The organism is Bhargavaea cecembensis (genome assembly GCF_000826125.2).
Taxonomy (GTDB): Bacteria; Bacillota; Bacilli; order Bacillales_A; family Planococcaceae; genus Bhargavaea; species Bhargavaea cecembensis_B.
Genome location: NZ_LN651373.1, coordinates 1,341,634 through 1,399,304 on the forward strand (window position 1 = coordinate 1,341,634; position 57,671 = coordinate 1,399,304).

General features: G+C 56.4%; 47 protein-coding genes, 2 pseudogenes and 2 riboswitches (1 of these 51 running past the window's edge). Of the genes and pseudogenes, 38 read left to right on the top strand and 11 right to left on the bottom strand.

The features are described from left to right. Positions 1-249 (top strand): hypothetical protein (locus BN1189_RS16285; protein WP_040228449.1); only part of this gene is annotated, 249 nt, incomplete at its 5' end. Positions 250-432: 183 nt separating this feature from the next. Here BN1189_RS16285 and BN1189_RS12145 read toward each other — a convergent pair. Next, on the bottom strand, positions 433-1,425 hold the full coding sequence (locus tag BN1189_RS12145) for a nuclease-related domain-containing protein (RefSeq protein WP_052455839.1): 993 nt from the start codon (positions 1,423-1,425) through the stop codon (positions 433-435). A gap of 1,081 nt (positions 1,426-2,506) precedes the next feature. Further along, positions 2,507-2,641, top strand: a riboswitch (FMN riboswitch). A 133-nt stretch (positions 2,642-2,774) separates the two neighbouring features. Here BN1189_RS12145 and BN1189_RS16565 point away from each other — a divergent pair. From BN1189_RS16565 to BN1189_RS12185, 7 genes and pseudogenes are all read left to right on the top strand, one after another. Beyond that, positions 2,775-2,990 (top strand): annotated as a pseudogene (locus tag BN1189_RS16565) (bifunctional diaminohydroxyphosphoribosylaminopyrimidine deaminase/5-amino-6-(5-phosphoribosylamino)uracil reductase RibD); the annotation flags it as partial. A 574-nt stretch (positions 2,991-3,564) separates the two neighbouring features. Continuing rightward, positions 3,565-3,699: riboswitch (FMN riboswitch) on the top strand. A gap of 133 nt (positions 3,700-3,832) precedes the next feature. Continuing rightward, complete coding sequence (gene ribD, locus BN1189_RS12155; RefSeq protein WP_052455840.1) at positions 3,833-4,957, top strand: bifunctional diaminohydroxyphosphoribosylaminopyrimidine deaminase/5-amino-6-(5-phosphoribosylamino)uracil reductase RibD; 1,125 nt, start codon at positions 3,833-3,835, stop codon at positions 4,955-4,957. Then, on the top strand, positions 4,921-5,568 hold the full coding sequence (locus BN1189_RS12160) for a riboflavin synthase (protein ID WP_040228452.1): 648 nt from the start codon (positions 4,921-4,923) through the stop codon (positions 5,566-5,568). The genes ribD and BN1189_RS12160 overlap by 37 nt, the downstream gene beginning before the upstream one ends. Before the next feature lie 18 nt (positions 5,569-5,586). Beyond that, positions 5,587-6,780, top strand: coding sequence for a bifunctional 3,4-dihydroxy-2-butanone-4-phosphate synthase/GTP cyclohydrolase II (locus BN1189_RS12165; RefSeq protein ID WP_040228453.1), 1,194 nt, complete (start codon positions 5,587-5,589; stop codon positions 6,778-6,780). Between the two features lie 13 nt (positions 6,781-6,793). After that, positions 6,794-7,258: a 6,7-dimethyl-8-ribityllumazine synthase gene (gene ribH / locus BN1189_RS12170; protein WP_040228454.1), complete on the top strand. Its 465-nt coding sequence runs from the start codon at positions 6,794-6,796 to the stop codon at positions 7,256-7,258. Positions 7,259-7,944: 686 nt separating this feature from the next. Beyond that, positions 7,945-12,327 carry a S8 family serine peptidase gene (locus BN1189_RS12175; RefSeq protein WP_040228455.1) on the top strand — a complete coding sequence of 1,461 codons (4,383 nt, stop codon included), beginning with the start codon at positions 7,945-7,947 and terminating at the stop codon, positions 12,325-12,327. A gap of 757 nt (positions 12,328-13,084) precedes the next feature. Then, positions 13,085-13,282, top strand: coding sequence for a hypothetical protein (locus BN1189_RS12185; protein ID WP_040228458.1), 198 nt, complete (start codon positions 13,085-13,087; stop codon positions 13,280-13,282). Positions 13,283-13,507: 225 nt separating this feature from the next. Here the strand turns inward: BN1189_RS12185 and BN1189_RS16290 are convergent, their stop codons facing one another. Together BN1189_RS16290 and BN1189_RS16295 are read right to left on the bottom strand one after the other, a co-directional pair. Continuing rightward, positions 13,508-13,735, bottom strand: a complete 228-nt coding sequence (locus tag BN1189_RS16290) for a KGG domain-containing protein (RefSeq protein ID WP_040228459.1) — start codon at positions 13,733-13,735, stop codon at positions 13,508-13,510. A 48-nt stretch (positions 13,736-13,783) separates the two neighbouring features. Further along, positions 13,784-14,206: a KGG domain-containing protein gene (locus tag BN1189_RS16295; RefSeq protein WP_040228461.1), complete on the bottom strand. Its 423-nt coding sequence runs from the start codon at positions 14,204-14,206 to the stop codon at positions 13,784-13,786. A 401-nt stretch (positions 14,207-14,607) separates the two neighbouring features. On the opposite strand from BN1189_RS16295, the gene BN1189_RS12200 reads away from it, so the two are divergent. From BN1189_RS12200 to BN1189_RS12230, 6 genes are all read left to right on the top strand, one after another. Then, positions 14,608-15,141, top strand: coding sequence for a hypothetical protein (locus BN1189_RS12200; RefSeq protein ID WP_052455841.1), 534 nt, complete (start codon positions 14,608-14,610; stop codon positions 15,139-15,141). 797 nt (positions 15,142-15,938) lie between these two features. After that, complete coding sequence (locus tag BN1189_RS12210) at positions 15,939-17,858, top strand: 3'-5' exonuclease (RefSeq protein WP_040228463.1); 1,920 nt, start codon at positions 15,939-15,941, stop codon at positions 17,856-17,858. Between the two features lie 151 nt (positions 17,859-18,009). Further along, entirely contained in the window at positions 18,010-19,461 is a 1,452-nt protein-coding gene (locus BN1189_RS12215) for a hypothetical protein (RefSeq protein WP_143242306.1), read from the top strand. Between the two features lie 200 nt (positions 19,462-19,661). Then, positions 19,662-20,594, top strand: coding sequence for an HPr(Ser) kinase/phosphatase (gene hprK, locus BN1189_RS12220; RefSeq protein ID WP_040228467.1), 933 nt, complete (start codon positions 19,662-19,664; stop codon positions 20,592-20,594). Positions 20,595-20,724: 130 nt separating this feature from the next. Then, positions 20,725-23,508, top strand: coding sequence for a sensor domain-containing phosphodiesterase (locus tag BN1189_RS12225; RefSeq protein WP_040228469.1), 2,784 nt, complete (start codon positions 20,725-20,727; stop codon positions 23,506-23,508). Positions 23,509-23,524: 16 nt separating this feature from the next. Continuing rightward, positions 23,525-25,162 carry a thiamine pyrophosphate-binding protein gene (locus tag BN1189_RS12230; protein ID WP_040228470.1) on the top strand — a complete coding sequence of 546 codons (1,638 nt, stop codon included), beginning with the start codon at positions 23,525-23,527 and terminating at the stop codon, positions 25,160-25,162. Between the two features lie 273 nt (positions 25,163-25,435). Here BN1189_RS12230 and BN1189_RS12235 read toward each other — a convergent pair whose 3' ends face one another. Next, positions 25,436-26,038 carry a hypothetical protein gene (locus BN1189_RS12235; protein WP_040228471.1) on the bottom strand — a complete coding sequence of 201 codons (603 nt, stop codon included), beginning with the start codon at positions 26,036-26,038 and terminating at the stop codon, positions 25,436-25,438. Between the two features lie 265 nt (positions 26,039-26,303). Between BN1189_RS12235 and BN1189_RS12240 the strand changes: the two genes are divergently transcribed. The 12 genes from BN1189_RS12240 to BN1189_RS16685 all read left to right on the top strand — a co-directional run bounded on the left by BN1189_RS12240 (position 26,304) and on the right by BN1189_RS16685 (position 40,382). After that, positions 26,304-27,425, top strand: coding sequence for a DUF4145 domain-containing protein (locus tag BN1189_RS12240; protein ID WP_040228472.1), 1,122 nt, complete (start codon positions 26,304-26,306; stop codon positions 27,423-27,425). Positions 27,426-27,569: 144 nt separating this feature from the next. Then, complete coding sequence (locus tag BN1189_RS12245) at positions 27,570-27,830, top strand: hypothetical protein (protein WP_040228474.1); 261 nt, start codon at positions 27,570-27,572, stop codon at positions 27,828-27,830. An 83-nt stretch (positions 27,831-27,913) separates the two neighbouring features. Continuing rightward, a complete protein-coding gene (locus BN1189_RS12250; protein ID WP_040228475.1) occupies positions 27,914-28,654 on the top strand; it encodes an alpha/beta hydrolase in 741 nt (246 codons plus the stop codon). A gap of 560 nt (positions 28,655-29,214) precedes the next feature. Next, positions 29,215-29,415: a hypothetical protein gene (locus tag BN1189_RS12255; RefSeq protein WP_040228477.1), complete on the top strand. Its 201-nt coding sequence runs from the start codon at positions 29,215-29,217 to the stop codon at positions 29,413-29,415. A gap of 22 nt (positions 29,416-29,437) precedes the next feature. Further along, positions 29,438-29,995, top strand: coding sequence for a hypothetical protein (locus BN1189_RS12260; protein WP_040228479.1), 558 nt, complete (start codon positions 29,438-29,440; stop codon positions 29,993-29,995). A 176-nt stretch (positions 29,996-30,171) separates the two neighbouring features. Further along, on the top strand, positions 30,172-32,106 hold the full coding sequence (locus BN1189_RS12265) for a DUF2075 domain-containing protein (protein ID WP_040228481.1): 1,935 nt from the start codon (positions 30,172-30,174) through the stop codon (positions 32,104-32,106). 128 nt (positions 32,107-32,234) lie between these two features. Continuing rightward, positions 32,235-33,161, top strand: a complete 927-nt coding sequence (locus tag BN1189_RS12270) for an AEC family transporter (protein WP_040228483.1) — start codon at positions 32,235-32,237, stop codon at positions 33,159-33,161. A gap of 174 nt (positions 33,162-33,335) precedes the next feature. Then, positions 33,336-37,652, top strand: coding sequence for an AAA domain-containing protein (locus BN1189_RS12275; protein ID WP_040228485.1), 4,317 nt, complete (start codon positions 33,336-33,338; stop codon positions 37,650-37,652). A 36-nt stretch (positions 37,653-37,688) separates the two neighbouring features. Further along, positions 37,689-38,669 (top strand): AAA domain-containing protein, encoded by a 981-nt coding sequence (locus BN1189_RS12280; RefSeq protein WP_257125453.1) that lies wholly within the window; start codon positions 37,689-37,691, stop codon positions 38,667-38,669. Between the two features lie 618 nt (positions 38,670-39,287). Further along, a complete protein-coding gene (locus BN1189_RS12285; RefSeq protein ID WP_040228489.1) occupies positions 39,288-39,839 on the top strand; it encodes a restriction endonuclease in 552 nt (183 codons plus the stop codon). Positions 39,840-39,845: 6 nt separating this feature from the next. Beyond that, positions 39,846-40,223 (top strand): GNAT family N-acetyltransferase, encoded by a 378-nt coding sequence (locus BN1189_RS12290; protein ID WP_306610711.1) that lies wholly within the window; start codon positions 39,846-39,848, stop codon positions 40,221-40,223. A 21-nt stretch (positions 40,224-40,244) separates the two neighbouring features. Further along, the gene (locus BN1189_RS16685; protein WP_306610712.1) at positions 40,245-40,382 is read left to right on the top strand and encodes a hypothetical protein; all 138 of its coding nucleotides are present in this window, start codon (positions 40,245-40,247) and stop codon (positions 40,380-40,382) included. 49 nt (positions 40,383-40,431) lie between these two features. Here BN1189_RS16685 and BN1189_RS12295 read toward each other — a convergent pair whose 3' ends face one another. After that, positions 40,432-40,920: a DinB family protein gene (locus BN1189_RS12295; protein ID WP_040228491.1), complete on the bottom strand. Its 489-nt coding sequence runs from the start codon at positions 40,918-40,920 to the stop codon at positions 40,432-40,434. A gap of 172 nt (positions 40,921-41,092) precedes the next feature. Between BN1189_RS12295 and BN1189_RS12300 the strand changes: the two genes are divergently transcribed. After that, the gene (locus BN1189_RS12300) at positions 41,093-42,349 is read left to right on the top strand and encodes a dicarboxylate/amino acid:cation symporter (protein WP_179860952.1); all 1,257 of its coding nucleotides are present in this window, start codon (positions 41,093-41,095) and stop codon (positions 42,347-42,349) included. Positions 42,350-42,572: 223 nt separating this feature from the next. On the opposite strand, the gene BN1189_RS16570 is transcribed toward BN1189_RS12300, so the two are convergent. From BN1189_RS16570 to BN1189_RS12315, 4 genes are all read right to left on the bottom strand, one after another. Beyond that, a complete protein-coding gene (locus BN1189_RS16570; RefSeq protein WP_257125419.1) occupies positions 42,573-42,698 on the bottom strand; it encodes a hypothetical protein in 126 nt (41 codons plus the stop codon). A gap of 110 nt (positions 42,699-42,808) precedes the next feature. Further along, positions 42,809-43,231, bottom strand: coding sequence for a hypothetical protein (locus BN1189_RS12305; protein WP_098049699.1), 423 nt, complete (start codon positions 43,229-43,231; stop codon positions 42,809-42,811). 75 nt (positions 43,232-43,306) lie between these two features. Continuing rightward, complete coding sequence (locus BN1189_RS12310) at positions 43,307-43,861, bottom strand: DUF488 domain-containing protein (protein ID WP_040228495.1); 555 nt, start codon at positions 43,859-43,861, stop codon at positions 43,307-43,309. Positions 43,862-43,967: 106 nt separating this feature from the next. Beyond that, positions 43,968-44,609, bottom strand: coding sequence for a YdhK family protein (locus BN1189_RS12315; RefSeq protein ID WP_052455843.1), 642 nt, complete (start codon positions 44,607-44,609; stop codon positions 43,968-43,970). A gap of 277 nt (positions 44,610-44,886) precedes the next feature. Here BN1189_RS12315 and BN1189_RS12320 point away from each other — a divergent pair, with 277 nt between their 5' ends. The 6 genes and pseudogenes from BN1189_RS12320 to BN1189_RS12345 all read left to right on the top strand — a co-directional run bounded on the left by BN1189_RS12320 (position 44,887) and on the right by BN1189_RS12345 (position 48,890). After that, positions 44,887-45,126: an indolepyruvate ferredoxin oxidoreductase subunit alpha gene (locus BN1189_RS12320; protein WP_040228496.1), complete on the top strand. Its 240-nt coding sequence runs from the start codon at positions 44,887-44,889 to the stop codon at positions 45,124-45,126. Between the two features lie 120 nt (positions 45,127-45,246). Further along, positions 45,247-45,585 (top strand): hypothetical protein, encoded by a 339-nt coding sequence (locus tag BN1189_RS12325; protein WP_040228497.1) that lies wholly within the window; start codon positions 45,247-45,249, stop codon positions 45,583-45,585. Between the two features lie 12 nt (positions 45,586-45,597). Then, entirely contained in the window at positions 45,598-45,780 is a 183-nt protein-coding gene (locus tag BN1189_RS12330; RefSeq protein ID WP_040228498.1) for a hypothetical protein, read from the top strand. A 266-nt stretch (positions 45,781-46,046) separates the two neighbouring features. Next, complete coding sequence (locus BN1189_RS12335; protein ID WP_040228499.1) at positions 46,047-47,141, top strand: branched-chain amino acid aminotransferase; 1,095 nt, start codon at positions 46,047-46,049, stop codon at positions 47,139-47,141. Between the two features lie 243 nt (positions 47,142-47,384). After that, entirely contained in the window at positions 47,385-48,098 is a 714-nt protein-coding gene (locus tag BN1189_RS12340; RefSeq protein ID WP_098049718.1) for a YqcI/YcgG family protein, read from the top strand. 120 nt (positions 48,099-48,218) lie between these two features. Next, a pseudogene (locus BN1189_RS12345) lies at positions 48,219-48,890 on the top strand (NAD(P)H-dependent oxidoreductase). 60 nt (positions 48,891-48,950) lie between these two features. On the opposite strand, the gene BN1189_RS12350 reads toward BN1189_RS12345, so the two are convergent. Beyond that, positions 48,951-50,690: an AAA family ATPase gene (locus tag BN1189_RS12350; protein ID WP_040228502.1), complete on the bottom strand. Its 1,740-nt coding sequence runs from the start codon at positions 50,688-50,690 to the stop codon at positions 48,951-48,953. A 247-nt stretch (positions 50,691-50,937) separates the two neighbouring features. Here BN1189_RS12350 and BN1189_RS12355 point away from each other — a divergent pair, with 247 nt between their 5' ends. The 3 genes from BN1189_RS12355 to recQ all read left to right on the top strand — a co-directional run bounded on the left by BN1189_RS12355 (position 50,938) and on the right by recQ (position 54,539). After that, a complete protein-coding gene (locus BN1189_RS12355; protein WP_040228504.1) occupies positions 50,938-51,855 on the top strand; it encodes an NAD(P)H-dependent flavin oxidoreductase in 918 nt (305 codons plus the stop codon). Between the two features lie 384 nt (positions 51,856-52,239). Next, the gene (locus BN1189_RS12360) at positions 52,240-52,749 is read left to right on the top strand and encodes a DNA topology modulation protein (protein ID WP_040228505.1); all 510 of its coding nucleotides are present in this window, start codon (positions 52,240-52,242) and stop codon (positions 52,747-52,749) included. Between the two features lie 14 nt (positions 52,750-52,763). Then, on the top strand, positions 52,764-54,539 hold the full coding sequence (recQ, locus tag BN1189_RS12365) for a DNA helicase RecQ (protein ID WP_040228506.1): 1,776 nt from the start codon (positions 52,764-52,766) through the stop codon (positions 54,537-54,539). Positions 54,540-54,745: 206 nt separating this feature from the next. Here recQ and BN1189_RS12370 read toward each other — a convergent pair whose 3' ends face one another. After that, positions 54,746-55,915: a TraB/GumN family protein gene (locus BN1189_RS12370; protein ID WP_040228521.1), complete on the bottom strand. Its 1,170-nt coding sequence runs from the start codon at positions 55,913-55,915 to the stop codon at positions 54,746-54,748. A 179-nt stretch (positions 55,916-56,094) separates the two neighbouring features. Here BN1189_RS12370 and BN1189_RS12375 point away from each other — a divergent pair, with 179 nt between their 5' ends. Beyond that, positions 56,095-57,078, top strand: a complete 984-nt coding sequence (locus BN1189_RS12375; protein WP_040228507.1) for a ring-cleaving dioxygenase — start codon at positions 56,095-56,097, stop codon at positions 57,076-57,078. 343 nt (positions 57,079-57,421) lie between these two features. Next, positions 57,422-57,671: the 5' end (the start) of a PrkA family serine protein kinase gene (locus BN1189_RS12380; protein WP_040228509.1), read on the top strand. 1,646 nt of this gene lie beyond the right edge of the window; the window shows 250 of its 1,896 coding nt (coding positions 1-250); it begins with the start codon at positions 57,422-57,424; the stop codon falls past the right edge of the window.

Genomic DNA, 57,671 nt, shown 5'->3' on the forward strand with positions numbered 1-57,671 from the left:
ATCCCGGAGACAGAAACGCTACCGCGAATCGGCCGCACGCTACTTCGAAAATCCGGACCGCAGAAACGCTACCACGAATCGGCTGGACGCGCCTTCGAAAATCCCGGAGACAAGAAACGCTACCGCGAATCGGCCGCACGCTACTTCGAAAATTCGGGCCGCAGAAACGCTACCACGAATCGGCTGGACGCACCTTCGAAAATCCCGGAGACAGAAACGCTACCGCGAATCGGCCGCACGCTGCTTTGAAAATCCGCGCGACAGAAACGCTACCACGAATCGGCTGGACGCGCCTTCGAAAATCCCGGAGACAGAAACGCTACCGCGAATCGGCCGCACGCTGCTTTGAAAATCCGCGCGGCAGAAATGCTACCACGATCGACCGCACGCGCCTTTGAAAGTGCCTTTTGCAAAGAGATTCAACTGAAGCCATCAATCGAACGGTGGTAATAAGAGCTTTCCGTCCACGTTGAAGCGCAGCATGGAAAAATTTAATTTATAGCGGACTGCGTTGGAACGGCCAAAACTAATAAAGTATGGATGACTCAATAAATCTGTGGATTTGGAACGGCTTACCTCTAAATATTCCTGACACTCCACGTTATTGATGCTTTGTCCAAAGATTAGAAAGTAATCAACTAGGTTCTCGATAAATGGTATCCACTGTCGCTTTCCGCATTTTAAGCAAGTCCCCGTTCTGTTTGTCTCAGTCAATAATAGGCCAAAACAATCCGAACAGAGTGAATTGGTGTAGATATTTGCATGAATTATATCGAAGTATTCTGCAACCGGATATGGGTGAAAGGTATCTTCTTGTCTCCTTAAAGCTGAGGCAATCCACTCTACTGTCTGAGCACTAATTGTTGAAGGCATTGACAGCTCTTTCCTTAAAACAGAAGGAAGTTCGGTTACAAGATGAATGGGTAGTCCTCCAGGAAAGAGAGGTTCCACATTTCTTGATGCCAAGAAAACAGCGCCTTTCACCGGCATCTGGATGTCGTGCATGAACAGCCAGTAAGTGAGTGCATCAATTGCATGCTCCAACTGAATAATGGGGGAGTCAAAGATGCGCACCTTTCCGTCTCCGGTTGTTCGTTTCAGACGGGCGGGCTGGTTCATGAGTTCAAGTTTTCCGTAAATATTTTTGATTTCTAAGATGTAAGCGACACTTTTTGTGAGGATCACCGTGTCAATCTGCACTCGGTCAGTCCCCAAAATATTTATCGTGAGGTCGTGCAGAACGATAGCTCCCTCGGGAAGTTTCATTCTCCTTAGGTATTTATCGGCTCTCAGTTCCCCCTGGTAGCCGTAGAACGTTGAATTCCGCTGACTTTTTAGAGAGGGGAACTGCGGGTCATGCACGTCAACACGCGGAATTAAACGATCCGTGGCATATAGAAAAATCGGGTATGGGCGATTGTCCAATCGTGTCACCTCCTTGGCGACATTACAACGTTTTTTCGAAATAAATGCAAATCCCTAAAATTGAATTTTGGTGCCGCTTTTTGCGCCAAAATCAAAAAATGAGGAGTGCTGCTTTTCGGAGAAAACGCTGTACAATGCGTTTTCTTCAAAATCAAAATTCAATTTTGCGAATACGAGAAAAAGTTTTGGTGCTTAGTTTTCCGGGTTCCGGAAAACTCACAATAAAGTCTTTGACTAATCGGCCATTTTATCTTAATGCTACGTTAGTATATCTATGAGTATTCAAGGACAGAAACGCTACCGCGAATCATTCACACGCGCCTCCGAAAATCCGGGCGGCAGAAACGCTACCATGAATCGACCTCACGCGCCTCCGAAAATCCGGGCGGCAGAAACGCTACCATGAATCGACCTCACGCGCCTCCGAAAATCCGGTCGACAGAAACGCTACCGCGAATCGGCCTCACGCGCCTCCGAAAATCCGGTCGACAGAAACGCTACCGCGAATCGGCCTCACGAGCCTCCGAAAATCCGAGCGTCAGAAACGCTACCGCGAAACAGTCGCACGCGCCTTCGAAAATCCGGGCGGCAGAAACGGTACCACGAATCGACCGCACCCGCCTTCGAAAATCCGGGCGGCAGAAACGCTACCGCGAATCGGCCGCGCGCGCCTTTGAAAATCGGCGCGGCATAAACGCTACCGCGAATCGGCCGCGCGCGCCTTTGAAAATCGGCGCGGCATAAACGCTACCGCGAATCGGCCGCGCGCGCCTCCGAAAATCCGAGCGGCATAAACGCTACCATGAATCGACGTCACGCGCCTCCGAAAATCCAAGCGGCAGAAACGCTACCGCGAAACAGTCGCACGCGCCTTCGAAAATCCGAGCGACAGAAACGCTACCGCGAATCGGCTGCACGCGCCTTTGAAAATCGGCGCGGCAGAAACGCTACCGCGAATCGACCGCGCGCGCCTTCAGAATAGACAACACCACACCCCTCCCATTTCCTCCCAAAAACCTAGGAACAATTCCCCCTTGCGGCCGCCGCGGCTCTGTGGAATAATGGAGCCGTACTTGAATAGGCAATCCTTCGGGGCGGGGTGAAATTCCCCACCGGCGGTGATGGCGAGAGCCTTAGTCCGTGACCCGTACTCGTTACGGTGGATCCGGTGCAATTCCGGAGCCGACAGTGAAAGTCTGGATGGGAGAAGGATGAGTGTTGGAAAACGGCTGTTTTCAACGCTTTTTTAGGCATGTTTCAATTTGTGCATTCCACGCCCCGTATCTTTTCAAAAGATGCGGGGTTTTTACGTTTTTATAACGATACGACCAAGAAAGGAGCCATCCCTTATGCCACAGCTTGACCGTTTTATGGAGCTCGCGATCACGCTCGGCGAGTCGGCGGCGGGCCAGACGTCGCCGAATCCGCCGGTCGGTGCGGTGGTCGTCAAAGAGGGCCGGATTCTCGGGACGGGTGTTCACCTGGCTGCCGGGGGACCGCATGCCGAGGTCGGTGCGCTGGCAGAGGCGGGGAGCGGGGCGGCGGGGGCGGATTTGTATGTGACGCNGGCCTCACGAGCCTCCGAAAATCCGAGCGTCAGAAACGCTACCGCGAAACAGTCGCACGCGCCTTCGAAAATCCGGGCGGCAGAAACGGTACCACGAATCGACCGCACCCGCCTTCGAAAATCCGGGCGGCAGAAACGCTACCGCGAATCGGCCGCGCGCGCCTTTGAAAATCGGCGCGGCATAAACGCTACCGCGAATCGGCCGCGCGCGCCTTTGAAAATCGGCGCGGCATAAACGCTACCGCGAATCGGCCGCGCGCGCCTCCGAAAATCCGAGCGGCATAAACGCTACCATGAATCGACGTCACGCGCCTCCGAAAATCCAAGCGGCAGAAACGCTACCGCGAAACAGTCGCACGCGCCTTCGAAAATCCGAGCGACAGAAACGCTACCGCGAATCGGCTGCACGCGCCTTTGAAAATCGGCGCGGCAGAAACGCTACCGCGAATCGACCGCGCGCGCCTTCAGAATAGACAACACCACACCCCTCCCATTTCCTCCCAAAAACCTAGGAACAATTCCCCCTTGCGGCCGCCGCGGCTCTGTGGAATAATGGAGCCGTACTTGAATAGGCAATCCTTCGGGGCGGGGTGAAATTCCCCACCGGCGGTGATGGCGAGAGCCTTAGTCCGTGACCCGTACTCGTTACGGTGGATCCGGTGCAATTCCGGAGCCGACAGTGAAAGTCTGGATGGGAGAAGGATGAGTGTTGGAAAACGGCTGTTTTCAACGCTTTTTTAGGCATGTTTCAATTTGTGCATTCCACGCCCCGTATCTTTTCAAAAGATGCGGGGTTTTTACGTTTTTATAACGATACGACCAAGAAAGGAGCCATCCCTTATGCCACAGCTTGACCGTTTTATGGAGCTCGCGATCACGCTCGGCGAGTCGGCGGCGGGCCAGACGTCGCCGAATCCGCCGGTCGGTGCGGTGGTCGTCAAAGAGGGCCGGATTCTCGGGACGGGTGTTCACCTGGCTGCCGGGGGACCGCATGCCGAGGTCGGTGCGCTGGCAGAGGCGGGGAGCGGGGCGGCGGGGGCGGATTTGTATGTGACGCTTGAGCCGTGCAGCCATGCCGGCAAAACGCCGCCCTGCGCAGATGCCGTCATCCATTCGGGCATCCGCCGGGTGTTCATCGGCGCCCGCGATCCGAATCCGCGTGTCGACGGGACGGGGATCGACCGGCTTAGAGAGTCGGGCATCGAGGTCCGCGTCACCGACGACCCGCGGGCAAAAGAGCTCATCGCGCCGTTCGCTCATTTCATCAGAACCGGAACACCTTATACAACGATCAAAACTGCCGTTACAGCCGACGGCAAAACAGCTGCGCACACCGGGCACAGCCGCTGGATCACCGGCGACGCCGCACGGGAAGATGTGCACCGCCTGCGCAGCCGACACGATGCCGTTCTCACCGGCATCGGGACCATCCTTCATGATAATCCTCTCCTGACCTCCCGACTGCCCCGCGGAGGAAAACACCCCATTCGAGTCATTCTGGACACGGGTCTCCGGACGCCGGTCCACTTCAATGTCATCACCAACCGGGATGCCGACACGCTCGTCGTCTGCGGTTCCGACGCCCCCGCAGAAAATGAAAAGCGGCTTACAGACGCCGGAGCGACCGTGCTCAGGCAGGAAACGCCCGAAATCGACATTCCCATCCTCATGCGCCAGCTCGCAAAACGGGACTTCCAGACGCTGCTCGTCGAGGCCGGCGGGGAAGTGAACGCCGCGTTCATCGAGGCGGATTGCTTCCAGCGGCTCATCGTGTACATGGCGCCGAAACTCATCGGCGGCCGGACAGCCCCGACCGCATTCGGCGGGACCGGATTCCCGTCGATGGATGATTCCGCCAGGCTCTCGTTCGAATCAATCGAAACGATCGGCCCGGACATCAAAATCACCGCTCTGAAGGAGGAATCCGCATGTTCACCGGAATCATCGAAGAAATCGGGACTATAAAGACGTTCCGCCTGGCCGGCCGCTCGGCCACGCTCACCGTCCAAGCGACCACTGTTCTTGAAGATGTGCATCTCGGAGACAGCATCGCGGTCGACGGCGTCTGCGTGACCGTCACTCGGTTCACCGGCCGGGAATTCTCGGCCGACCTGATGCCTGAAACAGTCAAGTCGACCACTCTTCGCACGTTAACACCCGGAAGCCGGGTGAATCTCGAGCGGGCGATGGCAGCCGGCGGGCGGTTCGGCGGCCATATTGTTTCCGGGCATGTGGACGGGACGGGGGAAATCATCGCAATAAAACCGGCGGAGAACGCCGTTTACGTCGATCTCCAAATCCCGCCGGCGCTTTCCCGCTATCTCGTTCCGAAAGGCTCGGTCACGCTCGACGGAACGTCGCTCACCGTGTTCGGCGCAGACAAAAACACATTGACCATTTCGCTCATACCGCACACCCGGGAACTGACCACACTGGCCGCCAAGAAGGTCGGGGAACAAGTCAACGTGGAGTGCGATCTCATCGCGAAGTATACGGAGCGCCTGCTCGGCCCCGCCGTTGAAGAGCCGGGCTCAACAATCGGCATGGCGCTCCTGAAGGAAAACGGATTTGCCTAAGGAAAGGAATGAATGCAATTGTTCTCAACAGTCGAAGAAGCGATCGAGGATCTGAAAACAGGCAAGCTGATCATCGTCACTGATGACGAGGACCGGGAAAATGAAGGCGATCTGGTCGGGCTCGCCGACTTGGCGGACGCGGATATGGTGAATTTCATGGCGACACACGGACGCGGGCTCATCTGCATGCCGATCGACGCGGAGCGGGCGGCCCGGCTTGATCTTGCACCGATGGTCGGCCGGACGACGGACCCGCTCGGGACGGCGTTCACCGTAAGCGTCGACCACCAGTCATCGACAACCGGGATCAGCGCGTTCGAACGGGCCGCCACGATCAATGCCCTCATGGACGACCGCTCGACCGCAGACGAATTCATCCGTCCCGGACATTTGTTCCCGCTCGTCGCAAAACCGGGCGGTGTCCTGGTACGTCCCGGCCATACCGAGGCGGCGGTCGACCTGGCCCGGCTCGCCGGTCACCGGCCGGGCAGCGTGATCTGTGAAATTATGGAGGAGGACGGCACGATGGCCCGGCTCCCGTCCCTCCGGAACACAGCCGAAAAACACGGACTGAAGATGCTGACGATCCGCCAACTCATCGAATACAGAAGAATGCATGATCCGCTCGTCACGCGGGAAGCCGAAGCGGCCCTGCCGACGGAGTTCGGTTCGTTTCGCGCCATCGGCTACACGGAACGTCTTACCGGCAGGGAACACATCGCCCTCGTCATGGGCGACATTGAAGCCGCAGAACCCGTTCCCGTCCGGATTCATTCGGAATGCATGACCGGGGATGTGTTCGGCTCCCGCAGATGCGACTGCGGTCCGCAGCTCCACGAGGCGCTCCGCCAGATTTCGCATGCGGGGCGCGGCATTCTCCTCTACATGCGCCAGGAGGGGAGGGGGATCGGGCTCATGAACAAGCTTAAGGCGTACAGCCTGCAGGAGGCCGGGCTCGATACGGTCGAGGCGAATGAGCGGCTCGGCTTCCCCGACGATCTGCGCAATTATGCTCCCGCCGCCGGCATACTTCATGACCTCGGCATAGATAGCATCATCCTCATGACGAACAATCCGAGGAAGATCGCGGCACTCGAATCTGCCGGGATCCGCATCGCCGGAAGGGCGCCGATCGAGACCGGCCGCTGTCCGGAAAATGAACGCTATATGAAGACGAAAGCCGAAAAGCTCGGCCATCTTTTACACATCTGACGGAGGGATTCCCATGAAACGACTTGAAGGAAACTTGATCGGAACAGACTTGAAAATCGGCATTGTCGCCGGGAGATTCAACGACTTCATCACGCGCAGCCTGCTCGACGGGGCGACGGACACCCTGAGGCGGCACGGCGTGGAAGAAGACAATATCTCGGTCGCCCACGTGCCCGGCGCGTTTGAAATCCCGCTGATTGCGAGAAAGATGGCCGCGTCCGGCAACTATGACGCCGTCATCACGCTCGGGGCGGTCATCCGCGGCGCGACCGCCCACTTTGACTACGTCTGCTCGGAAGCGGCAAAAGGGGTGGCGGGAGCGGCTGCCGATACCGGCGTCCCGGGCATCTTCGGCGTCCTGACGACCGATACGATCGAACAGGCGATCGAGCGGGCCGGCACGAAAGCAGGGAATAAAGGCTCGGAATCCGCTCTGGCCGCCATCGAAATGGCCAACCTGATCCGCTCGCTGGACTGAAATCAATCAACCAACCGTACCCGGGGCCGCCACGGCGCCCGGGTGTTTTTTTGTCCTCGCATTTCCGGCCGGACACCCGCCGGATTTCCTGTATGACAAAATGATGACAGAGCCGGCGCTTTAGACCCGCAGGAGAATACATGACGAAATACTCAAAAAACCTCACCTTCCCTTACGACGGATAACTCCTCGCCCCACAGACCGCCCGAAAGTCCCGCCGGATCTCCGTCTATGCCGGATACAAAGACCCCTTTCCCCTCTGGAGCCCTTTCTTTCTCCAAGCACCAGAGAGCACAATCCAACTTTTTATTCATTTATTCGGCTCCGGTCAAATATGCATACATGCATAATCGAAAGTCCTATCCGGAAAACACAGGCACACCGCGGATTTCTCAATTTAACCCGAGAATCCGCTCCCCGCCAAGTTCCTCCTTAAGACCCGTGCCGGAAAATCCCCGCGTGGGCGGAACGGGGCATCTTTATTTACCAGCCATCCCGGCGTCTAAAAAGGCGGTGTTTTTCTTGTATGATGGAAGTACATCAAGAGGACGTTCCCATCATCTAGAGACCAAAATCAAATCAACGGAAAGGAGGCAGGGGGAGGATCATCTCCCTTCCCGAAGGCAGGTGATCCGCGGCAAAAAGCCGGAGCAACTATCATCGCCACCAAAAAGGGAGGAAAGGGTATGCCGGGAACGAAGAAGAACAAACCGTCCAAGTTGTTGAGCATGGCCGCCACGGTCCTGATGGTCTCATCGCTCATCGCGCCGGGACTCGTCTCTGCGGAAAGCCGCACGAACGTATCCGCGGTCGATACGGGCAAGGTCATCCAGGAGAAGGTAAGCGAACGGCTGCTCGAAGAGTTCAAGAATGAGGAGAAAGTAACTTTCCTCGTTAAGTTCAAGGAAAAGACCGACGCACAGAAAGTCGCGACGGAGGCCAGGGCCGCCGCCAAGGAGGACAAGCTTTCCGCGCACAAAGTGAAGCTTGCCCAGCGCTCTGCGGTCGTGTCGGAACTGAAGGCGACCGCACAGGAATCCCAGGCGGACGTGAAAAAGTATCTGGAGCTCATGGAAAAGAGCGGAAACGCGGAAAACATCCGGACGTACCACATCGTCAACGGGATGGCCGTCACCGCCACGAAGAGCGTAGCGGAAAAGATCGCCACTTTCCAGGAAGTTGAAAAAGTTCTTCCGGATGAAATGCGCCAGCTGTCCGTGACGAAGACGCCTGAGGCGGAAGCGCCGGCATCTCAGATCGCCAACGTCGAATGGAACGTCGAACGCGTCCGTGCACCGGAAACATGGGGCCTCGGAATCGACGGCACCGGCACGGTCGTCGCGAGCATCGACACGGGCGTCCAGTGGGACCACCCGGGCCTGAAAGCCAAGTACCGGGGCTTCAATGAAGCGACCGGCGAAGCGGACCACGACTTCAACTGGTTCGACGCAACCGTCGGCCAGGGCACGCCGTATGACGATCAGGGCCACGGCACGCACGTGACGGGCACGATGGTCGGAAGCGAACCGGACGGCAGCAACCAGGTCGGTGTGGCACCGGGGGCCAAATGGATCGCCGTGAAGGCGTTCACGGCAGACGGCGGCTCCGACAGCGACCTTCTCGCAGCCGCGCAATGGATCCTCGCTCCGAGGGATGCACAAGGGAACGAGCGCGTCGACATGGCGCCGGACGTTGTGAACAACTCGTGGGGCGGCGGTCCGGGCCTCGATGAATGGTACCGCGACGTCGTCAAAAACTGGCGTGCGGCCGAAATCTTCCCTGAGTTCTCCGCGGGGAACACGACCCTCTTCAATCCGGGCGGACCGGGCTCGGTAGCCGCTCCGTCCAACTATCCGGAATCGTTCGCGACCGGCGCGACGGACATTAACAACAAAGTCGCCGGATTCTCGCTCCGCGGGCCTTCTCCGTATGACGAGATCAAGCCGGACATTTCCGCACCGGGCGTGAACATCCGTTCCACGGTTCCGGGCAGCGGCTATGAAGGCGGATGGAACGGCACGTCGATGGCCGGACCGGCCGTTTCGGCTGTGGCAGCGCTGCTTCGCCAAGTGGACGCGGACATCACCGTTGACGAAATGGAGCAGATCCTGCTCGACACGGCCGTCCCGCTCACAGACAGCGAATACCCGACTTCGCCGAACCACGGATACGGCTACGGTCTCGTTGACTCATTCTCCGCCGTCTCCTCGCTCATGAGCGGAATCGGCGGCATCGAAGGCCGTGTCATGAAGGAAGGCGACGATGACGAAGCGCCTGAATTCGAACACACGGCACCAGCAGAAACATTCGCCGGCATGGACCTTGACCTGTCCATCCGTGCAACGGACAATATTTCCGTGACGAGCGTCATGCTCAACTACACGGATGCAGATGGCAATGAGCATTCCGAAAAAGCCGTCCGCACATCCGGCAGCTTCACAGACGGCAACTACTCCGTCACGGTGCCGGGCGAGCAGATCGGCGGCACCGAATTCACGTACAGCTTCACCGTCTCCGACTTCGGCAACAACACAGTCACAGCCGGACCTTACACCGTTGACGTGAAGCCGGGCATCACGGCCGGATACTTCACCGACTTCGCCGAAAAACCGGCAGGCTGGGTATCGTTCGGAGATGAAGACAGCTGGGAGTGGGGCGTCCCGACGTCCGGTCCGGGATCTGCGGCGACCGGCGATAACGTCTACGCCACGAATCTCTCCGGCAATTACGGCAACTACATGAACGCCACGCTCGTCATGCCTCCGGTCGATCTGCCGGAAGGTTCGAGCTATCTGCAGTTCAAGCACTGGCACAGCTTCGAGCAGTCCTCCAGCGGACGCGCATGGGACTACGGCCATGTGTTCATCTCGACGGATTACGAAGAGTGGACGCAGCTCAACATGATCCAGGGTGACTCCGACGGCTGGATCGACACGGAAGTCGACTTGTCCGACTGGGCGGGCCAGCGCGTCTACATCGGATTCAACGCATTCTCCGATGTCAGCGTCACACGCGACGGCTGGTATCTCGACAGCGTCGGCCTGTCCGATACACCGAAGGCCGACAATTCCCAAAAAGGAAATGCGGACAAAACGGACAACGGCCATGACAAGCCGGGCAACCAGCTTGCAAAAGTCCTGAACGGCGGCAAGCAGCTCGGCGTCATCAAGGACAGAGTCGACGATCTCGTCATGAAGAAACCGATCGATCCGTCGACGATCAAGCCGGTCCTTCCGAAGAAAGAACTCAAACCGATCGAAGACAACAAAAAGCCGGCTCCTGCACTCCTGCCGCTCGGCGCCCAGGTCAGCGTCCTGGAGACGGGCAGCTCGGTTTACACGGATCCGGCAGATGGCTCCTATTCGATGCGCGTCCCGGCAGGCGACTACACGCTTGTCGCGGAAGCATACGGATTCCGCTCCGCTGAACAGCGCGTACCGGTGGAAGCCGATGAAACATCGAACGCCAACTTCGTCCTCGAAGAAGTTCCGACGAACACCGTATCCGGAACGATCACCGATGCATCCGACGGCGAGCCGGTCGCAGACGCCACCGTCTACCTCGTCGAAGATGCAAACGTGGCGCCTGTTGAAACCGATGCGGCCGGACACTACTCGATCACGGCCTTCGAAGGAAGCTACACAGTGAAGGTCGTGGCGGCGGGCTACCACGGCCAGGAAACCCGGGTCACGATCGGGGCAGACGGCGCAGTCCAGAACTTTGAGCTCGAGCCGTTCTACACTGTCCCAGGCGGCGAAATCGGCTACGACGACGGCACAGCAGAAAACGCGCGCGCATTCTATGATGCGGGCAACGGCTGGGGCGTCAAGATGACACTCCCGGACGGCGAAGAGCAGGGCATCGTCTCTGCGGGCGTATTCCGCTTCTGGGATACGGAATGGCCGGTCCCGGGCGGCACGGACTTTGCCGTTGAAGTATGGGATGCAAGCGGCGCTGAAGGAACACCAGGCAAGAAGATCGCCGGTCCTTACAATGCCACGGCCCTCCGGAACGGCGAATGGACAGTCGTCGACCTGAGCGAACACGGCATCACGGTCGGCAAAGACTTCTACATGGTCTACATCCAGACGAAGGCCAACCCGAACACGCCTGGCCTGGGAGCGGATGAAAACGGACCGAACGCCCAGCGCAGCTACCAGTTCGTATCGGGCGCCTGGTCGCCATCCCCTGCGGAGGAAGGCAACTTCATGATCCGGGCGCGCGTCGACTTTGAAGTTTCTACTCCGGTCATCACCTCTCCGGCAGAATCCGGCGAGCTGACGAACGAACCGGCCTTCACCGTTGAAGGAACGGCTTCCCCGACAACCGACATCCGACTCGACAGCAATGGCGAAGAGGCCGGCACGGTCACGGTCGGCGACGACGGCAAATTCTCCTTCGACGTAACACTCGAGGAAGGCGACAACACCTTCACCGCGACATCGCTGCTCGGCGGCAAAGTGACGGGCACGTCCGCACCTGTGACGATCACGCTCGACACGATCCAGCCGGAACTCACAGTCGAAAGCCCGGCTGACGGCGACAAGACAAACCGCGAAACGGTCACCGTGCAGGGGACCGTCGCAGACGCCAACCTCGACACAGTGAAAGTCAACGGCCTGCGAGCCGACGTCAAGGACGGCAAATTCTCAAAACGCATCCTGCTCGACAACGGAGAGAATATCATCCACGTTGACGCACAGGACAAAGCGGGCAATAAAACAACAAAACGCATCACCCTCACTGCGAAATACGATGCACCGGAAATTGCCAACCTGACACCAGCCGAAGATCTTCACCTGAAGACCGGCCAGTCCGTCAAGTTTGAATTCGACAGCGAACCGGGCCTGAAGGCAAGCTTCTTCATGCACATGCCGCTGACGAACACAACTCACGATGCAACGGAACTCCCGATGATGGAAATCGCACCGGGCCACTACGTCGGCTACTGGACGGCACCTGCCGGCCTGACCGCAAACGGAGCGCGCCTGGAAGTGAAGGCGGCCGATGACTTCGGCAACATCACAAGGGAACTCGCAAACGGCAAAATCTTCATCAACATCGAATGATCGCCGCAACCCCGGAAGCCCAGCGCTTCCGGGGTTTTGCATGTGGGGGAATATCGGGCAGCAGTGCTAGGGCAAGGGAGGGGGAGAGATTCGGCAAGCGATGGTAAAGGGGAAGGCGGAGAGATTCTGGGCCTACTGGGTTGCGGGCGCGGAAATGGATGATGCGGCCGCGGAGATTTTTCAGGCAGGTGCAAAAACGCCGGGCCCCGAAAAGCGGTCGCGAAAAGCGCCAAAGCGGGCGCGAAAGGCCTCCGGGCCGGCGCGAAAATCCGGCTTGCCGAAAAGCGGTCGCGAAAAGAGCCAAAGCGGACGCGAAAAGCCTCCGGGCGGGCGCGAGAATCCGGCTTCCCGGAAAGCGGTCGCGAAAAGCGCCAAAGCGGGCGCGAAAGGCCTCCGGGCCGGCGCGAAAATCCGGCTTGCCGAAAAGCGGTCGCGAAAAGTGCCAAAGCGGACGCGAAAAGCCTCCGGGCGGGCGCGAGAATCCGGCTTCCCGGAAAGCGGTCGCGAAAAGAGCCAAAGCGGCTGCGAAAAGCTTCCAGGCCGGCGCGAAAATCCGGCCATCTGTAGGGCGGTCCCCGGATCTCCACAATCCTCCGCCGGATCGGCCGCTTCGTACAGGGTAATGAGTCATACAATTAAGGGTAGATAACTGACTTGAAAAATAAGTTTGACAAATTGGTGAAATGGATAGAGAATAGAGATAGGTCATTTTGCCCGGCCAAGGCCGGGCATCATCACAAAGGAGTGGAAAACGTTCATGCAGTGCTATCGTGTTGCACCGGACAAGGACGCTTCTCGCTGGATTATCTCTACGGGGAACTTGGCACTCGAGGAAAATTATCAATACAAGGATGAAGCAATCGCCGAAGCGATCATCCGGGCGAAGGCGACAAGCCCGAGCAAGATCGAAATATTCGACGAAAGCCAAAAGGTGGTTGACAAGCGGAAGTATTAATCAGCCTTCATATTATTTATCGATCCATTCCGCACACCGCCTGAAGCGGGAAAGCAAAGTTACTTTGCTTTCTCGCTTTTGCTGTTTTTATGGGGCCTGTCGTTCTATGGCGGTTTGAGGAAAGACGCTGTGAAAGGGGGCGGTCGATGACGAACGGGGAGGGGAGGAGGAACGCATGCAAAAGAGGCTGCCCATCTATGGGCAGCCTCTTCCGAACAACATGGATTATTTTCTGTTGTTGTTGTCATCTTTGTTGTGGCGGGCTTCGCCGCCTTTATGGCCGATGTCTTCGTAGAATTCACGGTCGTGGTTCTCCGAAGTGGCTTCGCCGCCTTTTTTACCGATTTCTTCGTAGAACTCGCGGTCGTGAGTGCGTGCGGTTTCTTCGCCGCCTTTACGTCCTGCTTCTTCTACTGTCATTTTGCCGTCTTTGTTGTTGTTTTTGTCTGCCATTTTAATATCCCTCCTGAATTAGATGTTCATTAAATGAAAGAGCAGTTCTTATCGCTTGTTGCGGTTGTTGTCGTCATCGCCTCTGCCATGACGGGCTTCGCCGCCTTTGTGGCCGATCTCTTCGTAGAACTCACGGTCGTGGTTGTCGGAAGTGGCTTCGCCGCCTTTTTTACCGATCTTCTCGTAGAAATCACGATCGTGGTTCTCGGAAGTAGCTTCGCCGCCCTTTTGTCCGATTTCTTCGTAGAACTCGCGGCCATGGCTCTCAGCCGTAGCTTCGCCGCCTTTTTGCCCGATTTCTTCGTAGAATTCGCGACCATGGCTTTCCGAAGTAGCTTCGCCGCCCTTCTTCCCGATTTCTTCATAGAAATCGCGGTCGTGGGTGCGTGCTGTTTCTTCGCCGCCCATGCGTCCTGCTTCTTCTACTGTCATTTTCTCGTTGTTGTTGTTTTTACGCTTGTTGTCTGCCATCTTGCATTCCTCCTCAAAAAGTTTTTGGAAAGAAGCTGTTGCAGCCTCACCCTCTGTATTTCCCCTTCTCTATAAAATAAACAAATGGAGAAGAACCGTAATATTTGTAACAATCGTAACTAGATTGTAATATTCTGTTCATTGTATATATAACAATGGTTCGCGATGTTGTAAACTCTCGGAACAATGATATATAGCGTAAAATAATTTATCCCTGTATTAGGAATTTTCGCGGGAAATAAACATAATGTCAACCGCTAGATTCTATATTGATATAGTGATAAAATGTTTTTATCCTGATTGGATGAACGTTTTTCAACAGCTGTTCATCCAATAAAGAGAGCAGAATATGCCGGTTTTCGGCAGTTCTATACAAAAAACAATGGGGCGAAATAGAGAAAGTGAAAGAGAATATTGAATCCATCATCAGGCGGACGATGCAGCGGACAGGGTTGAATCTGGATGTTAAAGAGGATCATTGCGGAATCAACATGACGTACCAGTTCATTCACGACTACGTGACCTACGATTCTGAACGGATTATGCAGGCCCTCGCCGAACAGCGGCATCCGGTGGACCTCGACACGTACGTGACGGCGATCACCCTGCACGAACTCGGACATTCCATCGATAGGGAGGCGCTCCTCGCGTCAATCCCGCAATCCATTGAAGTGTTGAAGCTGAAGCAGGGGCTGCCAGTCCCGGCCCAGTACGGGGACCCGAACATTCTCGGAATCCTGATCGAAGAGGACGAACGCAATCTCGTCTTCGAAAAGACAGCCTGGGAAAACGCCGGAATGCTGAACAGCATGCACCAACTGGTCCGCCCGGATGACTTTGACGCAATCGCCATCCAATCTCTCGGCACCTACGAGAAGAAACTCGCCGACAAGAAGCACCAACTATCCTTGCTCGGCGGCCAGGCGATCGCCTAATAGAAATAAAAGCAGTTTCCGATCTCCCGAAAGAGACGGAAACTGCTTTTTGGTTTATTGGAAAAGTGACAGCGGAAAAACGAGCTTCCGCCAAACCGCCCATTGCCTCCGCGAAAACCTCCGCCGCCGGAATTGCTTCCGCCAAACCGCCCGTTGCCTCCGCGAAAATCCCCGCCGCCGGATTTGCTTCCGCCAAACCGCCCATTGCATCTGCGAAAACCCCTGCCGCCAGAATTGCTTCCGCCAAACTGCCCATTGCATCCGCGAAAATTCCTGCCGCCGGAATTGCTTCCGCCAAACGGCCCGCCAAATCAGCGAAAACCCCCACCACCACACCCCCGCAAAATAAAAACCGCAGTCCGGCGGATGCCGTTCTGCGGTGTGGAGAATATGGCAATGAATGATTGGGCAATCATCTGTTAAGGTTGAATCTCCAAATGGCCGGGTTTCCAATCCGGCAGTGCTGTCCGGAAGCCGGTGTCTCGTTGCATCGTCTGGGTTGCTGTGGCTTCCGTTCATCACTATGCTTATTTTATGCCCGTTTCTCCGAAAAATAAACGCTTTTGCTCCACCGACACGAAATTGTCAAGATGAATTTCGAGAGCGGAAGCAAATGATCGACCGCCGGCCTGACGCGAACCGTACCCCATCCTCAAATCCTACCCCAAAACACGCCCTATTATATTGAAGGAACTCAATTCACCGTCCCCCTCCATCCACCCGCCGGAAAATCTTGCCGATTCTTGGATGAAAACATTGTATAATGGAAGAAACAGAATGGATTTGGAGGGATCGGCATGGCGTATATGATCCCGGAGACGATCCGGTCGTCGGCGACGGCGGGGGAGCGTCTCCTGTTCAAGACGATGAAGACGGTGCTTCCGGACGATGTCATTGTTTATTATGAACCGACAATCCGCGGGCGGCGGCCGGACTTCGTTTTAATCGGCCCGGATTTTGGATTGCTCGTGCTGGAAGTGAAGGATTATACGAAGGGGACGCTGCATGAGCTGAATCCGGAGCGCTGGACGCTACTCACTGCGCAGGACGGTTATAAAACCGTGCCGAACCCGGTGGATCAGGCGCGGACCTATATGTTCCTGATCAAAGATATGCTCGAGCTGGATGAAAGCCTCGTGAACCGGGACGGCCGGTATCAAAACAAGCTGAAGTTCCCGTGCGGGCACGGGGCGGTGTTCACCCGGCTGCATACTTCAGACATGCACAGCCTGGGTCTGGACCGCGTGCTGGAACCGGCCCAGACGTTCATGCGGGATGAGATCGACCCGGATCATCCGAATTTCAATGAAGAAGAATTCATCGAGAAGATCTTCAATACGGCAGGGATGATGTTCCCTCTGAGGGATACGCTCGTCCGGGAGGAGATCGATGCAATCCGGTATCATCTGTTCCCGGAAGTGCGCATCAGCGCGGAATTCCGCCGGCCGCCGGAGCATCAGGACCAGATGCTCCTGTCGCTGAAGGATCTCAAGGCGATGGATCTGCACCAGGAAAACATGGCCAAGCAGCTCGGGGACAAAAACCGGCTCATCCGGGGTGTGGCGGGGAGCGGGAAGACGCTCATCCTCGCCAGCCGGGCGAAGCTTCTCATGCGGGAGCATCCGGATTGGAAGATTCTCATCCTCTGCTACAACATCTCGCTTTCCCGGACGCTCGAAGCGCTGATCCGCCGGATGGTGAATGAACCGGACAGCCTGTTCGACTTTGATTTTTCGGGCGGGAACGAAGGGCTAACGGTTCCGGGGACCGGCAACATCGCCGTCCGGAACTTCCATGCGTGGCTGAAGTTCGACTTGAAGATCAAGGAAGACCAGATTCCGTATTTCATCGAAAAAATAGACGGCGGCGAGGCGATCCTGCCGACGTATGATGCCATCCTGATCGATGAAGGTCAGGATTTCGAACCGGAGTGGTTCACGCTCGTGAGCCGGCTGCTAAACCCGGAGACGAAGTCGCTGCTTCTCGTGGAGGACCGCGCGCAGTCGATCTACAAGCGGCGCCGGTCTTATATGCAAGACACGGGACTCGACTTCCGCGGACGTTCGAAAGTGCTGAACATCAACTACCGGAACACGGAGCAGATTGTCTCGTTCGCGTGGGATTTCTACCGGGAGCATTCCGCCGTCCGCGGCGTGGTCGACAAAGAGATGGACGGGGAGATCATTGCCCCGCTCAGCACGAAGCGGAAGGGCTATGCGCCCGGCATCGTGCGGGCGAAGGACTTCTCGCAGGAGGCCACGTTCGTCGCCCGGCAGATCCGCCTTCTCCATACACAGCGCGGAATTCCGCTTTCCGGCATGCTCGTCCTGTATCGCGTCAGGCGGTGGCGGGGCGAGGACTACGTCGCCGAACTGAAGAGCGCGCTTGAAAAGGAAGGGCTGCCGTATTATTGGCTCACCGAATCGGCGGAGTCCAAGCGGAACTATGACCGCAACGGGGAAGCGGTGACGATCAGCACGATCGACAGCAGCAAGGGGCTCGACTTCCGGACGGTGTTCATCGTGAACGTCGACAACATGCCCCTGCCGCTCGAAGAAGACCCGGAGCGAGAAGCATCGCTCCTGTACATCGCGATGACCCGTGCGCAGGAATACCTCTGCCTCACGTATTCGGGCCATTCCGCCTACACCGCCTACCTAGACGCCATTCAGGAATCCAGAAAGAAACAACACAAAGCAAAAAAAAGCGCCACTTGACATGGAGAATCCCCGGCCGACCGCCAGCCGGGGATTTTTATTTCCCCCAGGTCAGTCAGACCGCCCCCAAGCATACGCTCAATCAAAAGGGTCATCCGCCGAAGTTTTGGGTAGACAAGTGGAAACGAAACGTTTCAAAGGGGTGCAGCTGATGAGGGAAACAATCAATCAATGGGTCAATAAGCTTATTCCTTACCTGGAAGGCGTGAGGGCCGACGAGATCGGGCTGGAAACGCTGCCGGACGATCCGGGCAGCTGCATGCTTGTCCGGAAAGGATCCGACGAACTCCTCGGCGAACTCGTTCTCGACGATGAGGGGGACCTGAGATTCTTTTCCTGTTTCCGTGCGACGGAGCATGCGCCGGTCGTCTCGCTCGCCCCGCGGATGATCCGAAAAATCGCGGAGCAGTTTCTCCGGAGCCTGTTTGAAGAGGATTCGGCGAATCTCCAGTTCTCCTCGGTCGTCGACCTGGAGTCGATCTACTCGGTGGATTTTGTCCGGAGAGACATGGACGGCATCGAACTGCCGAATTCGGGAATGAGTTTTTCGTTCTGGAAGGACGGCCGGCTGCTGGACATGACGAACCATCTCGGGCCGCTCATCCTCATCAACGAGGAAAGCAACATCACGCCGGAAGCGGCGCTGGACCTGTTCATGGCGAATCTCACCGCAGAGCTTAAGATCAGCCGGTATGACCGCGAAATCTACGTGAAAGGCGACAATGAGTTCCACCTGATCTACGATTTTCTGACAGGGGCGCCGGATGAAGTCAAAATGGACGGCACCGTATTTTCGCTGGCCGAAGAACTCGGCTACACGCAGCCGGGGCATGACCGCCTCCAAAAAGACGGTGTGGAACGCCTCCCGCTGACTGCGGCGTCGGGCATCGATGAGATGAAGTTCGTTTATGAAGAACATCTCGACGGAGTCGACTACGAAGTCTACAGCGACGAACCGGCGCTCGTGGACGGCGACAGCCGGCTGTACGATCCGGACGCACCGATGGAACATACGGTCAAATTGATCACCGGACACCGCAGCGATTTGATCTACTCCGCCGTCGTGCAGCCGGAGCCCGCCGGCAAGAGCGGCCGGCAACGGATCGGCCGGGCGGATGCCTTCCAGACCGCCGTCTCCATTCTCTTCGGGGAATTCCCGGATGCCGACCGGCTTTTCCGCCTTCGTAAAGAGGACCCGGAACTTTACGAGGATGATGAAAACGGGGAAATGGAAGTGGCCGGGTATCAGTTCATCTTCGACCGGTTCCATGAAGACATCCAGATCGAGGATGAAGGAGTCGAGATCAACATCGATGCCCGGACCGGAAAACTGCTCAGGTACGATGCATCGGATCGCGTGACGTTTAACGCGGAAGGCCTCACCGAGGAGGCGCCGATCGAACTCACGACGGCGAAGGCGCTCTACATGTCCGACATCCGGATGCGTCCCGTCCGGGCGAGAAATGAAAACGACGGCGGCGCACCCGTCTATGAACTCGTCTACGTGCCGGAATTCCCGCCGCCCGGCGGCCACGTCCACGCCGTCGATGCCCACACGCTCGAGAAGTGGACCGTCGATACGGGAGCCCTGCTCGAGGAATGAGCCGTGAAAAACGCTTTCATTCGACGCCATTCGCTGTATAATAGGAAACAGAAGGACCCGCAGCACAGAAACCGTGCTGCGGGTTGACTATATCCTCTTGACCAAACTTTTCGCGGGGTCCGGCGTCCTAATGGTACAGAGCCGGACACCAGTCACTCTTAAACAAAATGAATCGGGGAAACCCGGATGCGGAGAGAACCATGGAAACAAAAACAGTCTTAGTCAAACAAATTGCAGATGCCTTTTCACTGGAAGTGCTCGCCGGGAAATCCGAGCTGCACCGGACGATCGACAAAGCGCAAGTTCGCCGTCCGGGCCTTGAGTTCCTGAACCACTTCGACTTCATCGCGACCGGACACGTCCAGATCCTCGGGCGGAATGAAATCAGCTACCTTCATACGCTGGATGACGAAGAGGCCCGCCACCGGATCGGAAACATCGTCACCTACAATCCGCCGTGCGTCATCATCACATCCTCGCAGGAAGAGCCGGACGGCCTGCTTCTATATTGCAGCGAAGCCCGGATCCCGGTGCTCCGGACGGCCGACTCGATGACCGAATTCGTCCAGAAACTGAACGGGTTCCTCGTGAAAAACCTGGCGGAGGAAATCGCCATCCACGGCGTCTGCGTGAACGTATCAGGCATCGGCGTCCTTCTCAGGGGGAAGTCGGGCGTCGGGAAAAGCGAGACCGCCCATACGCTGATCGGCCGGGGGCACCGGCTCGTGAGCGATGACATCGTCGTCATCCGGAAACTGAGCCCCCAGACGCTGCTCGGCACGCATGACGGCAGCAACAAGGAATTCCTCGCGCTCCGGAGCGTCGGGCTGCTCAACGTCGTCCGCATGTACGGGCGCACGTCGTTCCAGGAAGAGACGAGGATCACGCTCGACATCGAGCTCATCGAGTGGCAGAAAGACGCCTTGAACAACGAGCTCGAAGTCGATATGAAATACAAGGAATACATGGGCGTGAAAATTCCGTATATCCAGATCCAGCTCCAGCCCGGACGGGACGTGGCCGGACTGATCGAGGCCGCGGCGAACAACTGGTATTTGCGGATGCAGGGCTACAGCGCGGCGGAAGAGTTCCGCCACCGGCTCGAAGAGGCCTTCCACGACGAGGAAGAGTGACATACACAACGGGCAATCCCGCATCCGGCCAACGGGTGCGGGATTCAGCGGTTTTCACCCGTCCGCCTAAACTTTCGCAAAACAGGGTATGGAAATGGGAAGAAGACCCGTACATAAAGGATGTGACACGATGAACGATCACTCACGATACCGCCAGCTTGCCAACCTGACGCGGCTTATCAATACGAAACTCGAACTGAAAGAAATGCTCGGCGCCGTCACGGAAGCGATTTCCGAGGAAGTTTTCCAGTGCGATTCCGTCGGCATTTATCTGCCCCAGGATGACGGAACGTTCCGGGGATTCACCGGAAAGCCCGACTTCATGAACGGCATGACGCTCGACATGCACGTCATCGATCCGAAGAACGATGCGCTCGTCCGGGAAGTCATCGAGACGAAGCGGCCGGTCTATATCCCGGACACCGCCGCCGATGAGCGGCCGAGCGACTGGGCGGTCGATTCATTCGCCATCCGGTCTTTGCTCGTGCTGCCGATCTCATTCGGCGACGAGCTGTTCGGCCTTGTCTTCCTGTTCAATTATGGCCAGCCGATGAACATCTCGGATGAACAGCGGGAGACGGTCGAGGCGTTCGTCAATATGGCTGCGGTCGCCATCCGGAATGCCAATGACCTGCACCGGAAGGAAGCACTGCTGAAGGAAAAGCAGTTCCTTCTCGACGTCAACCGGGAGCTTTCCCGCTGTGAAACGATGCAGGGGGCCATTGAAATCTGTTTCCGGTTCATCGGGCAGGTTCTCGATAACGACAATCCCGGCGTCCACCTGCTGGACCCGCTCGCGGGAAAGCGGATCAAGCCCGCCCGGCTGAGCAAAGAAAGCAGCTGGAACGAAGATGAATGGCTGAAAGTCCATGAGATGGCGATGGAAGACGTCCTGTCCGACAAGGTTTTCCAGGAAGCGATCGCGACGAGAAAGCCGATTTTCATCCCGGATGTCTATCAAGACGACCGCCCGGATCCGGAAGTGTGCAAAGCGTTCGGCATCCGCGGCCTGGCTGTTTTCCCGCTTGTTGCGATGAACGAGATTCTTGGATTTATCGCTGTTCCAAATTTAACCGATGAGGTCATCATTTACCCGCAATCTGTCCAACAGCTCGCGCAGTCAGTCGTCGACTCGACGGCATCGACACTGTCCAACCTGCTCTACATGGAGAAGCAGGAAGTGATCATCGCCGAGCGCACGTCCGAAGCGACGGAGAAAAACCGTCAGCTGGAGCGCGTCGTCACCGAACTCGGCAACCTGTCGAGGGAAAAGGAACTCATCCTGAGCTCGGCGGGCGAAGGCATTTTCGGCTTGGATCTCCGGGGACGGATGACGTTCTGCAACCCGGCGGGACTGGAAATGCTCGGCTACGACCGGGAGGAAGAAATCGTCGGCCTCCCGTGCGGACTGGTTTTCTGGGGAAATGCCGCATTGACGGACGGCTGCTCGGTGGGGCCCGGCAACAAGCCCGTCGTCAATGTGGACTCTTTTTACAGGAAAGACGGGAGTTCATTCCCGGTGGAATACGATCTCTCGCTCATCCAGGAAGGAGAAGAGGTCTTCGGCCAGGTGATCATCTTCAAAGACATCACCGAACGCCGCCAGTTGGAAGACGAGATCAAGTACTACGCCTACTATGACAGCCTGACGGACCTGCCGAACCGGCTGCTTCTCCGCGACCGGCTTGACAATGCGCTGATGAACGCCGGACTGCACGACGAATATTTGGCGGTCCTGTTCCTGGACCTGGACCGGTTCAAGCTGATCAACGATACGTTCGGACACTCATTCGGCGACCTTCTCCTAAAAGAAGTGGCCATCCGGCTGAGCAAAGCGATCCCCGACACGGGAATCGTTTCCCGGCAGGGTGGGGATGAGTTCATGATCATCCTGCTCGACGTGAAAAACAAGGAAGAAGTCATCCGTACCGTCCAGCGGGTGAACGGGGCATTCGCGGATCCGATCTTGCTGGAAGGCCATGAAATCTTCATCAAGAACTCGATCGGCATCGCGATGTATCCAGAGGACGGGACAGATGCAGAAGCATTGATCAGAAAAGCCGACACGGCAATGTACCGTTCAAAGGAAGTCGCCGGCGGCAGCTTCCACTTCTATCATGAAGGCATGGGCCGCCGCACGGTCGAGAACGTCAAATATGAGAATGCCCTGTACCGGGCGCTTGAGCGCGATGAGTTCGTCCTGTTCTACCAGCCGCAGGTGGATTACTGCACCGGCAAACTGTCGGGGGTCGAGGCGCTCATCCGGTGGAACCATCCGACTGAAGGGCTTGTGCCGCCGACGATCTTCATTCCGCTTGCGGAGCAGACGGGACTCATCGTCCAGATCGGGGAATGGGTCATGCGCGAGGCGGCGGGACAGCTGAAGAAATGGATCGATGCCGGCTACCCGGCGATGAACATGGCCGTCAACCTGTCGGCCGCCCAGTTCGAGCAGGATGACCTCGTCGCAGTCGTCGAGCGGGTGCTCGCAGATGTCGGGATTCCGGCCGGCCACCTGCATCTGGAGCTCACCGAAAATCAGCTCATGCGCGATTCGGAGCTTGCCATCGACACGATGAACCGGCTGAAGGACCTCGGCGTGAAGCTCGCCATCGATGATTTCGGGACCGGCTACTCTTCTCTCGGCTACCTGCAGAAGTTTCCGGTCAGCACACTGAAGATCGACCGCTCGTTCATCCGGGACTTGATGGACGACGAAGACGACCGGGCGCTCACCGACACAATCATCACGATGGCCGGCAACCTCGGGATGGATGTCATTGCGGAAGGGGTGGAAACAAAACCGCAGGCAGACTATCTCGCATCGAGGGAATGCTCGCTCATGCAAGGGTATTACTTCAGCCCGCCGATCCCGGCGAGAAAGCTTGAAAAGGATTTCTTAAAAAAGAACTAAAAGGGGATGGAGATTCATGAAAGCAGGAATTGCTGTATTGGAGTATTTCCGCAACATCGGAGTGGACAAGATCTTCGGCATTCCGGCCGGGAGCCTGAACGTTATCTATGACGGCCTGAACGATTACCCGGACATCGCGCCGATTATCACGAAGCACGAAGGCGCGGCCGGCTATATGGCGGCCGCTTACGCCAAGTACTCAGGAAAAATTGCGGTGGCCGCAGGTTCGAGCGGCCCGGGGGCGACAAACCTGATTACGGGCGCGGCGAACGCGATGCGGGAACATCTTCCCGTCCTGTTCCTGAGCGGCGCCGTTCCGATGAGCACGGTCGGCTTCAACGCCTCCCAGGAACTCGACGTATCCCCGGTCTTCGCCCCGGTCACGAAATATTCAAAGCGGGTGGAACGGCCAGAAGATCTCGTGGCGGAAATCGACAAAGCCGTCCGGATCGCGCTTGACGGCGTCCCCGGACCGGTCCATATCGCGATTCCGCTCAACGTCCAGATGGGCCAGGTGGAAATCGAGATTCCGGAGGGACCGGTCACGACCAATCCGCCTGCAATGGACACCGGCGCAGTCAAGAAAGCGGCCCAGGAGATGAAGCGCCGGAAAACGGGCATCCTGTTCGCCGGCCAGGGCGTAAGGGGCGCCGTTCCGGAAGTGATGATGCTGTCCGAACTGCTCGGCTGGCCGGTCGTCTGCACGCCGGTCGCAAAAGGACTCTTCAAGGACAGCCACCCGAACTTCGCCGGCGTCTACGGATTTGCCGGCCATGAATCCACGACCAAGCTCATTCAGGAAGGCGACTTCGAGACACTCGTCGTGCTCGGATCGAGCCTCGGCGAAACGGCAACGAGCAACTACAACGAAAACCTCGCGAAAGACCGGTTTGTCATCCACGCGGACATCGACGAAAACGTCTTCAGCCGGAAATACCCGGCCGATCTGCCGGTGCTTGGCGACCTCCATGAAGTGCTGCCGCGCTTCATCCGCGAACTCCGCCAGCTCGGCGCCTCCCCGAAATCGGTCAAGACGCCGTACAACGCGGCAAGACTCACGCCCGGCGAGGAATTCACGACGAAGAACGTCATGCTGAAGCTACAGCAGCTCCTGCCCGAAAAGACGAGATGGGCGATCGACATCACCGAAACCGAAGCATACATCATCCACGACCTGAGCGTCCTTTCAAATGATGCCTTCGACATCAACGTCCACTTCGGCGCGATGGGCAGCGGCCTGTCGACCGGAATCGCGGCGAAACTCGCCGACCCGGAACGCCCGACCGTCACCGTCACGGGAGACGGCTGCTTCTACATGCACGGCATGGAGATCCTGACGGCAAAGGAATACAACGTCCCGCTCCTGTTCATCGTCATGAACAACGCCCGGCTCGGCCTCGTGTACCATGGCCATAACCTCCAGTTCAAGCGCACCCACAAAACCTTCTCGACGAAGCCGTTCAACATGGCGGCAATGGCCGAAGCGATGGGCATCCCGAGCGCCCGCGTCGAATCGATGGATGACTTGAACGAACAAACCATTTCGGACTTGATGCGGGACGACGGACCGACACTCCTCGAAATCGTCCTCACCGACGATAACCCGCCGCCGATGGGCGACCGCGTCAAATTCCTCTCCAGCTTCGGAGAATAAAACACATACGAAAGCCCGGTCAGCATTTGCCGACCGGGCTTGTTTTTCGTGTGGGAAGGGTTCTTCTTTAGATTCGGAGCGTCCAGCTTTAGATTCGGAAGGTCCAGCTTTAGATTCGATTCAGCAGCCGGTGATGACACTCCCGGTTAAGTCCAAGCTATTGGGCAAAGGCAATCCGCCGGCAAACCAACGTTTCCGCACAGATACGCAACGTTTCGCCATAGATACACAACGTTTGTGACTGTGCCTCACCTCTCCGAGCAGGATCTTCTTTCATTGCTTCCCGGACAGCGGGTGCTCCTCGAAGTAATCGGTGATGGTCCGGATCGTGGCGGTTTTGAATTCAACCGGGACCGGCTTTCCATCCGGCTCCTCGTGGAAGGCATGTCCGTCGCGTCTTTCAAAGCCGATTTCCACGAGCAGGTCGAGGAGTTCGTCGGGCAACCGCTCATTGCCGGTGACCGTCATATACGCCTCGGTCGGGGAGACAATGACGTCGAGGTCCCGGTGTCCGCCGGTGATCATCACAAGGTCGCCGTCATGCCGCTTGACCCAGTTTTCCTTGGACCGGATCGAGATGGGGGCCTTTTCCATCGCGACGATTCCTTCCAGGTTCGTGCCGAACAGCCGGAGCAGAAGCGGACACACATGCTCGGCGGTCAACTCGGGAAGCTCTTTCAGCTTCTCCGCTAGAAATTCGCAGTTTGCGACGTCTTCCCGCTTCTCGATCAAAACAGGAATCCGGTGATAATCAAAACCGAACAGGTCCTTCACCGCCAGGCAGATCTCTTCCGCAGCGCTATCAAGATCATTGCCGTACATCCGTTCCAGCCGGTCTTCCAGCTGCTGGATCCGGTCTTTTTCCACAGGGTTCATGATTGATCCTCCTGATATTATGTTAGTTGTTATTCAAACAGACAAATTCAACCGGATAAAAGGCTGTCTCTTCCACGCTTTGTCCCGGCTCCCTCATTGGCGGAGTATAATAAACACTTCTTACAGTATAGTAGCACAAAACGCTCAAAATACAGAGCTGACTTCGAATCTGTCTATGAACCTTTTAATACATATCCCCGTATCAAACCCGCGCTTCCGCCATGATACAATAGGATGAGATATTTTGACTTAAGGAGCCAAGCCAATGACCGACCAATATTTCTATCATTTCCTGAACCATAAACAGCTCGCGCTCGTGGCGAACGAGCTGGAACAGAGTGTGTATTCGAGTCCGCGGACGATGCTGACGCATGCGCGCGTGCTCGTTGAATCGGTGCTGAAGCTCGTCATGCGGGAAGAGGGGATTCCCGACGAGCCGTACATGACGCTAAAGGAGCGGCTGGATGAAGTGGACCGGCAAGGGCTGCTCACCCGAGAAGTGAAAGATGCGCTTGAAGTCATCCGCCGGAGCGGGAACCTGGCCGCCCACGAAACGAGAGCGTTCCGCGTGTCCGAGGCGCTCACTTCATGGGAAGCGATTTATACCGTGCTGAAATGGTACGCCGAAGTGTACGGAGATCCGAATTTCACTTTCCCGGAGTACCGCGACCCGGCGGCGCCGACCCAGCAGGCGTTCGAACTGCCGGAACTGGAAGCCCGGCTCGAGCGGCTGGAATCGCTTCTCCGGCAGCAGGTCGGCGGGGAAGAAGAGGAGACAGATCCGGCGCAGGAAGAAGCGGCGGCCACCCTCGAAACCGAAGCGCCTGCAGAGCCGCCGGGCTTCACGACCGTACGGAAAATCCGATTCAAGGACCAGTCGCTCGACGTGCCGTACTTCCTGCGGGACGCTTTCCTCCTGCCGCAGCGGTTCGAAAAATCTGTCCGGTTCCTCGTCAAGCTCGGCGGGGAAGAGGAAGCCCGCATCATGAGCGAGCTGCCCGCCGACCTGGACGGCCTGCACCAGTCGGCCTCCCGTTATACCGAAAAGAACGATGAGCAGCTGTTCGAGGAACTCGGCGTCTTCATCGAAGAAGAAAAAGCCCGGAGGAAAATCCGCCTTGAGCGGCCGGGCGAGCTGTTCCTTTTCTACAAGGCGGACTGCGTGACGGTGACCGAGAACCTCGCAAAAGCCGGACTGACGAAAGAGAACTTCCCGTCGCTCACGCCGGGGTTCGTCCGGCAACTCGAGGAGAGCGGCATCGTGCGTGCAGGCCAGCTGCCGCAGGAACTCGTCATCCTCGCGAAATACAAAAACGTCGGCAACGGCACGATCGAGAAGCTGTTCGATGACTTGAACGAATGGCAAAAAGCGAAATCCGCTGAGTGATTCTGTGCCGATCGGTTAAAGGGAGGCATCCGCTTTGGACTTCTTGTTTAAACGAAATTGGGACTTGGCAAGGCAGATTCTTGCCGAATTAAAAACGAACTGGCGCCGCTTCGCGGAACAAGAGACCGGCAGAAACAAGCTAAAATGCTGACTCTCGTCTATATGAATGCCGTCTTTTTCCTGGCCCTCCTGGCGAGCTGGTATGTATGCACCGTGTTCATTCTGGCAGGAGTCGGGCTGGGCATCTTCCTCGGCATCACGGTGGACCCTTTCTATCTGTTTATGCTCTTCTTGCCGTTTGCCGGCTTGCTGGTCCTGAAGCTGACGCAATTGTTCTGGACCCGTCTTTACCTGCCGTACCAAGAGGAGTTCCTAAAAAAAATGATGACCGACCAAAAGGGATGAGTTTCTTCTAAACAGTGTCGGCAGGATTCTCAGCCTCGTTTCCCGAAAGATAACTAAAGAACGACTTGAAAGGGGACGGTAGCATGAACGAACAATACCCGGTGCTCGAAGGGGCGGAACCATTCTATTTTGAAGGCGGAAAAACCGGCATCCTCATCTCTCATGGATTCACCGGAACGACGCAGAGCATGCGTCCGCTCGGCGAAGCCTACGCCGAGGCGGGCTACACGGTGTGCGGACCGAGGCTCGCTGGCCACGGCACCCATCCCGAAGACATGGAACGCTCAAGCCGGCATGACTGGATCCGGTCAATCGAAGAAGGCTACGCATGGCTCAAAGAGCGTTGCGACACGATCCTCATGACCGGCCTGTCGATGGGCGGCACGCTCACGCTTTACATGGCTGAAAAACACCCGGACATCAAAGCGATCGCCCTCATTAATGCCGCAATCGACATGCCGGCCATGGAACACGTGCCGGAGTCAATGCGTTTTCTCGATGCGATCGGATCGGATATCAAGAAACCGGGCGTTACCGAACTCGCCTATGACCAGACGCCGGTTCAGTCGATGAAGGAAATCGTCGCCCTCATGGAAGAAGTGAAACCCGAACTCCGCAAAGTGACCTGCCCGGCGCTCATCTTCGTATCGGACGAAGACCACGTCGTCCCGCCGGAAAATGCAGACATCATTCGTAACGGCATCTCCTCGGAAACAAAAGAAATGAGCCGGCTGCACGACAGCTACCACGTCGCCACGCTGGACAACGACCAAGAGAAGATCATTAAAGAAACATTGGCGTTCTTCGAGAAGCATCAAAAGTGAGCGGAGAGGCCGTAGTAAACTGAGCTTTAATCAGTGAGGTGAGGTGAGATGATTCCGGTATTGAGCCGGGGTCATCTTTAAGTGGTTATTGAGTTATCGTTGTTTTGAAGCTGCAAGGGGGGATGGTTTGTTTCGATATCTGATTGTCTTTGCAATTGGTTTTTTATTAACGTTTATTCTTGCCGGTGAATTTTTCTCTCAATATAACCTGTTTTTAAATATAATTATCAGGACTGCTTTTGCTTTGTTCTTCCTATTTATTATTTGGTTACTACAAAAAAACAGAAGAAGATTTCGGCAGGAATAGCTCCTTGGTTCTTTCAAGGAGCTATTCTTTTATTTGATTTATCGTGAAGTCAGTTGCAGAAGAAAGGTCAGGCAGCCGCCTTCATTCGGTCTGAGACAAAGAACATTTTATGATAGAACGGCCAATGCGGTCGACGGGCGAGTAGACGATCACAATTTCTTGCTCACCTGATCTTGATCAGCTTCGTTCGAGAATGATGACTCTTGGAAGGACCGCAACTAGGGTAGAGGAGTAAGGAAGGGAAGTGGGGCCATTGAAAAACCTGCTGGAGCAAGCCAATAGCCTTTCAATTCTTCTCCTGCTGCTGAGTTCCATCATCTACTACTTCCACTTGAGAAAGGAAAAGCGGCGGAGAAAGCTGACTTTGTTTGAAATGACCATGTACATCGTCACGATGGTCGCCTACTCGCTGTTTGCCATCACGACGTTCATTCTTTTCCTGGACCGCATGTAATCTAGAGAAGGAGGTGGAATAAATGGGATACATCCTGCTGGTCGTTGCGCTGATCATCATCATCTTCATCGCCGGTGCGAAAAACACGAAGCTGCGTGACCAACTGAGAAACGACGAACCCGACGCACAACCATCCATGCCCGACGAGGAGCCGACGCATCGGACGATGGAACTCTCCGTCGCAGGCATCCACGAACGCAATGAAGCCGGGGAAGACATCCAAGAGGTCCTCAGGCGCATCGGCGGTCAATACAAGGACAATCATCACCCGGACACCGATGAAGATCTTGGATTCAAAGATGTCGTCCGGCTCGTCCCGGACCCGGGCAACCTCGACGACCCCCACTCGATCAAAGTCTTTCTGATGGACACGTCCATGAAGTGGCACCACGTCGGCTTCGTGAAAAGGGAAGACAGGCGGAAAGTCGGAAAACTGCTGGAACGCGACAGCATTGACGGCTCCTATGCTCAGATTACAGGACACACCCACCGGGGGACCGGATACGATGTGATCACTGAGCAGCGAGGCATCAGTACAACAGAACTGGATAGGGGTTTAAGGGTAATTCTTGTCATCTAAAATGCCTGGTTTTATTATCAACCAGGCATTTGATAGAATTCAAAATCTTTAAAGTCCACGTGAAGGTAAATTAGCAACCAACAGCAACTTCTCTTACAAATCTAGTTGCTATGCTAATATATAGTGAAGATCATTTAACACGAAGACGATTACTTCACATTAGGGGTGCTGTAAAAGTGATTGTATACGAAGCGACAAAAGACGAATTTATGGATGATATACTCACCGATAACTTGGTAAATAATATTTGTAAAAATTTTAACGATAAAATTGGGAAAGTCAATGAGGCGGAAATCCGGTCATGGGATAACTCGATGCAGTACATGTATAAAGTACTAAACGATGAAGAAATCCCTTCAGATGCGGGAGTAGCAATCGAATTTCGAATTCCTTACACTTCTAAACGAGTAGATTTTTTAATAGCAGGGAAAAATCAATCTGAGGACACTGTTGTAATTGTGGAACTAAAACAATGGGGAGAAGTTGAGAGAGTAAGCGGCAAGGAAGCCATCGTAAAAACTTTAATCAATAGGGGGATTCGTGAAACAGCCCACCCATCTTATCAAGCATGGTCTTACGCAGCTTTAATAGAAGATTATAACCAGAATGTTCAAGAACAAGAGATTAATTTGAAACCATGTGCATACGTACATAATTATATAAAAAAACAACAAGACGACCAATTAACAGATCCAATTTACCAATTTTATATTGATCAAGCCCCTGTTTTCACAAAAGGTGAAGCTCCGAAGTTAAGACAGTTCATAAAAAAATATATCAAATATGGTGATGATAAAAAGCTTATTTATGAGATTGAGAGAGGAAAAATCAGACCATCAAAGTCATTGCAGGATTCATTAAGCAATATGCTTAAGGGTAATAGGGAGTTTGTGATGATTGATGAACAAAAGGTTGTATTTGAGGAGGCAATTTCTCTTGCAAAGAAAGCACTGAGAACAGGCAGAAAGCAGACACTTGTCGTTAGCGGCGGACCAGGCACCGGTAAATCCGTTTTGGCTATAAACCTTTTGGTTGCAATGACGAAACTGGAGCTTGTTGCCCAATACGTCACTAAAAATTCAGCACCCAGACATGTTTACTCTACAAAGTTAAAGGGCGATTTTAGAAAGACAAGGATTGATAATTTATTCAAAGGATCAGGTAGTTATACTCAATCAAAAGAGGGAGAGATTGATGTATTAATTGTTGATGAAGCCCACCGTCTTAATGAGAAGTCTGGAATGTTTCAAAATCTAGGCGAAAACCAGGTGAAAGAGATCATTCATGCCTCCAAGCTGTCCATATTTTTTATTGATGAAAACCAAAAAGTTACTCTCAAAGACATCGGATCAGTTGAACTTATCAAAAGCTTTGCTACTGAGTTCTCTGCCGATTTAACTACGCTAGAATTGTCTTCACAATTTCGCTGTGATGGTTCCGATGCTTATCTTGCCTGGTTGGATGACGTGCTTGGAATTAGAGAAACTGCAAATGACAATTACTATGGCCTTGATTACGACTTTCGGGTTTTTGAAAATCCCAATGATTTATTTAAAGAGATACACCGGTTAAATCACCGGACAAATAAATCACGAGTGGTAGCCGGTTACTGCTGGGATTGGAAAAATAAAAATGATAAAGAGTATAAGGACATTGAGATCCCTGAATTTGATTTTGCTGTAAGTTGGAACTTAGGAAATACACAAACCTGGGCTATTGACGAGCAGTCCGTTTGGCAAGCCGGGTGTATTCATACATCACAGGGTCTGGAGTTTGAGTATGTCGGCGTAATTATCGGCGATGACTTACAGTATAAAGATGGAGAAGTCGTTACAGACTTAACAAAAAGGGCAAAGACTGACCAGTCGTTGAGAGGAATCAAAAAAATGCTGAAATCAGATCCGGAAAAAGCCCAAAAGCTAGCTGATTCGATCATCCGAAATACATACCGCACTCTAATGACTAGAGGACAAAAAGGATGTTTTGTGTTTTGTACTGACAGAGAACTCAATGAATACTTTAAAGAAAGGTTGGATCGAGCGACTAATTCAAAGGGCAAAGAGATTGAAAAATCACTCCGCGTTGCTGAAAAAGGAATAAACTACGAATAAGCTTATAGTATTACAATGGTTATTTCATTTGTTTAATAACAAAGAGTACATTTTCCTCTCGAAATTCATATCTTAAAATGAAAATTAAGGGAGGGCTTCCGCTGTCCATTTCTGCGTTTTTGCTGGCCATGAGTCCTCTGTATGTGATGGCGGCGGTCGGGTTTGTGGGGAGACGGCTGAATGTTCTCGGCGGCGGGGCGAATGCGGTGATCACGCAGCTGATGCTTTATATTACCTTGCCGGCGCTGATCCTGTTTTCGCTGGATACGACTTTTACCACCGGGTTGCTGGGCGATTTTGCCTGGCTCGTGGCCATGTCGGTGTTTGTGCTGGCCTTGTCGGTTTTCACGGCGTCCCGGCTTCGGAGAAGGGCACAGCTTCCCGCCGGCCAAAAAAGCGTGTATGAGAGCCTGATCGTTTTCGGCAATCAGGGGTTTATTGGATTCGCGGTGAGTTATATCCTGATGGGCGAGCAGGGGATCGTTTATCTGACGTTGTTCAACATTTGTTATCTGGTGCTGATCTGGACGTACGGGATCCACTTGTTTACCCGCGATGAGCCGTCGGTGAATTGGCGGGTTTTATTCCTTAATCCGGGGATTCTCGCTACTGTTGTGGGTGTTATCATGCTCGTTCTTCCGATCGGCTGGCCGGAAATCCTGTCAGCGACTTTTGAGGATGTCGGGAAGATGACGATCCCGCTGTCGATGATCCTGATCGGCAGTCTGCTCGCGGAGACCCGGATGAGCGACTTGAGGAAATTCAGCCGGAACGTCCACCTGTGGATCGCTTCCTCGTTCAAGCTGCTGATCCTGCCGCTGACTCTGCTCATTTTTCTTTTATTCGGGGTGCCGTTTCCGCTGCTCGTCATTGCCGTCTTGACCGCAGGTATGCCGAGCGCGGCGACAACGACGGTGTATGCGCAGAAGTTCGGCGGGGACGCGGTGTTTGCGTCCTACGGTGTCATCCATTCCACGATTTTCTGCGTGCTCACGATTCCGCTGCTCTACGGCATTCTTCAGTGGCTGTACGGATGGACGGGGATCTGGGGATGAAAAAGGACAATAGAATCAACGTCTCATCAGTTGAGCCGATGCCGTTTCCGGGTATCGGCTCTTATTTTATTTCCTTCCAAGACGTTTGTCGAAAGGCGCCGGTTCTTTTATAGTAGGGACAGAGAATGACGAAATGATTGTACTTTTTGTAAGAGCGAAAGGCGGCTGGATAGGTTGGTTCAACTCGCGGATCAGGAAAAGGCGATACAGTTTTTCGAGTACTTGCACTCGTTGAATATGCTGACAGGCAAGATCAAACGGGATTACCGGGAATACGACCGGGTGTGGACCGTGGAGGAGCTGCGGTCCGGCTTCGACTGCCTCGTTGGGGATGACTGCACGGCAGCCGGGGCGGTGTTTGAAATCCGCCGTCCGAGGATTTCGGAAGCGGAGCGGATTCCGCCGGTCAGACCGTTCGTGCTGACCGGCTGGCTGAAAGAAGAGGCTTCCGGACGGAACCCGTTCCCGGGCCGGCTTGAGCGGATGGCCGTCCAGGAAGAGGGCGGAGTGATGCGGTATACCAAGTTTGATGAAGACGCGGACCGAGTGAGGGCGTATGACCGGTGGCGGCGCGAGTGGGAGGCCTGGTCGGAAAATCTCCGGAGCAAAGAAACGGCACTCGCGCTTTACGAGGAGTTCTTTAACCTGCTCACCCGTTTTGAGAACGAGGGGGAGAACCTCGAACTCGTGCTCGGCGAGGGGCTGCTCCTATGGAATCATCCGGATCCGTCGGTCGGACTGATCCGGACGCCGGTCATGTCGTCGAAGCTCGAATTGGCATTTGATGCGGTGAACGGGGTGATTGCAGCGAAGTCGGTCGAGGATCTGTTCGTCTTCGAGCAGGAGCCGTTCATGGGGGTGACATTCCCTCATTCCCGGCAGGCCGAGGAGCTCATCGCCTCCATCCCGGAGATCGGCCTGGACGAGCCGTATGAAATCCGGCAGTTTCTGAAAGAGTTCGTCCATCTGATCGATGCGAACGGACGGTACTCCGAGGCGGCGGAACCCGGCCGGGCGACAAGTGTGCCGGTCGTTTATCCGGGAGAGATGTTTTTGCTTCGTTCCAAGCAGTCCCGGGTGATCCGCGATGACCTCACGCAGATCATCAGCGGCGTCCGCAGCGGATCCGTCGAACTGTCTCCCGCCGTGCTGTCTCTGATCGGCGGGGAAGTGCCGGTGCAGGCGGATCCCGGCACGCGGACGGACGACATTCTTTATTTCCCGCTGCCGTCCAATGAGCAACAAAAAGACATCGTCGAGCGGATCCGCGGCAACTTCGGCGTGACGATCCAGGGGCCTCCGGGCACGGGGAAGACGCATACGATCGCGAACCTCGTATCGCATTTCCTGTCCGAAGGGAAAAAAGTGCTCATCACAAGTCAGAAGGAAAGCCCGCTCCGGGTGCTGAAGGATAAGATTCCGGAAGACATCCGGGACCTTTGCGTGCCGGTCCTCGGCGGCGGCCGGGAGTCGCTCCAGGACATCGAGGCCTCCACCCGGCTGATCAGCGAGAAGCTGGGCGAGCTCGACCCTCGTCAGCTGAGGCGCTATGTGGAACGGGACCGCGATGAGCTGATGTCGAGCCGGGAGCGAGAGGAGCGGCTGCTCGGCCGGCTGCAGGGCTACGCCGAAGCGGAAGGGACGCCCGTCATTTACCGGGGACGGAAGCTGACGAAGGTGGAGACGGCGAAACGGCTCGCTTCCTCTGAAATCGACGCCGGCTGGATTGCCGATCCGGTCGCGTTCGAAGAAGAGTTTCCGCTCGGCGGGGAGGAGTTTGAAGAGCTGTGGTCGCTGAAAAACCGGATCGGCGGCGAATGGTTCAAGCTGGCCGGACAGCGGCTGCCGGATCTTCAGGACGATGTGATTTCCTTCGAGCGGCTGAAGTGGCTCCTCAATGACCGGCGCGTTCTGGAACGGGATCAGGAAGAGGCGAAGCGGGTCATCGAGGCGAACGGATGGCCGGATGATCTGGCGTCTCTCCAGGAATTCGAGGAAGCGGTCCTGCAGGCGGCCGGGAACTTGCAGTCGGTTGATCTGGACCGTTTCCGGGTCCTCATCAGCGACCTGCGAGCCGGCGGTGTGAGGGAACAGCGCTGGCTCGACTGGATGGCGAAGATCGAAGAGATGAATGCCGTACTGGCGTCGCTCTATGCGGACCTTGCGAATCACCGGCTGGCCCCGCCGCCGTTTCCGGTGAGCGAAGTCCGGCAGCACCTCGATGTTCTGGCGGATGAACTGAAATCCGGCGGGGAGCCGGGTTTCCTGTTTTGGCTCGGGAAGGGCAGGAAGGCCAAGTATTTGTATCAGCACGACTGGCTGGACGGGCACCCTGTCCGCTCGGCGGCGGATATCGATGTGTTCCGGAAGTTTGTGGATTACCAGGAGCTGCGAAACACGCTGCGCCGGATTTATAATTCTCCTTCCGGGGAGTCCGGTCTTCCGGAGATCGAAGCGGATGCCCGGCGCTTCCCTTATGAGATGGACGAGCACATCGCGCTGTTCAAGAAAGTGCATGCGCTCGTGCGGGAGATCGAGCTGCTGAAGGCATCCCCGCTCGCCGGCCGGCTCGACCGGGAGAAGTTCTACGATGCGGCATGGCTGGAGGGGGAACTGCTTCCCGCTGTCCGCCTTGCCAAGCGGGTCCCGGAATACGGAGATTGGCAGGACAGCCTGCGTTCACTCGTTGACGGACTGAAGGAGAAGAATGATGGGGAGGACGTCCATCCGATTGCCGGCCGGCTGATCGATGCGGTCGGTGCGCTGGATGAGGAACGGTTTTACGGACTTGTCGCAGAGTTGAAGGAGCTCGTTTCCCGGCGCGATGAAGCATTGAAGCTCCAGGAACTGCTTCGGCAATTGTCGGAAAGCATGCCGAAGACTGCCGGGCGGCTGGAGGGCCGGCTCGGTGTTGAGGATGCTTTTCCGGAAGATTATCTTGACGCGTTCGAATGGAAGAAATTGAAGACGTGGGTCGACGAATCGAAGGGAATGGACACGACGGTCGTGCGCGGCCAGATCGCCGGGGAACAGGCCGAACAGGCGCGGCTGATCAACCAGATCGTGAAGAACGCCACGTGGGCGAACCTCCTCGAAAATATTACGGAGCGGGAGAAGAACGCCCTGTCCGCCTGGAAATCGTCGATCAAGAGGTACGGCAAAGGGACCGGCCGCCATGCCCGGTATTACCTGAAGACGGCGCGCGAGAACATGAAGGTCGCGCAGACCGCGATTCCAGTCTGGATCATGCCGATCAACCAGGTGCTCGAGAACTTCCCGGCAGCGAACGAGAAGTTTGACGTCATCATCTTCGACGAAAGCAGCCAGTGCGACATCTTTTCGACGAACGTCCTTCTCCGCGGCAAAAAAGCGATTGTCGTCGGCGACGAGGAACAGATCAGCCCGCAGGCGATCGGCATCCGGTTCGATGACGTCCGGGAACTTTCCCGGCGCTATCTGAAAGGCGTGCCGAACGCGGCCTTGCTTGACGGCAACACTTCTCTCTATGAACTGGCGGAGCAGACCTTCCCGAAAGGCGGGAAGCTCATGCTGCGAGAGCATTTCCGTTCCGTGAAGGAGATCATCGAGTTCTCAAACAGGCTCAGCTACGACGGGGAAATGGTCCCGATGCGCGTGCCGCTTGAAAACGAGAAGTTCGACCGGCCGGTGGTCGCCGTAAAAGTGGCGGACGGCCGCAATGATGAACTCGACAAAGACGTGAACGTTCCGGAAGCGGACCGGATCGTCGAAGACATCGTACGGATGATCCGCGATCCCAGGTATGACAACCAGACATTCGGCGTCATTTCCCTGCAGGGACAAAAACAGCACCGGCTGCTCGAAACGAAGATCCGAAATGCCATCGGCGACGATGAATTCGTCCGGCGGCGGATGATCTGCGGAAGCCCGTACACGCTCCAGGGCGACGAGCGGGACATCATCTTCCTCTCGATGGTCGTCGCGCCCGGCCGCCGGTTCCGCGCCCTCACCGGCTCCGCGGACAAGCAGCGCTTCAACGTCGCGGCCAGCCGCGCGAAAAACCAGATGCGCCTGTACCATTCCGTCGACCCCGAAGACTTGAGCATCGACGACCTCCGGTACCGGCTGCTCAGCTACTGCCGCCAAACGGAGATCGAACACGAACGGGTGCCGGATCCCGAAGGACTGTGCGAATCGGAATTCGAGCGCGACGTCCTCCGGGTGATCCGGGAGAGGGGCTACGCCGTCAAACCAAAAGTCCGCGTCGGCAAATTCCTCATCGACTTCGTCATCGAAGGAGCGAAAGACCGGCTCGCCGTGGAATGCGAAGGCGACAAATGGCAAGGCCCGGAACGCTTCCTCAGCGACCTCTACCGGCGCCAATCCCTCGAACGCGTCGGCTGGGAATTCTGGCAGATCCGCGGCAGTGATTTTTACTTTGACCAAGAAACCGCAATGCAACCGCTCTGGCAGAAGTTGGAGGAGCGGGGGATTGAACGGGAGAGTGAATAGGAGAGTGGGCCAGCNGGCAACACTTCTCTCTATGAACTGGCGGAGCAGACCTTCCCGAAAGGCGGGAAGCTCATGCTGCGAGAGCATTTCCGTTCCGTGAAGGAGATCATCGAGTTCTCAAACAGGCTCAGCTACGACGGGGAAATGGTCCCGATGCGCGTGCCGCTTGAAAACGAGAAGTTCGACCGGCCGGTGGTCGCCGTAAAAGTGGCGGACGGCCGCAATGATGAACTCGACAAAGACGTGAACGTTCCGGAAGCGGACCGGATCGTCGAAGACATCGTACGGATGATCCGCGATCCCAGGTATGACAACCAGACATTCGGCGTCATTTCCCTGCAGGGACAAAAACAGCACCGGCTGCTCGAAACGAAGATCCGAAATGCCATCGGCGACGATGAATTCGTCCGGCGGCGGATGATCTGCGGAAGCCCGTACACGCTCCAGGGCGACGAGCGGGACATCATCTTCCTCTCGATGGTCGTCGCGCCCGGCCGCCGGTTCCGCGCCCTCACCGGCTCCGCGGACAAGCAGCGCTTCAACGTCGCGGCCAGCCGCGCGAAAAACCAGATGCGCCTGTACCATTCCGTCGACCCCGAAGACTTGAGCATCGACGACCTCCGGTACCGGCTGCTCAGCTACTGCCGCCAAACGGAGATCGAACACGAACGGGTGCCGGATCCCGAAGGACTGTGCGAATCGGAATTCGAGCGCGACGTCCTCCGGGTGATCCGGGAGAGGGGCTACGCCGTCAAACCAAAAGTCCGCGTCGGCAAATTCCTCATCGACTTCGTCATCGAAGGAGCGAAAGACCGGCTCGCCGTGGAATGCGAAGGCGACAAATGGCAAGGCCCGGAACGCTTCCTCAGCGACCTCTACCGGCGCCAATCCCTCGAACGCGTCGGCTGGGAATTCTGGCAGATCCGCGGCAGTGATTTTTACTTTGACCAAGAAACCGCAATGCAACCGCTCTGGCAGAAGTTGGAGGAGCGGGGGATTGAACGGGAGAGTGAATAGGAGAGTGGGCCAGCCGGCGAGAAGAAGAGTGCCGGCTGGTTTTTTATTGTGGGGGAGGGGATTGGGGAGGTGTTTTGGGGAGGTGTCTTGAAGAGGGGGATTTTCATGGACGTATCCGGTCGAAGGGGATTTTCGCGGACGCATCGGGCAAGTTCGCGGGTGCATTCGGTCGGAGGGAATATTCGCGGACGCATCCGGTAAGTTCATGGACGCATTCAGGCCGGTAAGATTTTCGTGGACGCATCGGGCAAGTTTGTGGACGCATCGGGCAAATTCATGGACGCATTTCGGCCTGAGGAGTTTTCGCGGACGCATCGGGCAATTTCGCGGATGCATTTTGGCCAGGGGAATATTCGCGGACGCATTCGGCAATTTCCGGGATGCATTTCCGTCGGGAAATTGTTGCTGGCTTTGTGTTGAAGCGGAAATCTCATCTACAGGAAGGATGACCTCTGCTGAGAATACTTTTTGTGTCTGGATTTGGTTTCTCTGCAAATATCCTAGATTATTATCTGTGAACGGTCTGGTTAAATTGGTATAATGTTCAAGAGGTAGATATTGAACATTAAAAATTACCGATAAAAACATTCAGTTCGCCAAAAGGAGATATCAGTCACCATGGCCAGGAAAAAGAAGGATCAGTTCGCTTCAGCGGTGGTCGGTCTGCTGTTTGCAGGGGCAGGCTATACATATCTTAAGACATTTTCATTCGAAACGGCGGCGGTCGTGTTTTTCGGGGGATTCGTGTTTGTGCTGCTTGCTTTGTTTGCCGTTTCTCTTGTGCGGGAAAGGAAGCTCAATGCGTCGGGCATCCGGCAGGTGGATGAGATGTCGGGGAAGCAGTTCGAGGATTTTCTCCGGCTCCGTTATCAGGCGAGGGGCTACAGGGTCCGTCAGACGCCGTACCGGAATGATTTCGGGGCGGATTTGATCTTGGAGCGGGATGGCCGCCGGATTGTGGTGCAGGCGAAGCGGTGGAAGAAGAACGTGGGGATCCAGGCAGTCCAGGAGATTGTCGCAGCCCGGCAGCATTACAAGGCGGACGCGGCGTGGGTCGTGACGAACAGCCAGTACACAAAGGCTGCAAAGGAACTGGCCGGCAGCAATGAAGTGCGACTGGTGGACCGGACGCAGCTGATTCATATATTGCTCGAGAAGAAGGCGGGGTGACGGCGGATGGCGTTCATGGTCAGGCAGGAAGAGCCGAAGGATTTTCATGAAGTTGAAGATGTGATTGAAGAAGCGTTCCGCGGCATGGAGATGAGCGATCATAAAGAACAGGCGGTCGTCGGCAAGCTGAGGGTGTCGGATGCCTATGTCCCGGAACTGGCGCTTGTCGCGGAAGGGGAGGACGGCAAGATTGTCGGGCATGCGCTCTTGTCCGAGGTTCTGATCAGGAGCGGTGATCAGGCATTGCGCTCGCTTTCTCTGGCGCCGGTTTCAGTGCTGCCCGAGTTCCAGAAGCAGGGGGTCGGCAGTGCGTTGATCGAAGAGGGTCTCAAACGGGCCCGGGAACTCGATTACGGGTCGGTCATTGTGCTCGGCAACCCGTAGTACTACGCCCGGTTCGGCTTCGTGCCCGCCATCAACCTGGGTGTGAAGGCCCCGTTTGAAGTCCCGGATGATTCATTCATGGTGCTGGAACTGAGGAAAGGCGAACTGGACGGCGTGTCCGGGACCGTCCAGTATCCGGCGGAATTTAATCTGGATTGAAAAAAGTGATCCGACGGGCCGTTTGCGCCTGTCCGGATCACTCTTTCATTTACAGTCCGAGTTGTTCTTTGACTTCTTCGATTTGCGCGGTGTGGCGCATTTCGTGGTAGCCGACGAAGGGAATCCACTGTTTCAGGCTCATCGGCCCGAACATGGGGTGCGGGTAGGCTTTCGCTTCAAGGTCCGCTTCGTCTGCTTCTTCGGCGACTTGCTTCAGCATGTCATGCGATGCGGCGAGTTTTTGTTCCAGTTCAGCGAGCGTCGCAAAGTCACCGGTCGGGGTGGCGAAGTCCGGGGCGACCACTTTCACGTCCCGGTTCGTCGTGGCTTCAATCGGCTTGGCTTCCGCATTGACGGTTTCGCCGTTTTTCAGCTGGTGGCTGATCGTTTTGGCGATGGCGCCTTCCATCAGATAAAGATGTTCCATGACTTGCTTGATCGACCACCGGTCATCGGCGGGTTTGCGGTTCAAATCTTCGTCGGACAGTCCGGCGACGGTCTGCAAGAGTTCTTGTCTCGCTTGATCGTTCGGCTGCATAGGATCCACTCCTTGGTGAAGCTGGTTTCTCCGTATCGTAGCACAGTTCAGGAACTCCGGCATAGCCGGCTGTTTTTGCGGCCGGTCGCTTTGTGCTTGTTTTGAATGAAACCTTTAGGGGCAAACATATGGTTAGTGCAGCGAATTAGTTTGTTGAAGAGGGGGCCGGAGGATGGGGGCTATCTGGAGGTTTTACCGGGACCGGTCGTTCATGCTGAAGATGTCCGTCGGTTTCCTGCTCGGCATTGGGGTCGGGCTCATATTCGGGACGTCCGCCGAGGTGCTGAAGCCTCTCGGGGATTTACTGTTGCGTTTGTTGAACTTCATCATCATCCCGCTCATCGTCTTCACGCTCATCTCGGCAGTCGATCAGCTGAATCCGAAGAAGCTCGGGCGGATCGGAGGGAAGGTGTTCATTTATTACATGGTGACGACGGCGGTTGCAATCGTCTTCGGCATCGTCATCGCGATGCTCGTGAATCCGGGCAACGGCTTGTCTCTGCCGACCGCGGATGTGGAAGTGCCGGAGCGACCGTCGATCGTGGAGACGCTGCTGGCGATCGTGCCAAACAATATCTTCACGTCTTTGGCGAACAATGAAATCCTCGCGATCATTTTCGTTGCGCTCATTTCGGGGTTTGCGATTTCGTCGATGATCCACTCGGAGGAAGACCGCATCCGGAAGATGGGCGTTCTGCTCGATGACGTGACGGCGAGTCTGAGCGAAGTGACGTTTAGAATCTTGAACGGCATTCTGCAGTATGCGCCGATCGGGATTTTCGCCATTGCCGCCACGGCCATCGGCTCGCAGGGGCTTCACACTCTCGTGTCGCTCGGAAAGCTGATCGTCGTGATCTACGCGGGGATCGCCCTGCAGGTGATTTTCGTTTACATCCTGATCATGAAATTGTTCGGCGTTCAGATTCGCGCATTCTTCGCCAATACGAAAGAGGCAATCGCGACGGCATTCATGACGTCGAGCAGCCTTGGGACGTTGCCCGTCACGATGAAGTCGGCGAGCAAGGCGGGCATCAGCGACGAGGTGGCGACCTTCAGCCTGCCGATGGGGGCGACCGTCAATATGGACGGGGCCGCCATCCGGCTCGGGGCGTCCGTCGTATTCGCGGCGAACATCACGGGGCTCGATCTCGGGTTCGCCACCATCCTCGGCGTGATTGTGACCGGCACGATGGCCTCCGTCGGGACCGCCGGGGTGCCGGGTGCCGGGCTGATCGCCCTGTCGATCGTCCTGACGCAGACCGGGCTGCCGATTGAAGTCGTTGCACTCATTGCAGGCGTCGACGCAATCCTCGGGATGGGAGCGACGGCGTGCAACGTGACTGGCGACCTCGTCGGCGCGGCGATCGTCGACCGGAGCGAACGGCGGAAAAATGCCACTGTGAGCGGGGAGACGACGTCATCGGGTTGACCAAGATAAAGAGGCAAGAATCCGGATTGGAGCGGATTCTTGCCTCTCTTTTTTGTCGGGTTTTTCCGGGAAGACTTTCAGGGGAGTGTCAATTTCGGGCCGGCGGGTGTTAACTTTACGGCGGCGAGTGTCAAATTCGGCGGTGTGAATATCAACTTTTTTGGCACGAGTGTCAACTTTAAAAAAAGAGCCGGAACCCGGTGCGGGCGTGGCTCTTTTGTGATTAGAAGATGGAGACGAGATAAGTGATCAGGACGACCAGGATAGAGGCGGCCCCGATAAAGTAAAGGGCGCCGAGCGTGTAGAAGAGAAAGTCGACGAGACGGGAAGCCGTCCGTTTGGATGTCATGTCTGAGATGATGTTTCCCTCCAGTCATGGTATGGAATCAACCATAAGGACGGAAGGGGGGCGAGGCAGGTTCCCGGAAAGCTCGTCTGACTTCTTTTTGGATGAATCGATTATTGCTTTTCGATGACGGTCGCGTTCAGTGACATCGTGCCGTCATCGCCTTCACCGCCGAATGTACCGTAGACGGTGACCTGGTCTCCGTCCTGGATATCGGTGTCCGTCGTATCGAGATTCGTGACGCTGAATTCACCGTCTTCTTCGGCGACGAGCGTGAACTCACCGAGCGCACTCGGGTCGGATACTTGCCCGGTCACTTTGACGTGATCGCCTTCCTCCACGTCACCGGACTTTGCGTCGTCAAAAGTGATTTCCTCTGCCGATTCTTTGAATTCCTCATTGATCTCATGCTGGGACTGCTTGTCATCGGCGGAAGGCTGGCTGACGCTTTCCGAGCTCGTCACCGGCGGCTTGTCTTCATTCGAGCAGGCGCCGAGCAGCAGGCCGGCCGCGAGCAGCCATCCCCATTTCCTCAATTTCATCACTCCTTCCGGGATCAGTAGACCTTTCTGGGTTCGTGTCTACTTGTCCTATTCCCTGATTTTCAAAGTTTAAGGGGTGGCCTGCGGCGGATAGACGACTTCGCCGTCTTCCCGCTTTTCAGGCATCGCTCCCCAGCGGCCCGGCTCGTGCGGTTCGACCACCGTCTCTCCGTGGTTGTCGAGGATATGATGAACCGATCCGTCATGGAGAGAGACGTAATTGCTGATCAGCAGGCGGTGGCAGCGGGCCGGATGCCGCTCCGAGCAGCAGATGGCGACCCGTTTGCCCTGCGCTGCCTGATTCAGGAGGTCGAGCCCTTCTTTGAACTCCGGCTCGAGCGTATAATCCGCATAATTGTGGAATGACCGGTTGTTCCAGCCGGCGTTCACTTCGTCGTCGATGATCTTGGACTTCCGCCGCCTCCCGCCGAGCTCCCGGATATGGACGTAGCCGATCCCGTTCTCCGGCAGCCACTCCTTCATCCGGTCCGTGTGGAACCACGGAAACTTGCGGCTCCCCGGAAATGCCCGCACATCCGCCAGCAGACCGATCTTCGCATCCTGCAGCAGTTTCAGGAATTCCTCTTCGGTATGGGTCGAGTGCCCGATTGTGTAGATATCCATCAGCGTCACCTCTTTGCTCTTTCTCTTCCCCAATCAGGCCGGAATTATGGATTTGGACATCATAAAAGCGTCGCCGACGGTTGCGGAGGCGCGCTTGGAACCGGATTTATTCATCCGAGAGTTCGTCTTCGGTGACCCATTTGTGGTTCTTCACTTCTTCGCCGCCGTCTTCCGGCGTGTAGTCGATCATGTAGACGGTCGTCTGCTCGGCAGAATCAATAATGCCGGTTGCGCCTTTCATGCCTTCCATATGATCGGCATCGATCGTCACCTGGGTCCCTTTTTCGAGCGGGGCCCTTCCGGGATCCTCCAGCTCCTCGTGGATGACCCATTTATGCCCCTCGACCGGCTTGCCGCCGTCTGTCGGCGTGAAGGTGACGGCATAGGCGGTCGTCGCGTAGGCACCGGCGATTTTACCTTTCGCGCCGTACATGCCCGGCATATGATCGGCCTTCACGGTGACGTCACTCCCGTCCGGAAATTTCGGATCATCCGCTTCCATCAGCCCGTCCGGCACATCGGCGGAACTGGTGCCGGCTTCTTCGTTTTCATCCATGTCCTTGCGGTCCTCCGAATCGTGCATATCGTACGGATCATTCGAATCTTCCCGGTCATACTGCTCGTCGCCCTGCTCCTCCATGCGCTTTTCATCATCATTTTCCCCGGCCTTCTCCCCGCTCGAGCAGCCGGCAAGCATCAGCAGCAGGACGGCAGACGCCATCCCGGCATTTTTCAACAATTTGTCCATGCCCGTTCCTCCTTCGAACAGTCTTTGCTTGAATCGTTCCCGTTTTAAGGGAGGAATATGTCTGGGAGGGGACTGGAGGAGGTTGAATCTAAAGGTGGAGCCGTTGAATCTAAAGCTGGAGTCGTTGAATCTAAAGCAGGAGCGGGAAAAAACCATCCTATATAATCCCGTCCGGGCACCTTCTGAGCACGAGACAGCAAATTATTTGCTTTTTTGAGGTTTCCAACTGCACGAAAGGCGGGAATATGGTAAGTTGAATAGGTAAGGAGTGATAAGCATGACACACGTAATCACAGCGCCATGTATGGCCGAGAAGGCGGGCGAATGTGTAGACGTCTGCCCGGTCGACTGCATCCTCGAAGGAGAGGACCAGTTCTACATCGACCCGGACCTCTGCATCGACTGCGGAGCCTGCACAGCGGTCTGCCCGGTCGACGCCATCTTCTACGAAGATGACCTTCTGCCGGAAGACATGGAGTTCGTCGATAAAGCCAAAAAATTCTTTATGGAAGGCTGAAGCCGGAGCGGAGACGCTCTGGTTTTCTTTTTGTTCGTCCCTCTCCTTCTTTTCCCATCCCGCCCTCCTGTTTGCCCCGGCCTCACAGGGGAATAGAGAGGAACGGGGAGGGATTGCGGTATGGATACGATTGAGTCGATTGATGAATTTGTGAATGCGGCGATGGGCATGGATCCGGAAGAGGAGCCGGGCAATCTATTTGTGAGCCAGGATTCTGAGTATCAGGAGCTGGCGGATGAAACGGTGATCGAGGATGAAGATACGGTCCGCGGAAACGTCATGCAGGTGTTTGCCGTGCTGCTGGAGACGGAGCGGGGATCGCTTTATTTTGAGTATCCGTTCGTCGAGCCATTTGAGATGGAGGAGATCCAGGAGAAGTTGGAGCCTTTGTTCGAGCGGTTCCCGAAGGTCGTCCTTCCGCACGAGGAAATGGCGAAGAAGACAGGGAAGGCCGGTTGAGGAGGTGTCCGGATGTTCAGACAGGCTTATAAGCGGCCGATCGTCTGCGCGGATTGCGGACGGGAGATCCGGGACGGGGAGGAAGTCACCGCCGTCCTCACGCCTCCGAAGATGAATACGATGGTGGAGATCCGCGCTTACTTACAAAAGAAAAGCCGGGTTTTCTGTGCTGATTGCCGGCCGCCGGCAGAATAGAATTAGGGAAAAGTGAACGTGCAGGCAATCCGGCTGCACGTTTTTGCATGGCGGGTTGAAGGACTGTGCGAAGGACGGTTTTAGTGTTTGTTCCAGCTGAAACGGCGGCTGGTTTCCCGCTGACATTCTTTGTTAACAAACAGGCGGAAAAACTTGCGAGAAAATGATTTCAATTTGTCTGAATTCATGTATAATGGGGCTATTATTTCGTTTTCATGTGTATACGAACTTTCGCATACCCTTGAATAGCCAAGGAGGAAGATCTTATGGGGAACATGCAGATCAACATCACGAAGTGCTTGGAGAAAAAGGCGAAGCCGGCAACGGAAGGCATCGCATTCGGGCGCAATTTCACCGACCATATGTTCATTGCGGACTACACGGAGGGGCAGGGCTGGCATGATCACCGGATTGTTCCGTATCAGCCGATTTCGCTCGATCCGTCCGCCATCATCTTCCATTACGGACAGACGGTATTCGAAGGGCTGAAGGCATACAAGTCGGAAGACGGGACGGTTCGTCTGTTCCGCCCGGAGGAGAACTTCCGGCGGATGAACGAATCGTGCGACCGCCTGTGCATGCCGGCGATCGACGAGGAGCAGGCGCTGGAGGCGCTCAAGGCGCTGATCGAGATGGAGCGCGACTGGGTGCCGTCCGCTGAAGGCACATCGCTCTACATCCGTCCGTACATGATCGCGACGGAACCCCACCTCGGTGTCGCGCCTTCGCTCGAGTACAAGTTCATGATCGTCCTGTCTCCGGTCGGTTCCTACTATAAAGGGGGCGTCGCGCCGGTCAAGATTCTCGTTGAGAATGAATACGTGCGTGCCGTTGCGGGTGGCACCGGAGCGGCCAAGACCGCCGGGAACTATGCGGCCTCTCTCAAAGCCCAGCAAGTGGCGGAAGGGATGGGCTATGCCCAGGTTCTCTGGCTGGACGGCGTCGAGAAGAAGTACATCGAGGAAGTCGGCTCGATGAATGTCTTCTTCAAAATCGGCGGAGAAGTCATCACGCCGGCGCTCAACGGCAGCATCCTCGGCGGGATCACGCGCAAGTCGATCCTCGAAATGCTCCGGGCATGGGACGTCCCGGTCACCGAGCGCCGGATCTCGATGCAGGAACTTGTCGAGGCCCAGAAAGACGGACGCCTCGAGGAAGCATTCGGCACGGGCACGGCCGCCGTCATTTCCCCGATCGGCGAATTCAGCTGGAAAGGCGAGACTTTCAGCGTGAAAGACGGAGAAGCCGGCGAGCTCTCGCTGAAGCTCTACGACGAACTCACCGGCATCCAGACCGGCAAGAAAGACGACCCGTTCGGCTGGGTCACGGTGATCGAAGAAAAAGCGACGGTCAAACAATAATAGACACAAAGGCTGCCGGGGGATCGCCTCCGGCAGTTTTTGATTTTCGGTTTAAACAGGATGAATGTTAAGAAAGAGGCACCGAATGTTAAGCAAACGTCCGTGAATGTTAAGATAAACAGAGTGAGTGTTAAGAAAGACGCCGGCTCCGCGCACTTCCCCGTGTTTTTGCGGACTTAAAGCGGGGAAAGGAAGAAGAGAGTATGGACGGAGGGATTTAATTTGGAAACGAAGCAGAGAAAAATGCTGGTGAAGGAAGATTTTGCCGTGCGGGATGATCTTCCCGAGTGGCTGTTGAGAGAATATCAGACGTTCCACGAGACCGTCATGGATAAAACGTTCCCTTGCTATTTCGGAATGGCTGCGGAGAAGGGCGGCGAGCTGCGCTATGCCTACATAGAACGGGACGACTGGTCGAATCTGCCGCAGGCGCTCTCCGAGTTTCTGGAGCTGTTCGAGAATCCGAAGCATAAACGGCACGGGTTTTTCGTGTTTGTCGAGCCGTTCGAGGAGGAAGGGACGATCGAGGACTACCGGAAGGAGTTCTGGGATATTCTCCAGTACCTTCACGAGCAGGACGACGTCGAGTGGCCGGAAGACGCGCCGAAGGATCCGGATCATCATCTTTGGGACTTCCGTTTCGGCGGCGAGCCGATTTTCGCGTTCGGCAACGCGCCGGCGTACAAGCAGCGGAAGACACGCGACCTCGGCAATGCAATGGTGATCGGCTTCCAGCCCCGCAAGATCTTCAAGGGACTCGAAGGGACCGAACCCGGCGGGATTAATTCACGCGAAAAAGTCCGGGAGCGCGTCGAAAAGTGGGACAGCCTGCCGAAGCACCCGGACATCAGCCATTTCGGCGATCCGGAGCATAATGAATGGAAGCAGTTCTTCATCGGCGACGACGCCGTGCCGATCGAAGGGAAATGCCCGTTCCACCATAAAGACATGAAATGAACGATGCCGGCGGAGTCCGGCATTTTTGTTTGCCTGTGGCGCATGGAGCTGATTCAGTTGAGTTTTATTCGGAATACTCCTAAACTAGGTTATTATTTTAGTATAATGGGGGAATGAAAGATGACGACTCAGACCGAGGAAGTCAAAAAACAAGTGATGGACGCATTCAAATTCTGACATGCCACGAAACAGTATGACAAAACGAAAAAGATTTCCGATGGAGACTTCAATTACATTCTTGAAGCAGGCAGGCTCTCGCCGAGTTCGCTCGGTTCCGAGCCTTGGAAATTCCTCGTCGTCCAAGATCCGGAAATGAGAGAAAAGCTGAAGCCGGTCTGCCCGGGTGCCGTCGAGAAACTGGAGACGGCGAGCCACTTCGTCATTCTGCTTGCGCGGACCGGCCTCCGCTTTGATTCCGAGCATCTGGCCAGGCAGATGAAAGAGATTCAGCACATGCCGGAAAACGTGCTCAAAACGGCCACGGATTCCTATAAGAAATTCCAGGAACGCAAGCAGATCCTCGACAATGAGCGGACGCTGTTCGATTGGGCTTCCAAGCAGACGTATATCGCACTCGGCAATATGCTGACGGCGGCCGCCCTGATCGGCATTGATTCCTCACCGATGGAAGGATTCGATGCGGAAGGGCTTGAAAAGCTGTTGGCGGAAGAAGGGCTGCTCGAAGACGGCAAGTTCGCGCCGTCCGTCCTGGCCGCGTTCGGATACCGCAAGGAAGACCCGTCCCGCCCGAAAACCCGGCAGGAACTGAAGGATGTCGTGGAGTGGGTCTGACCTTTTAATAGCAAAAAAACAGGCGGAGAAAAACCGGAATGGTTTTCTCTGCCTGTTTGATTATGCCTTCATGGCAACGAGATCGTCGCGCACCACTTTTTTGTGGCCGACGATGTCCTGGATTTCCGAACCGTCGAGGGTTTCGTATTTCGTCAGCGCCTGGACGAGCCGCTCATATTCGGCGGGGTGTGCCTTGATGAGCAGTTCGGCCATTTCGAGGGCTTCATTGAACAGTTCCTGCATTTTCGCTTCTTTTTCGCCTTTGTTGAAGGTGAGCCGGAACTCATCCTGCAGGAGGCCGGTGTCGACCATCTGCTCGAGGAGATCTTTCGCCTGCTGGACGTCTCCGCCGACGCCGATCGAGTGTTCGCCGAGGTGGATCCGTTCGGCGACGCCGCCGGCGAGGATCATGGAAATGCGGTCGAGCAGTTCGCTCGCGGTCGACAGATGCAGTTCCTTCTGGAGCGGCGCCACGTAGCCGAGTGCCATGCCGCGCGGAATGATCGTCGCTTTGCGGACGGAGCCCGGGTTCGTGAGTGCCTGGACGAGCGCGTGGCCCGCTTCGTGGATCGCGACGCGGCGCTTCGTTTCAGGCTCGTTGAGTGCACGGGCGGTTGAACCGAGGATCGTCCGGTCGATCGCGAAGTCGATGTCTTCGGATGCGATTTCGGTCCGGCCGTCCCGGAGTGCGCGGCGGCTCGCCATGGAGAAGAGGGAGCTCAGTTCCGCGCCGGAAAAGCCGGATGTGCTTTCCGCCAGGCGGTCGAACGAGGCGATGACGTCCGGGGCGAGCACTTTGCCTTTGGAATGGATGTCGATGATCTCGCGGCGTCCCTGGGTGTCCGGAAGCGGAACTTGGAATTCGAAGTCGATCCGGCCCGGGCGGAGGAAGGCGTCATCGAGCATGTCTTTCCGGTTGGTCGCCGCAATGAACAGGATGCCTTCGTTGTCGTTGCCGCCGTCAAGCTGGACGAGAAGTTCGGTGAGCGTCTTCTCGGATTCCTCACCGCCGTGCGGTTTCCGCTTGCCGGCGAGTGCGTCGATCTCGTCGATGAAGATGACGGCAGGCCGCTGCTTGCGTGCGTTGTCGAACAGGGTGCGGACGCGCGAGGCGCCGACACCGACGAACATTTCGGTGAACGCCGCACCGCTTGATGAGAAGAAAGTGGCGCCGATTTCGTGTGCGATCGCCTGGGCGAGGAGCGTCTTCCCGGTTCCCGGAGGTCCGTAGAGCAGGATGCCGCGCGGCGGCGTCAGTCCGACCTGTTCGGCGCCTTTTGGGTCTTTGATGACGGCCAGGGCCTGGCTGATCTCTTCCTTCATTTCATCCGGGATGCCGCCGACGTCATCGAGTGTGATGTCAGGGAGCGGAGTCGACTTGGCCGCGCTTTGTTTCATGGAAGAGGCGACGCCGAGCTTGCCTTTCCGGTGCAGCACGAACAGGGTCGTGCCGATGGCTGCGAAAACGATCACAAGAAGAAGCCGGTCTCCGGTGTTCTGCTTGGAATATTCATAGGCGACGTCATTGTTGATGACGAGCTGTTCTACACTTTGGCTGTTCGGCGGGATGTTCGTGGAGTACTTCCCGTCCGATGTTTGGAGGACCAGTGTGCCGCCGGACGATTCGGTGAGTGTCATCTCCTGCCCATCGGCCGCCTGGATGATTCCCTGCATTTTGGCGAACGACACGTCCGTTGTCCGCTCGTAGCCGAAGGCGAACCAGGCTGCGGCCGCGCTCACCAATACGAGCAGCGCAGTGACGAGGAAAACTTTAGAGGTAATTTTGGAAACCGGCTTCAAAACCGCACCATCTCCTTCAACAGAATAAGCCCATTATATAAGAAAATGTGTTTGATTCATAGGAAAATGGGTACCTGAAATGGTTACAGTTTCATGTCCGTTTTTTGACGGCGCAAAGGTTGGGTTTCTTTTGCCAAGTGAAGAGAATGAACGTTCATTCATTTTATCTCTTGACAGACCGTTCCGGCAACCGGAGAATGGGAGGAAGAAGTTTCTTTATTTTGAACAATGAGAAGGGGTGGGGGATATGCTGAAACTGCCGGTCATCGTCGCACCGATGTTCCTGGTGTCGACTCCGGAGATGGTCATCGAATCGGGGAAGGCGGGCGTCATCGGGACGTTCCCGCTGCTGAATGCACGGCCGGTGTCGGCGTGCGCGGAATGGCTGCAGCGGGTGAAGGACGAACTGGGCGACAAGCCGTGGGGCGTCAACTTCATCTGCCATCAGAAAGCCAACCAGCGGTACGCGGACGACCTGGAACTGATCCGCAAATACGAGCCGCCGATCGTCATCACTTCGCTTGGCCACCCGGGGGATGTGACCGAAGTCGTGCATGCCTACGGCGGCAAAGTCTATTCGGACGTGGCCCATATCAAGCACGCGAAAAAGGCGGCGCAGAGCGGAGTCGACGGTCTGATCCTCGTCTGCTCGGGCGCGGGGGGTCACGGCGGCCTGCTCAATCCGTTCGCATTCGTGTCCGCGGTGAAGAAGTTCTACGACGGGAAAATCATCTTGTCGGGTGCGATCTCATCCGGCGCGGACGTCGTAGCGGCCCTGGCGATGGGCGCCGACTATGCGTACATCGGCACCCGGTTCCTCGCGGCGGAAGAAAGTGCGGCTTTCGACGACTACAAACAAATGGTGATCGACTCGACGATCGAGGACGTCGTCTACACTGACAAGATCAGCGGCATCCATGCGAACTTCCTCGCCCCGTCGCTGGCCAAGCAGGGCGTGGACCTGAATGACCTGGACGGCGGCGGGAAACTGAACTTCTCCGGCGAGGAAGAAGTGAAAGCCTGGCGCGACGCCTGGTCCGCCGGCCAGGGCGTCACAAACGTCACCGGGCGGGAAACCGTCGCGGAGATCGTGGAAAAGCTGTACACCGAATACGAAGAAACGATCGCGCGCCTCTCCGAACAACGGAGCGGCATCGCGCATTGACTGGAAAGCACCGGGAAACCGGTGCTTTTTATTGTGGAGTGGCGCATGGAGAGGCGGAGTATGGCAGAACGTTGTGTATCGCGGGGGAAACGTTGTTTATCTCGGGCGGAACGTTGCTTATCTTTTGAGAAACGTTGTTTATCTCGAGAGAAGCGTTGTGTATCTGGAGTCAAACGTTAATTAGCTGGGGTGAGACGTTAATTAGCCAAGGCGAAACGTTAATTAGCTAAGCCAAAACGTTAATTTGCCAAGGCAAAACGTTAATTAGCTGGCCGTCCACCGCACCGGGCCGGCCGGTTTTATTCATTTCCGAAAGTCTACCCGGGAAGGCGGGGGCGGGATGCGCTATAATGGAAGGTAGAATGCAAGATTGGGGGACGGCGGATGAACCGGATCATGCTGATCGGTCCGGGCGGGGCGGGCAAGTCGACGCTCGCCCGGGAGCTCGGGGACCGGCTCGGGATCGAGGTGCATCATCTCGATGCGCTGCTGTGGAAGCCGGGCTGGACGCTCACGACGCGGGAGGAACAGCGGGAGATCCAGCGCGGCCTCTTTGACGGGGAGAGCTGGATTGTGGACGGCAATTACGGGGCGACGATGGATCTGCGCCTGGAGCGGGCAGACACGGTCATCTTCCTTGATATGCCGACGTGGGTATGCCTGCTCGGAATCGTGAAGCGGCGCATCCGCTGGCACGGGAAAACCCGTCCCGACATGCAGCGGGACTGCCCGGAACGCCTCGATCCGGAGTTTGTCCGGTGGGTGTGGAATTACCGGAGGGACAAGCGGCCGGCCGTCCTCGAGAGGCTCGGGCGGCTCAGGCCGGATCAGAAAGTCTTCATATTAAACAACAGAAGGGCGGTCCGCGAGTTTCTGGACCGCCTCAAGAATTGATTGGAGTGTCAGCAATGCTGGAGCAAGCGCTTGAACAACTGAATACGTACTTTGGCTACCCGTCGTTCCGCCCCGGGCAGGAGCGGGTGATCGGCCAGGTGCTCGGCGGCGAAAATACGCTGTGCGTCATGCCGACCGGCGGCGGGAAATCGGTGTGCTACCAGGTGCCGGCGCTTGTTCGGGAAGGGACGACGCTCGTCATCTCCCCGCTCATCTCGCTGATGAAGGACCAGGTCGACGCACTGACCGAAGCCGGCATCCCGGCCGCCTACGTGAACAGCACGCTGTCTTTGGATGAACTGCGCGAGACGATGGAGCGCGCGCGGGCCGGGGAATACAAACTCCTGTATGTCGCGCCGGAGCGGCTTGATTCGGAATACTTCTTGAACGACCTCATGATGATGGACATCCCGCTCGTCGCGGTCGACGAAGCGCACTGCATCTCCCAGTGGGGGCATGATTTCCGGCCGAGCTACCGGCTGATCGGCCACGTCGTCAACGTGCTGCCGGATCAGCCGGTCGTCCTCGCCTTGACCGCGACGGCGACGCCTGAAGTGCGCGCCGACATCTGCCGGCAGCTCCGCCTGCCTGAAGAGAATACGGTCCTCACGGGATTCGAGCGGGAGAATCTCGCCTTTTCCGTGATCCGGGGACAGGACCGCGGGAAGTTCCTGCGCGACTTTCTCAAGAAGAACGCCGAGGAATCCGGTATCATCTATGCGGCCACGCGCAAGACGGTCGACGCCCTGTATGAATCCATCCGGAAATCCGGGCTGCCGGTCGCGAAGTACCATGCCGGCCTGCCGGAAGATGAGCGGAGGCTCGCCCAGGAAGCGTTCCTGAACGACGAGGCCCGCATCATGGTGGCGACAAACGCGTTCGGCATGGGGATCGACAAGTCGAACATCCGCTACTGCATCCATTACCAGCTGCCGAAAAACATGGAAAGCTACTATCAGGAAGCCGGGCGTGCGGGGCGCGACGGCCTGCCGGGTGAGTGCATCGTCCTTTATTCGCCGCAGGACGTCCAGACCCAGCGGTTCCTGATCGATCAGTCGGAAGACCGTGACGGGATCGGCCGCGAACTGGAAAAGCTCCAGGCGATGGTCGACTACTGCCATACCGAAAATTGCCTCCAGCAGTTCATCGTCCGCCATTTCGGCGACATGGAAGCATGCGACTGCGGCCGCTGCGGCAACTGCACCGACGTTCGCGAAAGCACCGACGTGACCGAAGACGTGCAGAAAGTGCTGTCATGCGTCATCCGGATGGGCCAGCGCTTCGGCAAGGCGATCACCGCCCAGGTGCTCACCGGCTCGGTGAACAAGAAAGTGAAGGACATGGGCTTCGACGGGCTTTCGACGTACGGAATCCTGAAGAGCGATTACAGCGCAAAAGAAGCGACGAACCTGATCGACTTCATGATCTCCCAGGACCTGATCGGCGTGAGTCAGGGCCAGTTCCCGACCATCTTCGTGACCGCGGCCGGCAAGGACGTGCTCATGGGCAACCGGGAAGTGACCCGCAAACAGGCGGTCGTCACCCAAGCGATCGGCGACGCCGACCCGCTGTTCGAGAAGCTGCGTGAAGCGCGGAAAGGGCTCGCCGACGAAGCGGGCGTCCCGCCGTACGTCATCTTCTCCGACAAATCCTTGAAGGACATGTGTGCCCGGCGGCCGCTCGATGAAAACAGCTTCCTTGATGTCCACGGCGTCGGTGAGAACAAACTCGCCAAATACGGCGAGCCGTTCCTTGAGGCAATCCGTGAATTTGCATCGGCGGAAGTGTGAGTGTCAACATTTCGGGAGCGAGTGTTATCGTTTCGGGCTCGAGTGTCAACATTTCGGGGTCGAGTGTTATCATTCAGGGCTCGGGTATCAACATTTCCCGCCCGAGTGTCATCATCCGAGCCCCGGTGTCAACTTTACGGGAACGGGCATCAATTTCATTGCACGAAAAAACCGGACGGGCTGTATCGCCTGTCCGGTTTTCGTGTTTAGAAAATATGCTGGAAAAACGAGCGGATGACGTCGGCGCCGCCGATGAACGTGCCGAGCGAGCTCCCGATGTTGCCAAGGACGACGACGAGGAGAACCCGCGTCGCCTTGTTCTGCCAGAAGCCTTTAACGCTCAGGACGTCCTCGGTCAGTTTTTCGAAATCACCGACGCTCGGACGGCTGAAGTACGCCTGGACGAGTCCGGAGAACCAGCCGACCGCGAGCAGCGGGTTGAGCGAAGTGAACGGAGCGGCGGCGAACGCGGTCAGCACGGCGAGCGGGTGGCCCTTCGCGAGAATCGTACCGAGTGCGGCGAGCGAACCGTTCCAGAGAAGCCAGCTGAGCATCTGGTTCATCGCGACGTCGCTGTTCTGGATGAACGTGTAGGCGATGATCCCGATGATGAGGAGCGGAATTCCCCAGCCGACGACTTTCGGCCAGACCGGCTTCGGCGGCTTCGCGTTGAGTGTTTCAAGATCGTGGGTTTTATGGATCTCCCGGGAGATGCCCGGGACGTGGGCCGCGCCGAGGACGGCGACGATCTTCTTGCCCGGGGCGGTCCGCAACTTCTCCGCCAGGTATTGATCTCGTTCGTCGATGAGCGGCGTCTTCAGCCTCGGGAACGACTCGGTGAATTCTGCCAGCACGGCGTTCAGCGTGTCCTGGGATTTCATCTTTTCCATTTCTTCCTCGGAAATCTCTTCCCGGCTGAAGATGCTGGCGATGACCGACGTGAGGAGCTGCGCCTTGCCGCCCGCGCCGAGGTTCCCCCAAATCCTGGAGAACGTCGTCTGGATGTTCCGGTCGGCGAGAATGAGCTCAGCCCCCGTTTCCTTTGCCGAGTCGATTCCCTGGATCATCTCGGCGCCCGGCGTCACATCGAACTGCTTCGCCATCCGGTTCTGGAACGAGGAGATGGCGAGATTCATGAGGAGAAGGGAGGCCTTCTTCTCCTTGATCACTTTGAAAATGTCTGTTTCCTTCCACTTATTCCCGCCGGTCACGGCCTGGTAGCGCTGCTCATCAAGCTCGATGGCGACGGTATCCGGCTGTTCGCGCTCGATGACTTCCTTGACCTGTTCCGCGCTGAGGCGGGACACGTGGGCGGTGCCGATCAGGATGAGCTCCTTGTCACCGAGCTGGATGCGGGTGATGTTGTCGTCGTTCATGGGCTGCTCGTTCAGTTGGGATTCTTCCATATTTTGATCCTTCATTTCGATAGTGGTCATACGCTTAATGATGAAGCATCGCGCCCGGAAATTCAATATTAAGAAGCGAAACAATTGCAGGGAAAGCGGAATGGACGTATAATTATCTTGAAATCAAGATAAAATCGGGAGGCAATTTCATGAATCGATTGAAGGGCATTCACCACGTCACCGCCATCACAAGCTCCGCCGAGAAGAATTATGAGTTTTTCACCTACGTGCTCGGGATGCGGCTGGTCAAAAAAACCGTGAACCAAGACGATATCGGAACGTATCACCTGTTTTTCGCGGACGACCGCGGCAATCCGGGGACGGACATGACGTTCTTTGATTTCCAGGGGATTCCGAAGGGAACGCACGGGACAGACGAAATTCACCGGACGTCTTTCCGCGTGCCGGGCGACGCGGCACTCAACTACTGGGTGAAGCGGTTCGACCGGCTCGGCGTGGACCACGGCGGAATCCTCCGGCAATTCGACCGGAATGTGCTCCCGTTCAGCGACTTCGACGGGCAATTGTATCAATTCGTCTCCGATGAAGAAGACAGCGGCGTGGCGCCCGGCATCCCGTGGCAGGACGGCCCGGTCCCGCTTGAATTTGCCGTCACCGGCCTCGGCCCGATCGTCCTGCGCGTGTCGGAGTTTGACTATATTAAGAAAGTGCTCGAAGACGTGATGGAAATGAACGAAATCGCAGCCGACGGGGATGTTCACCTGTTCGAAGCCGGCGAAGGAGGGAACGGCGCCCGCGTCATCGTGGAATACAACGCCGTTCTGCCCCGCGGACGCCAAGGCTACGGGACCGTCCATCACACCGCTTTCCGGGTGGAGGACCGGGATGCGCTGGAACACTGGATCCGACGCATGGACAGCTTCGGATTCAACACATCCGGATACGTCGACCGGTTCTACTTCGAATCGCTCTACGCCCGGGTCACCCCCGGCATCCTGTTTGAATTCGCCACCGACGGCCCGGGCTTCATGGGAGACGAACCATACGAAACCCTCGGCGAAAAACTCGCCCTCCCGCCATTCCTCGAACCCAAACGCCCGCAGATCGAAGCTCACGTGCGGCACATCGACACCGTGAGAAGCACGAAGACGTTTGAGAAGGAGTATGAGTGAGGGAGTGACCCGAGGGGATGAGGGCGCGAGTGTTATCGCAACACGCCCGAGTGTCATCGGAGCAGGCCCGAGTGTTATCGCAATGTGGTGCGGGGCCGAGTGTTATCGGAACAAGCGCGAGTGTAATCGCAAGGCACCCGAGTGTCACGGAGAGGGCGCGAGTGTCATCGCAGCAGGCCCCAGTGTCATCGCAACGTGTCCGAGTGTCATCGCAACGCGCATAATAGGCATCACCCATCGGCAGGCGGATTTTCCGTCTGCCGTTTTCCTTTCCGTTTCCGTATGACATGCCCGTCCCGCGCATAGGTTGTTAGAAATGAAGCGCTGACGGGAGGCGAATCGGATGGACATCCTGGAGAGGGCAAGACGCCACCGGGAAGAAGAGGACCGTCTGAAGTGGGAAGGAACATTTGCAGACTATCTGGAGATTGTGAAGGAACGGCCGGAAGTTGCTCAGAGCGCGCATTCGCGCGTCTTCAATATGATCCGCAGCCATGGTGTCACGGAAGTGGGCGGGGTGAAGCGGTACGGGTTCTTCGGGGAGCAGATGTTTGGGCTGGACGAAGCGATCGAGCGGCTCGTGGAGGAGTATT

Coding starts and splice junctions, on each gene's coding strand:
- ribD (WP_052455840.1), top strand. CDS start 3,833: ATGCCACAGCTTGACCGTTTTATGGAGCTCGCGATCACGCTCGGCGAG.
- BN1189_RS12160 (WP_040228452.1), top strand. CDS start 4,921: ATGTTCACCGGAATCATCGAAGAAATCGGGACTATAAAGACGTTCCGC.
- ribH (WP_040228454.1), top strand. CDS start 6,794: ATGAAACGACTTGAAGGAAACTTGATCGGAACAGACTTGAAAATCGGC.
- BN1189_RS12175 (WP_040228455.1), top strand. CDS start 7,945: ATGCCGGGAACGAAGAAGAACAAACCGTCCAAGTTGTTGAGCATGGCC.
- BN1189_RS12185 (WP_040228458.1), top strand. CDS start 13,085: ATGCAGTGCTATCGTGTTGCACCGGACAAGGACGCTTCTCGCTGGATT.
- BN1189_RS16290 (WP_040228459.1), bottom strand. CDS start 13,735: ATGGCAGACAAAAACAACAACAAAGACGGCAAAATGACAGTAGAAGAA.
- BN1189_RS16295 (WP_040228461.1), bottom strand. CDS start 14,206: ATGGCAGACAACAAGCGTAAAAACAACAACAACGAGAAAATGACAGTA.
- BN1189_RS12210 (WP_040228463.1), top strand. CDS start 15,939: ATGGCGTATATGATCCCGGAGACGATCCGGTCGTCGGCGACGGCGGGG.
- BN1189_RS12215 (WP_143242306.1), top strand. CDS start 18,010: ATGAGGGAAACAATCAATCAATGGGTCAATAAGCTTATTCCTTACCTG.
- hprK (WP_040228467.1), top strand. CDS start 19,662: ATGGAAACAAAAACAGTCTTAGTCAAACAAATTGCAGATGCCTTTTCA.
- BN1189_RS12225 (WP_040228469.1), top strand. CDS start 20,725: ATGAACGATCACTCACGATACCGCCAGCTTGCCAACCTGACGCGGCTT.
- BN1189_RS12230 (WP_040228470.1), top strand. CDS start 23,525: ATGAAAGCAGGAATTGCTGTATTGGAGTATTTCCGCAACATCGGAGTG.
- BN1189_RS12235 (WP_040228471.1), bottom strand. CDS start 26,038: ATGAACCCTGTGGAAAAAGACCGGATCCAGCAGCTGGAAGACCGGCTG.
- BN1189_RS12240 (WP_040228472.1), top strand. CDS start 26,304: ATGACCGACCAATATTTCTATCATTTCCTGAACCATAAACAGCTCGCG.
- BN1189_RS12245 (WP_040228474.1), top strand. CDS start 27,570: ATGCTGACTCTCGTCTATATGAATGCCGTCTTTTTCCTGGCCCTCCTG.
- BN1189_RS12250 (WP_040228475.1), top strand. CDS start 27,914: ATGAACGAACAATACCCGGTGCTCGAAGGGGCGGAACCATTCTATTTT.
- BN1189_RS12260 (WP_040228479.1), top strand. CDS start 29,438: ATGGGATACATCCTGCTGGTCGTTGCGCTGATCATCATCATCTTCATC.
- BN1189_RS12270 (WP_040228483.1), top strand. CDS start 32,235: ATGAGTCCTCTGTATGTGATGGCGGCGGTCGGGTTTGTGGGGAGACGG.
- BN1189_RS12285 (WP_040228489.1), top strand. CDS start 39,288: ATGGCCAGGAAAAAGAAGGATCAGTTCGCTTCAGCGGTGGTCGGTCTG.
- BN1189_RS12290 (WP_306610711.1), top strand. CDS start 39,846: ATGGCGTTCATGGTCAGGCAGGAAGAGCCGAAGGATTTTCATGAAGTT.
- BN1189_RS12295 (WP_040228491.1), bottom strand. CDS start 40,920: ATGCAGCCGAACGATCAAGCGAGACAAGAACTCTTGCAGACCGTCGCC.
- BN1189_RS12300 (WP_179860952.1), top strand. CDS start 41,093: ATGGGGGCTATCTGGAGGTTTTACCGGGACCGGTCGTTCATGCTGAAG.
- BN1189_RS16570 (WP_257125419.1), bottom strand. CDS start 42,698: ATGACATCCAAACGGACGGCTTCCCGTCTCGTCGACTTTCTCTTCTAC.
- BN1189_RS12310 (WP_040228495.1), bottom strand. CDS start 43,861: ATGGATATCTACACAATCGGGCACTCGACCCATACCGAAGAGGAATTC.
- BN1189_RS12315 (WP_052455843.1), bottom strand. CDS start 44,609: ATGGACAAATTGTTGAAAAATGCCGGGATGGCGTCTGCCGTCCTGCTG.
- BN1189_RS12320 (WP_040228496.1), top strand. CDS start 44,887: ATGACACACGTAATCACAGCGCCATGTATGGCCGAGAAGGCGGGCGAA.
- BN1189_RS12325 (WP_040228497.1), top strand. CDS start 45,247: ATGGATACGATTGAGTCGATTGATGAATTTGTGAATGCGGCGATGGGC.
- BN1189_RS12330 (WP_040228498.1), top strand. CDS start 45,598: ATGTTCAGACAGGCTTATAAGCGGCCGATCGTCTGCGCGGATTGCGGA.
- BN1189_RS12335 (WP_040228499.1), top strand. CDS start 46,047: ATGGGGAACATGCAGATCAACATCACGAAGTGCTTGGAGAAAAAGGCG.
- BN1189_RS12340 (WP_098049718.1), top strand. CDS start 47,385: ATGCTGGTGAAGGAAGATTTTGCCGTGCGGGATGATCTTCCCGAGTGG.
- BN1189_RS12355 (WP_040228504.1), top strand. CDS start 50,938: ATGCTGAAACTGCCGGTCATCGTCGCACCGATGTTCCTGGTGTCGACT.
- BN1189_RS12360 (WP_040228505.1), top strand. CDS start 52,240: ATGAACCGGATCATGCTGATCGGTCCGGGCGGGGCGGGCAAGTCGACG.
- recQ (WP_040228506.1), top strand. CDS start 52,764: ATGCTGGAGCAAGCGCTTGAACAACTGAATACGTACTTTGGCTACCCG.
- BN1189_RS12370 (WP_040228521.1), bottom strand. CDS start 55,915: ATGAACGACGACAACATCACCCGCATCCAGCTCGGTGACAAGGAGCTC.
- BN1189_RS12375 (WP_040228507.1), top strand. CDS start 56,095: ATGAATCGATTGAAGGGCATTCACCACGTCACCGCCATCACAAGCTCC.